The 57,671-nt window shown below is 76.0% G+C and carries 42 protein-coding genes and 2 pseudogenes (1 of these 44 running past the window's edge); 12 read left to right on the plus strand and 32 right to left on the minus strand.

Features of this window, described 5'->3' with window-relative positions:
* Nucleotides 1-103: 103 nt before the first annotated feature.
* The 10 genes and pseudogenes from proC to HCK00_RS24805 form a co-directional block, all read right to left on the minus strand.
* Complete coding sequence (gene proC, locus HCK00_RS24760; protein ID WP_168104265.1) at nt 104-913, minus strand: pyrroline-5-carboxylate reductase; 810 nt, start codon at nt 911-913, stop codon at nt 104-106.
* A 195-nt stretch (nt 914-1,108) separates the two neighbouring features.
* Entirely contained in the window at nt 1,109-1,846 is a 738-nt protein-coding gene (locus HCK00_RS24765; RefSeq protein ID WP_168104266.1) for an ABC transporter permease, read from the minus strand.
* A complete protein-coding gene (locus tag HCK00_RS28025; RefSeq protein WP_168104267.1) occupies nt 1,843-2,718 on the minus strand; it encodes an ABC transporter ATP-binding protein in 876 nt (291 codons plus the stop codon). The genes HCK00_RS24765 and HCK00_RS28025 overlap by 4 nt, the downstream gene beginning before the upstream one ends.
* Nucleotides 2,719-3,104: 386 nt before the next feature.
* Complete coding sequence (locus HCK00_RS24775) at nt 3,105-4,280, minus strand: NAD(P)/FAD-dependent oxidoreductase (RefSeq protein WP_168104268.1); 1,176 nt, start codon at nt 4,278-4,280, stop codon at nt 3,105-3,107.
* Nucleotides 4,281-4,779: 499 nt separating this feature from the next.
* Nucleotides 4,780-5,655, minus strand: coding sequence for an RNA polymerase sigma factor SigJ (gene sigJ, locus HCK00_RS24780; RefSeq protein ID WP_168104269.1), 876 nt, complete (start codon nt 5,653-5,655; stop codon nt 4,780-4,782).
* A 397-nt stretch (nt 5,656-6,052) separates the two neighbouring features.
* The gene (locus tag HCK00_RS24785; protein WP_168104270.1) at nt 6,053-6,550 is read right to left on the minus strand and encodes a hypothetical protein; all 498 of its coding nucleotides are present in this window, start codon (nt 6,548-6,550) and stop codon (nt 6,053-6,055) included.
* 346 nt (nt 6,551-6,896) lie between these two features.
* Nucleotides 6,897-8,750 carry a dihydroxy-acid dehydratase gene (gene ilvD / locus HCK00_RS24790; RefSeq protein WP_168104271.1) on the minus strand — a complete coding sequence of 618 codons (1,854 nt, stop codon included), beginning with the start codon at nt 8,748-8,750 and terminating at the stop codon, nt 6,897-6,899.
* Between the two features lie 169 nt (nt 8,751-8,919).
* Nucleotides 8,920-9,534: a TetR/AcrR family transcriptional regulator gene (locus HCK00_RS24795; protein WP_168104310.1), complete on the minus strand. Its 615-nt coding sequence runs from the start codon at nt 9,532-9,534 to the stop codon at nt 8,920-8,922.
* A 116-nt stretch (nt 9,535-9,650) separates the two neighbouring features.
* Nucleotides 9,651-10,502, minus strand: a complete 852-nt coding sequence (locus tag HCK00_RS24800; RefSeq protein WP_168104272.1) for a sugar phosphate isomerase/epimerase family protein — start codon at nt 10,500-10,502, stop codon at nt 9,651-9,653.
* Nucleotides 10,503-11,036: 534 nt separating this feature from the next.
* Nucleotides 11,037-11,957 (minus strand): annotated as a pseudogene (locus HCK00_RS24805) (Ppx/GppA family phosphatase); the annotation flags it as partial.
* A gap of 322 nt (nt 11,958-12,279) precedes the next feature.
* On the opposite strand from HCK00_RS24805, the pseudogene HCK00_RS24810 reads away from it, so the two are divergent.
* Nucleotides 12,280-13,008: pseudogene (locus HCK00_RS24810) on the plus strand (DUF3109 family protein); the annotation flags it as partial.
* Between the two features lie 355 nt (nt 13,009-13,363).
* On the opposite strand, the gene HCK00_RS24815 reads toward HCK00_RS24810, so the two are convergent.
* Nucleotides 13,364-14,947 carry a BACON domain-containing protein gene (locus tag HCK00_RS24815; protein ID WP_168104274.1) on the minus strand — a complete coding sequence of 528 codons (1,584 nt, stop codon included), beginning with the start codon at nt 14,945-14,947 and terminating at the stop codon, nt 13,364-13,366.
* Nucleotides 14,948-15,229: 282 nt separating this feature from the next.
* Between HCK00_RS24815 and radA the strand changes: the two genes are divergently transcribed.
* Together radA and disA are read left to right on the plus strand one after the other, a co-directional pair.
* A complete protein-coding gene (radA, locus tag HCK00_RS24820; RefSeq protein ID WP_240966141.1) occupies nt 15,230-16,783 on the plus strand; it encodes a DNA repair protein RadA in 1,554 nt (517 codons plus the stop codon).
* Between the two features lie 264 nt (nt 16,784-17,047).
* A complete protein-coding gene (gene disA / locus HCK00_RS24825) occupies nt 17,048-18,172 on the plus strand; it encodes a DNA integrity scanning diadenylate cyclase DisA (RefSeq protein ID WP_168104275.1) in 1,125 nt (374 codons plus the stop codon).
* 78 nt (nt 18,173-18,250) lie between these two features.
* On the opposite strand, the gene HCK00_RS24830 is transcribed toward disA, so the two are convergent.
* Entirely contained in the window at nt 18,251-19,099 is an 849-nt protein-coding gene (locus tag HCK00_RS24830; protein ID WP_168104276.1) for a hypothetical protein, read from the minus strand.
* A 340-nt stretch (nt 19,100-19,439) separates the two neighbouring features.
* Here HCK00_RS24830 and HCK00_RS24835 point away from each other — a divergent pair, with 340 nt between their 5' ends.
* From HCK00_RS24835 to cseC, 5 genes are all read left to right on the plus strand, one after another.
* On the plus strand, nt 19,440-20,543 hold the full coding sequence (locus tag HCK00_RS24835) for an HhH-GPD family protein (protein ID WP_375782004.1): 1,104 nt from the start codon (nt 19,440-19,442) through the stop codon (nt 20,541-20,543).
* A gap of 379 nt (nt 20,544-20,922) precedes the next feature.
* A complete protein-coding gene (locus HCK00_RS24840) occupies nt 20,923-21,477 on the plus strand; it encodes a SigE family RNA polymerase sigma factor (RefSeq protein ID WP_168104277.1) in 555 nt (184 codons plus the stop codon).
* Nucleotides 21,465-22,208 (plus strand): hypothetical protein, encoded by a 744-nt coding sequence (locus HCK00_RS24845; protein WP_311765476.1) that lies wholly within the window; start codon nt 21,465-21,467, stop codon nt 22,206-22,208. Before HCK00_RS24840 ends, HCK00_RS24845 begins: the two co-directional genes overlap by 13 nt.
* A gap of 112 nt (nt 22,209-22,320) precedes the next feature.
* Complete coding sequence (cseB, locus tag HCK00_RS24850) at nt 22,321-23,022, plus strand: two-component system response regulator CseB (protein ID WP_168104278.1); 702 nt, start codon at nt 22,321-22,323, stop codon at nt 23,020-23,022.
* 8 nt (nt 23,023-23,030) lie between these two features.
* A complete protein-coding gene (gene cseC / locus HCK00_RS24855; protein ID WP_168104279.1) occupies nt 23,031-24,536 on the plus strand; it encodes a two-component system sensor histidine kinase CseC in 1,506 nt (501 codons plus the stop codon).
* Nucleotides 24,537-24,922: 386 nt separating this feature from the next.
* Here the strand turns inward: cseC and HCK00_RS24860 are convergent, their stop codons facing one another.
* Nucleotides 24,923-26,776 (minus strand): MDR family MFS transporter, encoded by a 1,854-nt coding sequence (locus HCK00_RS24860; protein WP_206320928.1) that lies wholly within the window; start codon nt 26,774-26,776, stop codon nt 24,923-24,925.
* A 293-nt stretch (nt 26,777-27,069) separates the two neighbouring features.
* On the opposite strand from HCK00_RS24860, the gene HCK00_RS24865 reads away from it, so the two are divergent.
* Complete coding sequence (locus HCK00_RS24865; RefSeq protein WP_311765477.1) at nt 27,070-27,660, plus strand: TetR/AcrR family transcriptional regulator; 591 nt, start codon at nt 27,070-27,072, stop codon at nt 27,658-27,660.
* A gap of 72 nt (nt 27,661-27,732) precedes the next feature.
* Here the strand turns inward: HCK00_RS24865 and HCK00_RS24870 are convergent, their stop codons facing one another.
* The 4 genes from HCK00_RS24870 to HCK00_RS24885 form a co-directional block, all read right to left on the minus strand.
* The gene (locus tag HCK00_RS24870) at nt 27,733-28,413 is read right to left on the minus strand and encodes a M23 family metallopeptidase (protein ID WP_240966143.1); all 681 of its coding nucleotides are present in this window, start codon (nt 28,411-28,413) and stop codon (nt 27,733-27,735) included.
* Between the two features lie 614 nt (nt 28,414-29,027).
* Entirely contained in the window at nt 29,028-29,744 is a 717-nt protein-coding gene (locus HCK00_RS24875; RefSeq protein ID WP_311765480.1) for a response regulator transcription factor, read from the minus strand.
* Nucleotides 29,744-30,898, minus strand: coding sequence for a sensor histidine kinase (locus tag HCK00_RS28590; protein WP_206320929.1), 1,155 nt, complete (start codon nt 30,896-30,898; stop codon nt 29,744-29,746). Before HCK00_RS28590 ends, HCK00_RS24875 begins: the two co-directional genes overlap by 1 nt.
* A 368-nt stretch (nt 30,899-31,266) precedes the next feature.
* Nucleotides 31,267-32,877 carry an alpha/beta hydrolase gene (locus HCK00_RS24885; protein WP_168104282.1) on the minus strand — a complete coding sequence of 537 codons (1,611 nt, stop codon included), beginning with the start codon at nt 32,875-32,877 and terminating at the stop codon, nt 31,267-31,269.
* A 443-nt stretch (nt 32,878-33,320) separates the two neighbouring features.
* On the opposite strand from HCK00_RS24885, the gene HCK00_RS24890 reads away from it, so the two are divergent.
* A complete protein-coding gene (locus HCK00_RS24890; protein ID WP_168104283.1) occupies nt 33,321-36,575 on the plus strand; it encodes an NACHT domain-containing protein in 3,255 nt (1,084 codons plus the stop codon).
* A gap of 219 nt (nt 36,576-36,794) precedes the next feature.
* Here HCK00_RS24890 and HCK00_RS24895 read toward each other — a convergent pair whose 3' ends face one another.
* The 13 genes from HCK00_RS24895 to HCK00_RS24955 all read right to left on the minus strand — a co-directional run bounded on the left by HCK00_RS24895 (nt 36,795) and on the right by HCK00_RS24955 (nt 52,442).
* A complete protein-coding gene (locus tag HCK00_RS24895) occupies nt 36,795-39,320 on the minus strand; it encodes an ATP-dependent Clp protease ATP-binding subunit (protein WP_168104284.1) in 2,526 nt (841 codons plus the stop codon).
* Nucleotides 39,321-40,553: 1,233 nt separating this feature from the next.
* A complete protein-coding gene (locus HCK00_RS24900; protein WP_168104285.1) occupies nt 40,554-40,895 on the minus strand; it encodes a histone-like nucleoid-structuring protein Lsr2 in 342 nt (113 codons plus the stop codon).
* Nucleotides 40,896-41,245: 350 nt separating this feature from the next.
* A complete protein-coding gene (locus tag HCK00_RS24905) occupies nt 41,246-41,797 on the minus strand; it encodes an amino-acid N-acetyltransferase (protein WP_168104286.1) in 552 nt (183 codons plus the stop codon).
* Nucleotides 41,798-41,806: 9 nt separating this feature from the next.
* Nucleotides 41,807-42,202, minus strand: coding sequence for a BlaI/MecI/CopY family transcriptional regulator (locus HCK00_RS24910; RefSeq protein ID WP_168104287.1), 396 nt, complete (start codon nt 42,200-42,202; stop codon nt 41,807-41,809).
* A 159-nt stretch (nt 42,203-42,361) separates the two neighbouring features.
* A complete protein-coding gene (locus HCK00_RS24915) occupies nt 42,362-42,550 on the minus strand; it encodes a hypothetical protein (protein ID WP_168104288.1) in 189 nt (62 codons plus the stop codon).
* Nucleotides 42,551-42,596: 46 nt separating this feature from the next.
* Nucleotides 42,597-43,577 (minus strand): hypothetical protein, encoded by a 981-nt coding sequence (locus HCK00_RS24920; RefSeq protein WP_240966144.1) that lies wholly within the window; start codon nt 43,575-43,577, stop codon nt 42,597-42,599.
* A gap of 345 nt (nt 43,578-43,922) precedes the next feature.
* Nucleotides 43,923-44,720 (minus strand): type III pantothenate kinase, encoded by a 798-nt coding sequence (locus HCK00_RS24925; protein ID WP_168104290.1) that lies wholly within the window; start codon nt 44,718-44,720, stop codon nt 43,923-43,925.
* A gap of 6 nt (nt 44,721-44,726) precedes the next feature.
* Nucleotides 44,727-45,824 (minus strand): carboxylating nicotinate-nucleotide diphosphorylase, encoded by a 1,098-nt coding sequence (nadC, locus tag HCK00_RS24930; protein ID WP_311765478.1) that lies wholly within the window; start codon nt 45,822-45,824, stop codon nt 44,727-44,729.
* Nucleotides 45,811-47,823: an L-aspartate oxidase gene (locus HCK00_RS24935; RefSeq protein ID WP_168104291.1), complete on the minus strand. Its 2,013-nt coding sequence runs from the start codon at nt 47,821-47,823 to the stop codon at nt 45,811-45,813. Before HCK00_RS24935 ends, nadC begins: the two co-directional genes overlap by 14 nt.
* A complete protein-coding gene (gene panC / locus HCK00_RS24940; RefSeq protein ID WP_168104292.1) occupies nt 47,820-48,842 on the minus strand; it encodes a pantoate--beta-alanine ligase in 1,023 nt (340 codons plus the stop codon). Before panC ends, HCK00_RS24935 begins: the two co-directional genes overlap by 4 nt.
* Nucleotides 48,839-49,750 carry a Rossmann-like and DUF2520 domain-containing protein gene (locus HCK00_RS24945; RefSeq protein WP_168104293.1) on the minus strand — a complete coding sequence of 304 codons (912 nt, stop codon included), beginning with the start codon at nt 49,748-49,750 and terminating at the stop codon, nt 48,839-48,841. Before HCK00_RS24945 ends, panC begins: the two co-directional genes overlap by 4 nt.
* Before the next feature lie 560 nt (nt 49,751-50,310).
* A complete protein-coding gene (locus tag HCK00_RS24950; protein ID WP_168104294.1) occupies nt 50,311-50,988 on the minus strand; it encodes a response regulator in 678 nt (225 codons plus the stop codon).
* 254 nt (nt 50,989-51,242) lie between these two features.
* Complete coding sequence (locus HCK00_RS24955) at nt 51,243-52,442, minus strand: sensor histidine kinase (protein WP_168104295.1); 1,200 nt, start codon at nt 52,440-52,442, stop codon at nt 51,243-51,245.
* A 534-nt stretch (nt 52,443-52,976) separates the two neighbouring features.
* Between HCK00_RS24955 and HCK00_RS28040 the strand changes: the two genes are divergently transcribed.
* Nucleotides 52,977-54,302 carry an SAM-dependent methyltransferase gene (locus HCK00_RS28040; RefSeq protein ID WP_311765479.1) on the plus strand — a complete coding sequence of 442 codons (1,326 nt, stop codon included), beginning with the start codon at nt 52,977-52,979 and terminating at the stop codon, nt 54,300-54,302.
* Between the two features lie 180 nt (nt 54,303-54,482).
* On the opposite strand, the gene HCK00_RS24965 is transcribed toward HCK00_RS28040, so the two are convergent.
* Nucleotides 54,483-55,781, minus strand: coding sequence for a PH domain-containing protein (locus HCK00_RS24965; RefSeq protein ID WP_375782007.1), 1,299 nt, complete (start codon nt 55,779-55,781; stop codon nt 54,483-54,485).
* Nucleotides 55,782-56,263: 482 nt separating this feature from the next.
* Nucleotides 56,264-56,746, minus strand: coding sequence for a PH domain-containing protein (locus tag HCK00_RS24970; RefSeq protein WP_168104317.1), 483 nt, complete (start codon nt 56,744-56,746; stop codon nt 56,264-56,266).
* 442 nt (nt 56,747-57,188) lie between these two features.
* Between HCK00_RS24970 and HCK00_RS24975 the strand changes: the two genes are divergently transcribed.
* Nucleotides 57,189-57,671, plus strand: partial view of an NADH-quinone oxidoreductase subunit D gene (locus tag HCK00_RS24975; RefSeq protein ID WP_168104298.1) — the beginning only. It continues 660 nt past the right edge of the window; only the first 483 of its 1,143 coding nucleotides appear in the window; the start codon lies at nt 57,189-57,191; the stop codon falls past the right edge of the window.

Consider the following 57,671-nt stretch of genomic DNA (forward strand, 5'->3'; position numbering starts at 1 on the left):
TGAGAAGCCGCCGCGACCCCTGGGCCGCCGACAGCTTGCGAGACATTACCCGAGGCACCGGTGGTCATCAAATCGGACCGGTGGCCTGCTGAATCGACGCCGATCAGCCCTGGCCGGAGGCGAGTTCGCGGCTGCGGTCCCGGGCCGCCTCCAGTGCCGCGATCAGGGCGGCGCGCACGCCGTGGCTCTCCAGCTCCCGGATGGCGTTGATCGTCGTGCCGGCCGGGGAGGTGACGGCCTCGCGCAGCTTCACCGGGTGCTCCCCGCTGTCCCGCAGCATCACGGCCGCCCCGATGGCCGCCTGGACGATGAGGTCGTGGGCCTTGTCCCGGGGCAGGCCGAGCAGGATCCCGGCGTCCGTCATCGCCTCCACGAGGAAGTAGAAGTAGGCCGGTCCGGAGCCGGAGAGGGCGGTGGCGGCGTCCTGCTGGCCCTCCGGGACGCGCAGGGTCTTCCCCACCCCGTTGAAGATCTCCTCGGTGTGCGCCAGGTGCTCCTCCGTGGCGTGGCTGCCGGCGGAGATCACCGACATCGCCTCGTCCACCAGGGCGGGCGTGTTCGTCATCACGCGGACGACCGGGGTACCGGGCGCCAGCCGCTCCTCGAAGAAGGAGGTGGGAACGCCCGCCGCGCCGCTGATGACCAGCCGGTCGGCGGGGACGTGCGGGGCCAGTTCGTCCAGCAGCCGGGACATGTCCTGCGGCTTGACGGTGAGGATGAGCGTCTCCGCCGTCCTGGCCGCCTCCTCGTTGGAGACCGGCGCCACGCCGTAACGCTCGCGGAGTTCCGCGGCGCGTTCCGGGCGGCGCGCGGTGACCAGCAGGCCGTCGGCCGGCCGGCCAGCGCGGATCATGCCGCTCAGCAGTGCTTCACCGATCTTGCCCGTGCCGAGCACGGCCACCGTCTGCGCCATGGTGCGCCTCACCTCGTCCGTCGGTTGCGTCGGAGCGGATCGCCCGCCGGAAGCGGGCGCCGCGCGGGTCATCCTCGCACCGGAACACGGACGGGGCCGGTGGCGTCCGCGTGCCGGAAGGAGAAGGGGAGAAGATGCGCCTGGGCCCGGCGGGAGGGAGCAGCGGCGCTCAGGAGACGGTGGGAGGCGTCCCGTTCAGGCCGTACGGCGGCGCAGAGTCGCGGCGCCCAGGGCGAGGACGAGTACGGCGCTGCCGGCGACGATGCCCGTGTCGCGGAAGAAGTCCGCGGTCACCTCGGTGTTCCGGAGCACCTCGTTCATGGCGTCCACGGCGTAGGACATCGGCAGAACGTTCGAGATGGCCTCCAGGACCGGCTGCATGGAGTCGCGGGGCGCGAGCAGTCCGCAGAGCAGGAGCTGGGGAAGGATGAAGGCCGGCATGAACTGGACGGCCTGGAACTCCGAGGCCGCGAAGGCCGAGACGAACAGCCCGAGGGCCGTGCCGAGGACGGCGTCGAGGAGCGCCACCACCAGCAGCAGCCACGGCGACCCCGTGACCTCCAGCCCGAGGCCCCAGATCGCGACGGCGGTGGCGAATCCGGCCTGGGCGACCGCGAGCAGGCCGAAGGCGAGGGCGTAGCCGACGATCAGGTCCGCCTTGCCCAGCGGCATCGAGAGCAGCCGCTCCAGCGTGCCGGAGGTGCGTTCGCGGAGGGTGGCGATGGAGGTCACCAGGAACATGGTGATCATCGGGAAGATGCCGAGCAGTGAGGCGCCGACGTTGTCGAAGACGCTCGGATGGGCGTCGTAGACCCAGCGGAGCAGGGTGAGCAGCACCACCGGGACAATCATCAGCAGGGCGATGGTGCGCGGGTCGTGGCGGAGCTGGCGGAGCACGCGCCGGGTGGTGGCGAGGGTGCGGGAGAGGTTCACGGCGTTCCGTCCTGATCGGGGGTGCCGGGGGTGCCGGGGGCGGCGGGGTCGTTCCCGGGCTCGCGGGCGGGGGTGCCGGGCTCCCGGGCAGGGGTGCCGGCGGACGCGGCCTCGCGGTCCCGCTCGGCGTCGACCAGGGCGAGGAAGGCGTCCTCGACGGTGGCGGCGCCGGTCCGGCGGCGCAGCGCCTCCGGGGTGTCGTCGGCCAGCATGCGGCCGGCGCGCATGAGCAGAAGGCGGTCGCAGCGCTCGGCCTCGTCCATGACGTGGGAGGAGACGAGGAGCGTGGTGCCCCGCTCGCCGGCGAGCCGGTGGAAGAGGTTCCACAGGTCCCGGCGGAGGACGGGGTCGAGACCGACCGTGGGTTCGTCCAGCACCAGCAGTTCGGGGGTGCCGAGCAGGGCGACGGCCAGGGAGACGCGGGAGCGCTGGCCACCGGAGAGGCTGCCGGTGAGCCGGTCGGCGTGGTCGTCGAGGTCCACGTCGGCGAGGGCGCGGGCCGTCCGCCCGGCGCGGTCGGCGCGGGAGAGGGACGGGTCGAGCACGGCGGCGTAGTAGTCGAGGTTCTGGCGGGCGGTGAGATCCGCGTAGACCGAGGGCGCCTGGGTGACGTACCCGACGCGGGAGCGGAGCGGGGCGCTGCCGGCGGGGTGGCCGAGGACGTCGAGGGTGCCGCTCACCCGGGCCTGCGTGCCGGCGATGGCGCGCATGAGGGTGGACTTGCCGCAGCCACTGGGGCCGAGGAGGCCGGTCACCTGCCCCGGGCGGAGGTCGAAGGTGAGGGAGTCGATCGCGGTGCGGCCCGGACGGCCGCCGCGGACCACACGGAGGTCGCGGGCCCGTACCGCCGGCTCCGCGGATTTATTCATCATGCGATGAATAATGCTCCGGTGGCGGCACGGCCGTCAAGGCGGCGGGCGGTCCCGGGCCGCGGGGGGTCGCGGGCGAGGGGACGGCGGGCGGGGGACGGCGGGCGCACGGACGCGCGAACGGGGCGCGCCCGGTCCCGTCGGCAAACGGGCGGACGCGCCCCGCGGTGACGGGTACGCGGCGGTGTGGCGGCAGCTTTCCTCCCGGGTCAGCGGCCCCAGCGGCCTCACCGGCGTTGTGACCTTCCGGGTGTTCCGGGCGTTCCGGGCGTTGTGGCCTTCCGGGCGTTGCGGCTCCCGGCGCGCGTACCGGACACACGCGGGGTGCGTCCGGCGAGGTGGCCGGCGGGAGGGAACGGCGGGAGGAAGCGGACGGCCCGCCGGGGTGGTCAGCCGACCCCGGGCAGGACGCGGAGGACGCCCGGGTGCCGGGAAGCCAGCCGCAGCGTCCGTACCGTCGTCCGGACCACCTCCTCCTTGAAGCGCGCCGCGCCCCGGCCGGTGATCACCCGTTCCCGGGGGCGGTCGTCCGGGTGGAGGAACTGGACCAGCCCGTCCCGGCGGCCGAGGCTGACGCACGCCCCGAAATAGCTGAAGCGCAGCGGCCGCGGTTCCCGGCCCCGCAGGTCGGCGGTGACGGCGCGGGCCGCCTGGGCGCCCATCGGGGTGGCGGTGGCGCAGGCCATCCGCAGCGGCCCGGCTTCGGCGGTGGTGAGGGCCGCGGCGTCGCCGATGGCGTAGATCTCCGGGTGGGAACGCGACCGCAGGGTGGGTTCCACGGGGATCCGGCCGGTGGGGTCCACCTCGATCCCGGCGCGCCGGGCGAGTTCCGCGCGGGCCGTCAGGGCGGCCGTCCAGACCACCATCTCGGTGTCGAGCTCGTCGGCCGTCCCGACCCGGCGGCCCTCCGTCACCGCGACCCCGAGGCCGCGGAGCACGCGGCGCACGTGGTCCCGGCCCTTGTGGGAGAGGCCGGGGCCCAGTTCGCCGGAGGTGACCAGGCGGACCTCGCGGCCCGGGTGCGCCTCGGCGAGTTCCGTGACCGTCTCGATGCCGGTGAACCCGCCCCCGACGACGGTCACCGCGGCGCCGGGGTCGTCGAGCAGGTGTTTGTGCAGTTCGGCGGCGGTCTCGGTGGTGTAGGCGCGGTCGCCGGTGCCCAGCACCCCGCCCCCGGTGGCGGTGCGGCTGCCGAGGGCGTAGACGAGCCGGTCGTACCGCAGGACGCGTCCGTCGTCCGTGTGTACGAGCCGGCCGACGGGGTCCACGTCCGTGGCGCGGGAGGGCAGGTGGGCGACGCCGGAGCGGCCGAGGAGCCGGCTGAACGGCCGGGTCACCTCCACTCCCGTGGCGGCGCGCTGGTGGAGCCGGATGCGCTCGGTGAAGCCGTCGGCGGGGTCGACCAGCGTGACCCGGTGGTGCGGCGCGAGCCCGAGGGCCGCGGTGAGACCCGCGTAACCGCCGCCGAGCACGACGACGTGCGCGGCGGAGCCGCCGGGTCGGTGGGCGGGACGGGGGCCGGTGGCCCGGCCGCGGACCGGCCGGGCGGTGCTGTCACTCGGCATGGGGTGCCTCCAGATCGTCCGTGGTGTCCGTGCGGTGTGCGGTGGTGGGGGTTCACCCTGGGGACGAGGCCGGGGACCGGAATGTGACAGCGGCCCAACCGTCGGGCGGTGAGCCCCGCCGGTGGGCCGCTGTCCGTGTCGTGCTGTGCGCGCCACTCGCCTGTGCGCGGCGGGCCCGGTGCACCGCTGTGCTCCGGTGCCTTGTGGCCGGGGGCGCTCCGTCGGTGCATCGCCGTCGGTGCGTCGCCGTCGGTGCATCGCCGCCCGTGCGTCGCCGCCCGGCGCGCCGCCGTCTTGCCGGTGCGCCGTCTCCCTGCCCGGGCCCGCTCCGGCGATGGCTGCCGGGCGGGACGGGACGGGCGGGACGGGACGCTCGACGGGCGGCCGGGCGGCGGGAAGACCCGGGCTCCCGGCCCACGGCCGTCCCGCCGCTCGCCCCCTCAGCTCGGCCGCCCCGTGGCTCGGCCCCCCGGCGGCTCCGCCCCCCGCGGTTCGGGGATCAGTCGCCCGGGGCCACGTGCCGCAGCTTGTCGGGGTTGGCCACGACGTCGAGCTCGGTGATGCGGCCCTCGAACACGGTGAACGCGAGCACCGCCGCCTGCCCGCTCTCGTCGTCGGTGAAGACCAGCCCGGGCGCGCCGTTGACCTCCCGGACCTCCACCCGCATCCGCAGCGGGTCGAAGCCGCGCGTCAGACGGCTGACGAAGTAGGCCGCCTTCTCGCCGCCCACCACCGGGCGGCGGGCCGCGGTGACCTTGCCGCCGCCGTCGGTGCGCACCACGACGTCCGGGTCGAGGACGTCCATGAGCGCCCCCAGGTCGCGGCCCATGGCGGCGGCCAGGAAGGCGTCCACGGCGCGGCGGTGCTCGTCCCGGTCGACGGAGCGGCGCGGGCTCTCCGCGCGGACCCGCCGGCGGGCGCGGGAGGCGAGTTGCCGCACGGACTCCGGGGTGCGGCCGACCACTTCGGCGATCTCCGGGAAGGGCACGGCGAACACGTCGTGCAGGACGAAGGCGGTCCGCTCGGCCGGGGTCAGCCGTTCGAGCACGGCGAGGAGCGCCATCCCGACGGACTCGTCGAGGGTGACCCGGTCCTCAGGGAGGGGGCCGCCGTCGCCGAGCAGGGGCTCGGGGAGCCAGGGGCCGACGTAGGTCTCCCGGCGGGAGCGCGCGGAGCCGAGCTGGTCGTAGCAGATGCGGCTGACCACGGTGGTCAGATACGCGCGCGGCGCGGCGGCCTCCCCGTCGGGCAGGGCCTGCCAGCGCAGCCAGGACTCCTGCACGGCGTCGTCGGCGTCCGCCACCGACCCGGTGATGCGGTAGGCGACGCCCCAGAGGTGGCGGCGGTGTTCCTCGAACTGTGCCAGTGCGGCCATGGGCGGCTCTCCCTGCTCTCCCCTGCTGATGCCGGTGGTGCGCGCCGACGCCGGCGGGCGGCGCGGGCCGGGGCCCGCCGGCGGGTGCTCCGCCGGCCGGTCGCCCGGGCGGCCCCCGGACCACTGTGCCGGGAGGCCACCGGACGGAAGACGGAGCGGCGGGCCGGAGTGTGACATCGGCGGGGGAGGCGGGGACGGCAGCAGAGGAACGGACCGGCCGGGCACGGCGGACGCGGGCGGCACCGGCCGGGCACGGCGGACGCGGGCGGCACCGGCCGGGGCCCGGGCGGGGTGTCCAGGTGGGGTGTCCAGGTGGGGTGTCCAGGCGGGGCCTTCCGGCAGGGCACGCGGAGCCACGAGGGCCGGCGGCACGGACCCGGGAGAGACGCCGACTGGTTCAGGGGCGCCTGCCGGGGCGCTTGCGGGCCGCCGGGTTGCCCGTGCGGGTGGTGCGGCGCCGTTCGTACAGTTCGCGGGCGCGCTCGTACTCCGCGCGGCGCAGCCGCTCGCCGGGGGCCTCCAGCAGGCTGCGGACGAACCAGGCGAGCAGCACCCCGATGAAGCCGATGGCCTTGACGCTCTGCATCGAGTTCTCGACGGCCGGGTCGTACTCCGGGCGGCGCACGAACCCCTTCCACGTGTGGCGGAAGGCGAGCGCGCCACAGATCGCGAAGAGCACCACGGCGGCCCAGGCGAGGACGTCCGGGACGTCCGCGACGGCCAGGCCCTGGAAGCCGAAGCGCAGCACGAGTGCGCCGAGTACGGCGGAGAGCAGCGAGCCCGCGGCGAGCCCGGTCCGGCGGAGGGCGTAACCGCCACCGCGCTCCACCCAGGTGGTGCCGAAGAACCGGAGGGGTTCGGGACGGGGTGCGGAGGGCTGCCGCTTGTCGCTCATGCGGCCGATTATGGCGCGTCCCGGCCGGGGCGGATCCGGCCGGGACGGCGCGCGGGAGAGCGGTCACGCGGGAGCCGTGCGCCAGGGGGAACGGCGCCGGGCCGGAGAGCCACCGGCCCGGTCACCCCTGGCGGGCGGTCGTCCCCGCCCCGTACGGCCCCTGCCCACGGCCGGCCACCGGCTGCCTCCGGCGAGGCCGGCACGGCGCAGGACGGCGAGGCGGCACGGCGGGGCGGCACGGAACGCGGGCCGGCACGGAACGCCGCCACGGTCACGGCCCGCTCAGGCGCCGCCGGCCCCGCCACCCGGTGAGCCGCGCGCGGGACGTCCCGGCTGCCCCGGCCGGTCAGCCGCCGAGAGCCCCGAGGTCACGGACCGCACCCTTGTCGGCGCTGGTCGCCATCGCCGCGTAGGCCCGGAGGGCGGTGGAGACCTTCCGCTGCCGGTCGCGCGGGGCGTACCGGCCGCCGAGGGCCGCCCGGCGGGCCGCCAGCTCCTCGTCGTCCACCTTGAGTTCGAGGGTGCGGGCGGGGATGTCGATACGGATGAGGTCACCGTCCTCGACGAGGGCGATCGTCCCGCCGGCCGCGGCCTCCGGGGAGGCGTGGCCGATGGAGAGGCCCGAGGTGCCGCCGGAGAAGCGGCCGTCGGTGATCAGCGCGCAGGACGTGCCCAGGCCGCGGCCCTTGAGGAAGGAGGTCGGGTAGAGCATCTCCTGCATCCCGGGGCCGCCCTTGGGGCCCTCGTAGCGGATGACGACCACATCGCCCTCGGTGATCCGCTTGTTGAGGATCTTGTCGACGGCCTCCTCCTGGGACTCACAGACGACGGCCGGGCCCTCGAAGGTCCAGATGGACTCGTCGACGCCGGCGGTCTTCACCACGCAGCCGTCCTCGGCGAGGTTGCCGTGGAGGATGGCCAGCCCGCCCTCGGTGGAGTAGGCGTGCTCGACGTCGCGGATGCAGCCGCCGGCGGCGTCCGTGTCGAGGGAGTCCCACCGCTCGGACTGGGAGAAGGCGGTCGCGGAGCGGACGCAGCCGGGCGCCGCGTGGAACAGCTCGACGGCCTCGGCGGACGGGGAACCGCCGCGGATGTCCCACTGCTTGAGCCAGTCCGCGAGGGACGAGCTGTGCACGGTGTGCACGTCTTCGTTGAGCAGCCCGCCCCGGTACAGCTCGCCGAGGATGGCGGGGATGCCGCCGGCCCGGTGCACGTCCTCCATGTAGTAGACCCCGCCCGGCGCGACGTTCGGCGCGACCTTCGCCAGGCAGGGCAGCCTGCGGGACAGCTCGTCGATGTCCGTCATGTCGAAGGCGAGACGCGCCTCCTGGGCGGCGGCGAGCAGATGGAGGATCGTGTTGGTGGAGCCGCCCATGGCGATGTCCAGGGCCATGGCGTTCTCGAAGGCGGCGCGGGAGGCCACGGCGCGGGGCAGGACGGTCGCGTCGTCCTGCTCGTAGTAGCGCTTGGTGATCTCGACGACGGTGCGGCCGGCGTTCTCGTACAGCGCCTTGCGGGCGGTGTGGGTGGCGAGCACGGAGCCGTTGCCGGGGAGCGCGAGGCCGATCGCCTCGGTCAGGCAGTTCATGGAGTTGGCCGTGAACATGCCGGAACACGAGCCGCAGGTGGGACAGGCGTTGTCCTCGATGCGGGCGATGTCCTCGTCGGACACCTGGTCGTTGACGGCCTCGGAGATGGCGCTGATCAGGTCCAGCTTGCGGACGCTGCCGTCGACCAGGGTGGCGCGGCCGGACTCCATCGGCCCGCCGGAGACGAACACGGTCGGGATGTCGAGGCGCAGCGCGGCCATCAGCATCCCCGGCGTGATCTTGTCGCAGTTGGAGATGCAGATCAGCGCGTCGGCGCAGTGCGCCTCGGTCATGTACTCGACCGAGTCGGCGATCAGGTCGCGGGAGGGGAGGGAGTAGAGCATCCCGCCGTGGCCCATGGCGATGCCGTCGTCGACCGCGATGGTGTTGAACTCGCGGGGGATGCCGCCCGCCGCCTTGATCGCGTCGCTGACGATCCGGCCCACCGGCTGGAGGTGGGTGTGGCCGGGGACGAACTCCGTGAAGCTGTTGGCCACGGCCACGATCGGCTTGCCGAAGTCCTCCCGCGCTACGCCGGAGGCCTGCATGAGCGCTCGGGCGCCCGCCATGTTGCGGCCGTGGGTGACGGTTCGGGACCTCAGTTCCGGCACGGTGGTCACTCCCCTGGGTGTCGCGGGTGGACCGGTCGCCGCCGGGCGCGGCGGGCCGACCGGGATCCTCCGAGCGTACGCCCTCGCGGCCACGATCCGGACCGCTCGTCCGGGATCCGAGACCGGCCCGGGGGTGGGCCAGGGGGTGGGCCAGGGGCGCGCCGGGGCCTCAGGCCCCGGTGAGATGGCGCTGGAGCACCGGCGCGACCTGGGCGACGACCTCCTCGGCGTCCACGCCCGCCAGCGGCTCGACCTTGATCACATACCGCAGGACCGCCACCCCCAGCAGCTGCGCCACGGCGAGCTGGATCCGGAGTTCCGGCTCGGGCACGTCCAGGTCCCCCGCGACGCGCTCCAGCAGCCTGCGCGTGACGAAACCGCGGAGCAGGGCCGCCGCCGTCTCGTTGGTGAGCGCGGAGCGCATCAGGGCCAGCACCGGCGCGCGGGTGGCGGGGTTCTCCCAGACGCCGAGGAAGTGGCGGGCGAGCCGCTCACCCATGCCGTCCCGCCCCTGGGCCAGCAGGTCGGGCACGCGCATCACCGGCTCGAAGGGCTTCTCGATCGAGGTCTCGAAGACGCGTTCCTTGCTGCCGAAGTAGTGGTGCACCAGCGCCGGGTCCACCCCGGCCTTGCGGGCGACGCCGCGGATGGACGTGCGGTCGTAGCCGCGCTCGGCGAACTCCGCGCGGGCGGCCTCCAGGATGCGCTCGCGCGCCCCAGGGCCGTCCGGCGCGTCCCGGCGGGCGGGCCGGCCACGGCGGCGGGACGGTGTCCCGGACGGCACGGGCGGCGCGGGGGCCTCCTCGGAGGGCGGGACGGCGGTGCCGCCCCGGCCGGCCTCCGCCGCGAGGGGCGGACGCCGATCGGGGCCGCCGCCCGCCGCCGGTGGCGCCGGGTCCGTCACGACCGGGGCACCCGGGGCAGCCCCGGATACCCGCCGACCCGGGACGCCGTGGCCAGATGGCGCCGGGCGAAGGCCAGCGCCTCCGCGAGGTCGGCCTCCCGCTCGGCACCGGACACGGCGCGGCGGGTGTTGACCTCCACGACGACATGGCCGTCGAACCCGCTGGTCGTCAGCCGCCGCAGCAGTTCCCCGCACGGCTGGCTCCCCCGCCCCGGCACCAGGTGCTCGTCCTTGCCGGAGCCGCTGCCGTCGGCGAGGTGGACGTGGGCCAGCCGGTCCCCCATCCGGGTGACCATGTCGAGGGCGTCGTTGCGGGCGGTGGCGGTGTGCGAGAGGTCCACGGTGAAGTGGCGGTAGTCGTCCTTGGTGACGTCCCAGTCGGGGGCGTAGGCGAGCATCTCGCGGTCGCGGTAGCGCCAGGGGTACATGTTCTCCACGGCGAACCGGACGTCGGTCTCGTCCGCCATCCGCCACACGCCCTCGATGAACTCCCGCGCGTAGGCCCGCTGCCAGCGGAACGGCGGGTGGACGACGACGGCGGACGCCCCGAGCTTCTCGGCGGCGGCCCGGGCGCGCTGGAGCTTGGTCCACGGGTTGGTCGACCAGACCCGCTGGGTGATCAGCAGACAGGGCGCGTGCACGGCGAGCACGGGGACGCCGTGGTAGTCGGAGAGGCTGCGCAGCGACTCGATGTCCTGGCTGACCGGATCCGTCCACACCATGACCTCGACGCCGTCGTACCCCAGGCGTCCGGCGATCTCGAAGGCCGCCGCCGTCGACTCCGGGTAGACGGAGGCGGTGGACAGGGCGACCTTCACTTCCGGGGGACGTACCACTGGTTGAGCCACGGAGACAGCCTACGGCGTGTCCCACCGGGCCGACGGGGCCACCGGCGGGGGCGCGCCCGGGCGGCGGAGGGGGACGCCGCGCCCCGTTCTCGTGCGGCGGCGGACGACGGCGCAGGTGAGCGGGGTGCGCGGAGACGCGCCGGATGCGGGGCCGGCGCGGGTGCGGTGTTGGTCACACCGGGCGGCGGCCCGCCCCGGGCGGTGCGGTCGGTGCGGTCGGTGCGGTGCGGTCGGTGCGGTGCGGGCGGTGCGGTGCGGGCGGTGCGGTGCGGGCGGTGCCGCCCCGGGCGGTGCGGTGCGGTGCCGTCCGGGGCCCGGGCCACGGGGCACCGGCGCGGCGCCCGCGCGGTCCGCGCGGTCACCCGCCGGTACGGGCGGTCACCCGCCGGTACGGGCGGGGTCCACCGGACCGCCGCCTCCCCCGGGGAGCCGGGCGCGATCCGGTCCGCCCGGCCCACCCCGTCCGCCCGGCCCACCCGGCCCGTGGCGCTCGTCCGGTATGTCCGCCGGGCCCTGGCGGTCCAGCCGCTGCGGGAGCTGGTCCAGCCGGCGCAGGATGACGCCCTCGCGCAGCGCCCAGGGGCAGATCTCCAGCTCGTCCACGCCGAACAGGTCCATCGCCGCCTCCGCGACCAGTGCCCCGGCCACCAGCTGCGGCGCCCGGCCCCGGGAGACACCGGGGAGCTCCGCGCGCTCCGCGGCCGTCATCCGCGTGAGCCGCGGCACCCACTCCTCCAGCGCGGCGCGGCTGAGCGACCGCTTGACGTACAGCCCGTCCGCGGAGCGCGCCGCGCCCGCGATCCGCGCCAGCCGCCGGAAGGTCTTGGACGTGCCGACCGCGTGGTCCGGCGCGCCCGACCGGCTGAACTCGCCGGCGACCCGGGCGATCTCCGCCCGCACGTGGCGGCGGAGAGCGCGGACGTCCTCCGGGTCCGGCGGGTCACCGGGCAGCCGGGCCGCGGTGAGCCGGCCCGCGCCGAGCGGCAGCGACGCCGCCCCGTCCGGCTCCTCGTCGGTGCCGTGCGCCAGCTCCAGCGAGCCGCCGCCGATGTCCAGCACCAGCAGCCGCCCGGCCGACCAGCCGAACCACCGGCGGGCCGCCAGAAAGGTGAGCCTCGCCTCCTCCTCGCCGGAGAGCACGACCGGCCGCACCCCCGTCCCGGCGGCGAGCCGGGCCAGCACCTCGTCCGCGTTGGACGCGTCACGGACCGCCGAGGTGGCGAACGGCAGCACCTCCTCCGCGCCCTTGTCCTCCGCCGCCCGGAGCGCCTCCCCGACCACGGCCACCAGCCGGTCCATCCCCTGCTCGCCGATCGCGCCGCGCTCGTCGAGCAGTTCGGCCAGCCGCAGCTCCGCCTTGTGCGAGTGGGCGGGCAGCGGGCGGGCGCCGGGGTGGGCGTCCACCACCAGCAGATGCACCGTGTTGGAACCCACGTCGAGGACACCGAGTCTCATGACCGGAACCGTCTCATACGGCGTCCGCGGCGCCTCAGCCGTCCGGCGGCGGACGGTGCGGACCGCCGCCGTTGACGGGGTTCCACGGCGGTTCACCGGGCTCGGCTGCCGTCCCGCCGGCCGCGTGCCCGGAGCGGCGGCGCAGGTGAGCGGCGGGTCCGCGGCCGGGGCGGCCTACGCTGGAGGGGTGTCGAAACAGAACGAGGCAAAGCCGGACGGAACGCGACCGGCGGGAGCGGCGCCGGACGCCGGTGACGGCGCGCCCCCGCGGCCCGGCCCGGCCCGCCCGGCCGCCGCCCCCGCCGCGGACGACGAGCGAGGGCTGGACTTCCCCCGGGCCTGGGTGGAGTTCACCGACCCCGAGGACGCCGAGCAGGTCTTCCGCTGCGACCTGACCTGGCTCACCTCCCGCTGGGGCTGCGTCTTCGGCAGCGGCTGCCAGGGCATCCGCGAGGGGCGGGCGGCGGACGGCTGCTGCACACTGGGCGCGCACTTCACCGACGAGGACGACGAGCGCCGCGTCGCCGGGCACGTGGCCCGGCTCACGCCCGGCCTCTGGCAGCACCACGCCGAGGGCACCGGCCGGCGCGGCTGGACCGAGCGGGACGAGGACGGCGCCCGCAAGACCCGGCGCTTCGGCGGCGCCTGCATCTTCCACAACGGCCCCGGCTTCCCCGGCGGGCACGGCTGCGCCCTGCACACCCTGGCCCTGCGGGAGGGGCGCGAGCCGCTGGAGACCAAGCCGGACGTGTGCTGGCAGCTCCCCATCCGGCGGACGTACGAGTGGATCGACCGGCCCGACGAGACCCGCTACCTCCAGGTCTCGATCGGCGAGTACGACCGGCGGGGCTGGGGCCCCGGCGGTCACGACCTGCACTGGTGGTGCACCTCGGCGGCCTCGGCGCACGGCGCGGGGGACCCGGTGTACATCTCCTACCGTCCGGAGCTGACCGAACTGATGGGCAAGGCCGCCTACGAGAAGCTGGCCGCCCTGTGCGCGGAGCGGCTGGCGTCGCCGCTGCTCCTGGCACCTCATCCGGCGGACCCGGCGCCCGTGACACCTGGGACACCTGGGGCTGGGCCGGCCGGTGGGCCGGCACCGGTGCGGGCGGCGGATGCCCCTTCTGCCACTTCAACGGATGGGCGCCGGAACGCATCCGGCGGCGGGAACGAGGGCGCCACGGGCTCCACCGGGAACGCGGTGGTCCCGGCCCCGGCCGGGCCCGAGGCGTAACGACCGGCGGGTCCGGCTCCGGTTCCGGCGGCGGACCCGGCCCTGGTTCCGGCAACGGACGATCGCGGTGCCCGGCGGTGCCCCGGCCGGCCTCCGGTGGCGCCCCGGCCCGGCCTCCGGTGGTGCCCCGGCCCGGCCTCCGCTGGCGCCCCGCCGGGCGCCGGGCGCCGGCTCAGTCCGCGGCGCCGTCCCCCTCCGGGGAGGTTTCCGCCGGAGGCTCCGTCGGCTCCTGCGCGGGCGGCGAGGGCTCGGGCGCGGGCGGCGGATCGACGGGGCCCGGGCCCGGCCCGTCACCGCCCGGCGTGGCGGAGCCGCCGTGGCCGGTCACGGTGACCGCCGTGGAGTACGGCTGGAAGACCACCCGCGCCGTCCACGCGCCGCGCGGCTGCCGCCCGCGATCGGTGGTCACGGTGAGGGTGACCGGCCGGCCCGGGCGCAGCGTGCCGGAACGGGCGCTCAGCCGCAGCCACGCGGCCTCCGTGCGCGCCGACCACCGCGCGGGCGCGGAGCCGGAGAGGCTGAGCGTGATGACGGTGACCGCGCCGTCGCGCCGGCTGGTGACGGTCAGCCGGCCGTCGCCGCGCCCGGCCCGCCCGCCGTCCCGGGCGCCGTCGGACGGCCCGTCCGCACGGGAGTGGCCCTTCCCCGCTTCCCCTGATCCCCCCGGCTCCCCGGGCCCCCCGGAGTCGCCGGAGCCCTGCGGCGCCCCTTCGCCGCGCCGCCCGGTGCCGTCCGCCCCGGCTCCGTGCCCCGGGCCGCCCGCGCCGTCCCCCTGCCCGCCCCGCCCGCCGCCGTCGGTGGCGGAGACCGGACCCGCGTACCGGTCCTCGCCCGGTGGCGCGCTCCGGTACGCCGCCCAGAGCGCGAACACGGGCGCCGCCACCGCGGCGGCCACGACGGCCGCCGTCGCCGCCCGGCGGCGCAGGACACGCCGGCGGGCAGCGGGCCGGCCGGGGTCCAGCGGAAAACCGTCCCGGTCGTAGTGGGGCCGCGCGGCTCCCCGGGGGGCGGCGCGCAGGGCCGCGAGCATCGCGGCGTGCGCGGCCGCGCGAGGAGCGGGCAGCAGGGGGAGCGTGCCGGCCACGGTGGCTCCCGGCCCGGGGCCGGCGGCCGGTACCCGCTCGGCGGTACGCCGGCACGGGCCGCAGTCCTGGAGATGGCGGAGAAGCTCACGCCGCAGGTCACCGGCCATCAGCGCGCGGGGGTCCCCGGCCAGCCGGGAGACCGCGGGGCAGCCGCCGCGCTCGACGAGGGCCAGCGCGGCCCGGGTGCGCTCCACCTCCCGGGCCCCGGCCGTCAGCAGGCGCCGCGCCCGTTCCTCCGCCACACCGAGGACGGCGGCCACCTCCGGGGGCGTCAGCCGGTGGCGCACCGCGAGCTCCAGTGCCTCGCGCTGCTCGCGCGTGGTGCCCGCGGCCTCCGGCCAGACGAGGGCGTGGAGTTCGCGGCGGCGCCGGCCGGCGGTCTCCTCGGCGATCGGAGGGCCGGCGGGGTCCCCGGGGGAGGGCTCGGTGTCCCGCTCCGCGAGGTGGCGGAGGCAGGTCCAGCGGGCCAGGGCGTAGAGGCGGGCCCGGGCCCGGCCCCGCCCGGAGAGGAGGCGCGGGCCGCGCCGCTCGGCGTGCGCCAGGACCTCGCCGAGCACGGCCGTGGCCGCGTCGTGCTCGCAGGTGGCGGCCAGGCAGTACGTGAACAGCCCGTCCAGGTACGGCTCGTAGCGGGTGCCGGGGGCGGTGGGGGGTTCACGTGTGCTGCTCATCACCCGGCGACGGTAGGCGGCCCCGGCCCGCCGCTCACGCCGGTACGGGCCAATTCATTCCTACGGGTGACATGGCTTGCCGGCGAAGAGGGAAGGGGGACGCGGTCGGCGGGCACGGGGGCGGGCGGGCTTCCTCCCGCCGCGCCGGCCCGGGCCAGGCTCCCTCCCGCCGCGCCGCCCGGGCCGGCTCCCTCCCGCCGCGCCGCCCGGGCGGGGCCCGGCCCGCGCCGCCCCGGGTGGCCCCCCGCGCCCCGTGTCGGCGCCCGGCGCTAGCGTTGCGGCATGGCTTCCCGTACCCGCGCGTCCGCCAAGGAGCGGCCCTCGTACCGCTGTACCGAGTGCGGCTGGACGACCGCCAAGTGGCTCGGCCGCTGCCCCGAGTGCCAGACCTGGGGCACCGTCGAGGAGACCGGCGGCGCGCCCGCCGTGCGGACGACGGCGCCGGGCCGGGTGTCGGCGGCGGCGCTCCCCATCGCCCAGGTCGACGGCCGGCGGGCGACGGCGCGGGTCACCGGCGTCCCCGAGCTGGACCGGGTGCTGGGCGGCGGCCTGGTGCCGGGCGCCGTCGTCCTGCTGGCCGGCGAGCCGGGGGTGGGCAAGTCGACGCTCCTGCTGGACGTCGCCGCCAAGGCGGCCACGGAGCAGGAACGCACGCTGTACGTCACGGGTGAGGAGTCGGCGAGCCAGGTGCGGCTGCGCGCGGACCGGATCGGGGCCCTCTCCGACCACCTCTACCTGGCGGCGGAGACGGATCTGTCGGCGGTGCTCGGCCATCTCGACTCCGTGAAGCCGTCGCTGCTGGTGCTGGACTCGGTGCAGACGGTGGCGTCTCCGGAGATCGACGGCGCGCCCGGCGGCATGGCCCAGGTCCGTGAGGTGGCGGGGGCGCTGATCCGGGCCTCCAAGGAGCGCGGGATGGCCACGCTGCTGGTGGGCCATGTCACCAAGGACGGCGCGATCGCGGGCCCCCGGCTGCTGGAGCATCTCGTGGACGTGGTGCTCCAGTTCGAGGGCGACCGGCATGCCCGGCTGCGGCTGGTCCGCGGCGTGAAGAACCGCTACGGCACCACCGACGAGGTGGGCTGCTTCGAACTGCACGACGAGGGCATCACCGGCCTCGCCGACCCTTCCGGCCTCTTCCTCACCCGGCGTGACGAGCCGGTGCCGGGGACCTGTCTGACCGTCGCGCTGGAGGGGCGGCGGCCGCTGGTGGCCGAGGTCCAGGCGCTCACCGTCGACTCCCAGATCCCCTCGCCCCGGCGGACCACCTCGGGGCTGGAGACCTCGCGGGTGTCGATGGTGCTGGCGGTGCTGGAGCAGCGGGGCAAGATCGCGCAGCTCGGCAAGCGGGACATCTACAGCGCCACGGTGGGCGGGGTGAGGCTCACCGAGCCGGCGGCGGATCTGGCGGTGGCGCTGGCGCTGGCGAGCGCCGCCAGCGACACGCCGCTGCCGAAGAACCTGGTGGCCATCGGCGAGGTCGGGCTCGCCGGCGAGGTACGGCGGGTCACGGGGGTGCAGCGCCGGCTGTCGGAGGCCGCCCGGCTGGGCTTCACACACGCGCTGGTGCCGGTGGACCCGGGCAAGGTGCCGGCGGGGATGCGGGTCACGGAGGTCGCGGACATGGGCGAGGCGCTGCGGGTGCTGCCGCGCGGCGGCCCGCGCCGGAAGCGCGCGGACGGTGGGGACGGCGGGGACGGAGGCACCGCCGCCGGGAGGAGGGGCGGCCGGAGCGGCGGGGCCGGAGCCCGGGCCGCGGCGGCCGGAGCGGACCCGGCGGGGGCGGGCGCCGGGGAGAGCGGTGGCTCCCCGCTCTCCGGGGGCGCCGCCGGCTGATCGCCGTACTGCCCGGCACCGCCCGGCAGCCGCCGGGGGGCCGTCCTGCGAGCCGCCGGGGGCCGGACCGGCGGGCGTCCGGACGGGGTGCCCGGCCGTCGCCTCGCCGGGGCTCACGGCGTGCGCCCCGGCGCACGCGGGCGGCGCCCGCACGCTCCGCACGGGAGACGCACCACACAAGTCGTCCGGCCGCCGGTAGACTTTGCCCTGGTCTCGCCCGTACATACGCACCCGGGCCCCGAATTCCGCGACCGGAGGAGTGCAGTGGCAGCCAACGACCGGGCAGGGACTCCCGGCAAGTCCGGTGGAAGCTCCGGTGCCGAGAGCCTGATGCGCGCCTCACTGAGCGCGGTCGCGCCCGGTACCGCTCTGCGCGACGGGCTGGAGCGCGTCCTCCGCGGCAACACCGGCGGTCTGATCGTCCTCGGCATGGACCGGAGCGTCGAGTCGATGTGCTCCGGCGGCTTCGTCCTCGACGTGGAGTTCTCGGCCACCCGGCTGCGCGAGCTCTGCAAGCTCGACGGCGCCCTCATCCTCGACAAGGACATCACCAAGATCGTGCGCGCGGGGGTGCAGCTCGTCCCCGACGCTTCGATCCCCACCGAGGAGACGGGCACCCGGCACCGCACGGCGCAGCGCGTCTCCATCCAGGCCGGCTTCCCCGTGGTGTCGGTGAGCCAGTCGATGCGGCTGATCGCGCTCTACGTGGACGGGCAGCGGCGGGTCCTGGAGGACTCGGCGGCGATCCTCTCCCGCGCCAACCAGGCCCTCGCCACGCTGGAGCGGTACAAGCTCCGGCTCGACGAGGTCGCCGGCACCCTCTCCGCCCTGGAGATCGAGGATCTGGTGACGGTGCGGGACGTCTCCGCCGTCGCCCAGCGGCTGGAGATGGTCCGCCGGATCGCCACGGAGATCGCCGAGTACGTGGTCGAGCTGGGCACCGACGGCCGGCTTCTCTCGCTCCAGCTCGACGAGCTGATCGCGGGCGTGGAGCCGGAGCGCGAGCTGGTGGTGCGGGACTACGTGCCGGAGCCGACGGCCAAGCGGACCCGTACCGTGCCGGAGGCGCTCACCGAGCTGGACAAGCTCTCCCACACCGAGCTGCTGGAACTTCCCGTGGTGGCCCGGGCGCTGGGGTACAGCGGCGCGCCGGAGACCCTCGACTCGGCGGTGTCGCCGCGCGGTTACCGGCTGCTGGCGAAGGTGCCGCGGCTGCCGAACGCCATCATCGAGCGGCTGGTCGAGCACTTCGGCGGGTTGCAGAAGCTGCTCGCCGCGAGCGTCGACGACCTTCAGACGGTGGGCGGGGTGGGCGAGGCCCGGGCCCGCTCGGTGCGCGAGGGGCTGTCCCGGCTGGCGGAGTCCTCGATCCTGGAACGCTACGTCTGACGACGCGGTGTGCGCCGTCCCCCGGGACACCTGTCCCCCGAGACGCCAGGGCCCCCGGGGTGGCCGCTCCGCGGTGGCTCAGTCCTTGGCCAGCACGAAGGACGCCTCCGCCTTGTCGATCCCCTTGGCCTCCACCTCGACCAGGTAGGTGCCCGCCTTCGCCGAACCCTTGCGCGGTGTGGCGCACTTGCGCTCGCTCGGCTCGCGGTCCCAGGTCACCGTGGAGGTGGCCGTCCCGCCGGCGGGGACGCGCAGCCGGATGTCCCGGCTCTCCTTGAGGCAGTCGTCGGAGGCCCACAGCGGGTCGTCCTCGTCGGCGCGCGTGATGGTGAGCACCGCGGACCGCTCGCCGAAGTCCACCTCGCAGTCGCGGTCGGCGGAACTCTCGGCGATCAGCTCGAACTCCGGCTTCTCGCCCGGCTCGTAGGTGTTCTCGTCCGGGCGCACCTTGAGCTTGACCTCACCGGCGCGGCAGTCGGGCAGGGCCACCCCGGAGGGCACGCCCCGTCCCGCGCCGCCGCCTCCGCCACCGCCCGTGCCGGAGCCGCCCGTACCGGAACCGCCGCCCGGGCCACCGGAGCCGTCCGGGCCACCGCCCGCGCCGTCCTCCGCCCCGTCGCCGTCGCCGCCGTCGCCACCCGTGGAGCCCGAACCGCCGGAGTCCCCGCCGCCGTTGCCGCCGGAGTCCTCGCGCCCGCCGGGGCGTTCGCTGATCGCGGGCCCGGAGGTGGTGGGGCCGGGCGTGATGGACTCCACGGGCCCGCGGCCGTCGGCCCCGTCCCCGCCACCGCTCCCGCCACCGCCCGCGGAGCTGAGGGCCCAGAACACGAGCGCCGCCAACAGGACGACCAGGAGCAGGACGACGGCCCTCCGGCGCCAGTAGATGGAGGAGGGGAGCGGTCCGACAGGCTTGCGCAGAGAACCCACGCGGAAACCTTACGAGAGAAGAGGCCCGGTACCGCGGTACACCCGCCGCCGCCACGGCAAATTTCAACGATCATCATTCCGGTTCGGTCCCGTCGGGGCCCATCGGCCCCCCTGCGCACCGCCGTTCCGCGCCGGAACCGCGGTACGGGTCGCGGTGCGGTACGGGTCGCGGTACGGCACATCGCCGCGCACCGCCGTCCGGCCCCGGGCGGTGACCGGCGCGGCCCCGCGCCGCCCCTTCCGGACGTGCGGACGGCACGAACCGGCGGAGAGCCGGCCCCGCCACGGGGCGGGGGACGGCCGGGGCCACGGACCGCTGGTCTGGCAGGATCGGAAGGCCATGAGTGCCACCGCCCACACCCCCGGTCCCCCCGCCCCCGACACCGGTGACGACACCGGCTTCGGCACCGACACCGGTACCGCATCCGGTACGGCAGCCGACGCCGCAGCCGGTACCGCGGCCGGTCCGGCGGATCTGCCGTCGCCCCGCGCCCCCCGCCCCGCGCCGCCTGCCCCCGCAGACCTCGCGCACCCCGCCGGCCTCGCGCCTCCCGCGGCAGCCCTCCCCCCGATCCCCGCCCTCCACTCCTCGGTCATCGACTGGTTCGACGAACACGCCCGTGAACTGCCCTGGCGCCGCCCGGACGCGGGCGCGTGGTCGGTCATGGTCAGCGAGTTCATGCTCCAGCAGACCCCGGTCAGCCGGGTGCTGCCGGTGCACGAGCAGTGGCTGGCGCGCTGGCCCCGCCCCGCCGCTCTCGCGGCCGAACCCCCCGGCGAGGCCGTCCGCGCCTGGGGGCGGCTGGGTTATCCCCGGCGCGCGCTCCGGCTGCACGCCGCCGCCGGGGCGATCGCGGAGCGCCACGGCGGCCAGGTGCCCGACGACCACGCCGCGTTGCTGGCCCTGCCGGGTGTCGGGGAGTACACGGCCGCCGCCGTAGCCTCCTTCGCGTACGGACGGCGCCACGCCGTGCTGGACACCAACGTCCGCCGCGTCTTCGCCCGCGCCCTGACCGGCGTCCGGTACCCGCCGACGGCCACCACCGCGGCCGAGCGCAAGCTGGCGCACGCCCTGCTGCCCGAGGACGAGGCCACGGCGGCGCGCTGGGCGGCGTCCACCATGGAACTGGGGGCGCTGGTATGCACGGCGCGCGCCCCCGCGTGCGTCCGTTGCCCGATCGCGGCGCACTGCGCCTGGCGCCTCGCGGGTTCCCCCGCACACGACGGCCCGCCGCGGCGCGGGCAGACCTACGCCGGTACGGACCGCCAGGTACGCGGCAAGCTGCTCGCCGTCCTCCGGGAGGCCACCGGCCCGGTGGCGCAGGAGGAGCTGGACGCCGTGTGGCACGAACCGGTCCAGCGGGCCCGGGCGCTGGACGGCCTCGTCGCCGACGGCCTGGTGGAACCGCTGCCGGGCGGCACCTACCGGCTGCCGCTGACCTGACCTCGCCGGCCTCCGCAGGACGGCCCGCCGGCAGCCGTCCGCGCGGCGCGCCCCACGGCCCGCACACCCCCGCACACCCCGCACCGCCAACTCCCCGACCCCGCCACCCGAGCCCGGCGCCCGACCTCCCAAGCCCCAAGCCCCCAGCCCCAAGCCCCAAGCCCCAAGCCCCAAGCCCCCGAAACGGTCGCCACCCTTCCCCTTCCGCCCGTCGTCCCATGCCCCCGCGCGCGGGGTTGTTACACAACCGATGGGTTGCCGTGCGTCCACCGCCGGACGGCTCGCGCCACTCCGTTACAGCCGCTCAGTAGCGTCGTCCGCGTGCCGGAGCGAACCGGCGGACACGGGGATTGATCGGCGGGGACGGAGGCGGTCGGCGATGGCGGAGACCGAGGTACTGGGGTTCGAGGAGTACGTACGGAGCCGGCAGGACGCCCTGCTGCGCAGCGCCCGCCGGCTGGTCCGTGACCCGGTGGACGCCCAGGACCTGCTTCAGACGGCGCTGGCGCGGACGTTCGGGCGCTGGGAGGGGATCGCCGACAAGTCGCTCGCCGACGCCTATCTGCGCCGGGTGATGCTCAACACCCGCACCGAGTGGTGGCGCGCGCGCAAGCTGGACGAGGTCCCCGTCGAGCAGCTCCCGGAGACCAGCCTGGACGACGGCGCCGAGCAGCGGGCCGACCGCGCCCTGCTGATGGAGGTGTTGCGCGTGCTGGCCCCGAAGCAGCGGAGCGTGGTGGTGCTGCGACACTGGGAACAGATGAGCACGGAGGAGACGGCCGCGGCGCTCGGTATGTCGACCGGCACCGTGAAGAGCACCCTCCACCGGGCCCTGGCCCGGATGCGCCAGGAGCTGGAGAGCCGTGAGCCGGTGGCCGTGCCGCCAGGCCGCGGCGAACGCATGGATCGGGGGCAGCCGCAGTGCGCGGCCTGAACGACGACGACCGGCCCCGGGGTTTCCCGGGCCTCCCCGGACCCGCCCGGACGCGCCCGCGCACCCGCGCCGTCCCGGCGGGTCCGCGCCGCGCCGGTGTGGTGGCCGCGGGGGCCGCCACCACCGCGCTGCTCCTGGCCGGTTGCTCCGTGACCGGCTCCGGTGTGCGCGAGGAGGGGCCGGCCCGGGTCGCGGCGTCCACGGTGGCGCCCACGCCCGCGCCGTCCTCACCGACCCCGGAGAAGGTGGACCCGGTACGGCTCATCAAGAACGACCCCTCGGTGGACCCGTCGATACGCAGGGCGCTCAGGCCGTGCGCGGCCGACGACTACCCGATCGACGTCAGCTACGGCTCGCTCACCGGCAACTCCGGTCCCGACGTCGTCATCAACGTCCTGACCTGCGAGGACTCCTTCGGTGTCGGCTCCTACGTCTACCGTGCGGAGAACCGGCCCACCCGGGGCGCCCAGACCACGGGCCCGATGTACCGCAAGATCTTCGCGGACGAGACCGGGCCGGTCTACGCCGAGATCAGCGGTGAGGAGCTGGAGGTCACCAAGCAGATCTACGCGGAGGGCGACCGGGTCTGCTGCCCCTCCGGCGAGGAGGTCGTCACCTACCGGTGGCGGAGCGGGGACTTCGTCGAACGCGGGCGCATCCACAACGACTACAGCAAGTCGGCGGGCGGCGGTGTCGCCCAGGACAGCCCGGCGCCGCGGCCGGCGGAGTGAGACCGGCCGGCGGCCGGGGGGCCGGGCAATGGACCGGGGGCCCGGGCGGTGGACGGGGCGAGACGGCGCCGGCGCGGGCCGGCGGAGAACGGACGAGTGAGGACGGCGGACGATGGCGGCCACCCATGTGCTCTTCGTCGAGGACGACGACGTCATCCGGGAGGCGACCCAACTCGCCCTGGAGCGCGCCGGCCTGGCGGTGACGGCGGCACCGGACGGGCTGACGGGGCTGGAGCTGTTCCGCGGCGACCGGCCCGACATCGCGCTGCTCGACGTCATGGTGCCGGGCCTGGACGGGGTCAGCCTCTGCCGGCGCATCCGGGACGAGTCGACCGTGCCGGTGATCATGCTGTCGGCGCGGGCCGACTCCATCGACGTGGTGCTCGGCCTGGAGGCCGGCGCCGACGACTACGTGACCAAGCCGTTCGACAGCGCCGTGCTCGTCGCGCGGATCCGCGCGGTGCTGCGCCGCTTCGGCCACGCCGGCGGCCCGGAGGGCGGGGGCGCGCGGGAGGCGGGAGCGGGCGGCGAGCCGCTGCGCTTCGGCGATCTGGAGATCGACCGGGACGGCATGGAGGTGCGCCGCTCCGGCGAGCGCGTCGCCCTGACCCCGACGGAGATGCGGCTGCTGCTGGAGTTCTCCGCCGCGCCGGGCACGGTGCTCTCCCGCGACCGGCTGCTGGAGCGCGTCTGGGACTACGACTGGGGCGGTGACACCCGCGTCGTGGACGTCCATGTGCAGCGGCTCCGTACGAAGATCGGCCAGGACCGCATCGACACGGTGCGCGGCTTCGGCTACAAGCTGCGGGGCTGACGCCCGCCGTGCCCGCGCCCACCCCGTCCCCCGGCCCCGGCGCCGGACCCGGCCCGGAAGCCCGGCGAGGCCCCGGACCCGCCGGATCGACGCCCCCGCCCGGGGCCGCCCCGGGCGGTGCCACCGGCGCGGCCGACCCGCCCGCCGGCGCGGAAGGCCGTCCGCCCGGGCGTCCGGGCCGGCTCCGGCGCCGGCTCTCCGGCGCGCGCCGGGCCGACCGCGCCGGGCTGCGGCTGCGCATCGGCCTCCGCTGGAAGCTCAGCGCCGCGATCGCCCTGGTGGGGGCGTTGGTGGCGGTGGCGCTCTCGCTGGTCGTCCACAACGCCGCCCGGGTCTCCCTGCTCGACGGGAGCCGCGACATCCAGGACGAGCGGGTGAAGTTCGCCCAGCGCATCTACGAGTCCACCGGGCGGCTCAACTTCGACGCACAGATCGACGACCCCGCGCTGCCCCCGGAGCTCCGCGAAGCCGTCCGCGGCGGACTGCGGGCCACGTACCTGGAGGACACCGGCGACGGCCCGCCGGAGGTGTGGGCCGCCGTCCCGCTGGCCGACGGGCGGGTGCTCTCCATCCACACCCGCTTCGACGACCGCTACACCGTGCTGGGCGATCTGGACCGGGCCCTGCTCATCGGCTCCCTCGGCGTGGTGGGCGGCGGCTGCCTGCTGGGGGTGCTCGTGGGCGGTCAGCTCTCCCAGCGGCTGCGGCGGGCCGCGGCGGCGGCGACCGAGGTCGCCGAGGGGGACACCGGCGCCCGGGTCCGGGAGGCGATCGGCGGGATCGCCGCCGACGAGACGGACGACCTGGCGCGGGCGGTCGACGCCATGGCGGACGCGCTCCAGCAGCGGCTGGAGGCCGAGCGGCGGGTGACGGCCGACATCGCGCACGAGCTGCGCACCCCGGTGACCGGTCTGGTGACGGCCGCGGAGCTGCTGCCCCCGGGCCGCCCGTCGGAGCTGGTCAGGGACCGCGCGCAGGCGCTGCGGACGCTGGTGGAGGACGTCCTGGAGGTGGCCCGGCTGGACAGCGCCACCGAGCGGCCCGACCTTCAGGAGGTCGCCCTGGGCGAGTTCGTCGCCCGCCGGGTGCGGGTCCTCGCCCCCGAGGCGGAGGTGGAGATCGTCCGGGGCACGCGGGTGCGGACCGACCCCCGGCGGCTGGAACGGGTGCTCGGCAACCTCCTGGCCAACGCCGCCAAACACGGCAGGCCGCCGGTCCGGGTGACTGTGGAGGGCCGCGTGCTGCGGGTGCGCGACCACGGGCCGGGGTTCCCGCCGGAGCTGCTGGCGGAGGGGCCGAGCCGGTTCCGCACCGGCAGCGCGGACCGCTCCGGGCGCGGGCACGGCCTCGGCCTGACCATCGCCGCCGGGCAGGCACGCATCCTCGGCGCGGCGCTCACCTTCCGCAACGCGCCCGGGGGCGGGGCGCTGGCCCTGCTCTGGCTGCCGGGGACGGCGCCCACCCCCGGCGGCGGCATCCCCGTGGTGACGGTGCCAACGCAGCCGCGTCGCTGACGGGAGGACCGCCGACGGCGCGCGCCTCCGCCGGCGGTGCTCCGGCCCGCGGTTCTCCCCGCGCCCGGCGCCCGGCGCCCGAAGTCCTGCCGGGAGCACCGGGCCGCGGCCGGGGGCAGCGGTGGGCGGCGCGGACGTGGTCCACACGCCCGGAACGGGCCGCACCCGGTCCGGGGGCCGGGTGCGGCCGGAGGGCCGGGACGGCCCGGGCGAGCCCTTGAGGGCCCTGAGACGAGGGACGAGCGTGCCCCGCGCCCATCACGGCGGGACGGTCCCCGCGGGGACGGCGAGCGGCACGCACGGGACACCTCGGGCCCTCCCGCCCGGCTCGCCGACCGCCCACCGGTCCGGTGGGCCGGCGACGGCCCGCGCCGGCCCACCGGGGCTCAGCCCGGCCGGCCGGCCGGCTCCTTCGGCGCCGCGGGACCGCCGCCCCCGGCGGCGCCGTCCGGCCCCGCGGCCGTACCGGCGTTCCCCGGCTCCGCCGACGCCTCGCCCGGGCCCGTCTCACCGTCCGTGCCGCCGGTCACCGCCGCGGATCCGGGCGGCGCCGCCACCGCGGCCGCGGCCGTCCCGGCGTTCCCCGGCTCCTCCGACGCCTCGCCGGGGCCCTCGCCCCGCAGGGGCACCTCGTGCACGAACCAGGCCGCCACGAAGGCGACCACGGCCACGCACGCGGCGATCAGGAAGACGATGTGCGTACCGGCGGAGACGGCGGACTGGTACGCCTCCCGGGCGGCGGCCGGCAGCTCGGCCAGGCTCGCCGCGTCGAGCTGCGCCGCGCCCTCGGAGAAGGAGGGGGCACCGGGCCCGCCGCGCCCGGCCATGGCATCCTGCACCTGCTGGGTGAAGAGGGCGCCCATGAGCGCCACCCCGAAGGAGCCGCCGACCGTGCGGAACAGGGTGGTCGTCGAGGAGGCGACACCCATGTCCCGCATCTCGACGCTGTTCTGCGCCACGAGCATCGTGATCTGCATGAGGAAGCCGAGCCCGGCGCCCAGGACGGCCATGTAGCAGCCCGAGACGAGCCGGCTGGTGCCGGTGTCCATCGTGGAGAGCAGGAACAGCCCGGTGACGATCAGCGCCCCGCCGGCGATGGGGAAGGTCTTGTACCGGCCGGTGCGGGTGGTGGCCCGGCCCGCGAAGAGCGAGACGAGCATCATGGAGAGCAGCATCGGCAGCAGGAGCAGCCCGGAGTTGGTGGCCGACGCGCCCTGCACGGTCTGCTGGTAGAGCGGCAGGAAGGTCATCGCGCCGAACATGACGAAGCCGACCAGGAAGCCGATCAGCGTCATCAGCGAGAAGTTGCGGCTGCGGAAGATGTGCAGCGGCAGCACGGGCTCCGCGACCCGGCGTTCCACCAGCAGCAGCGCCAGGCCGGCGAGCACGGCGAGGGTGGCCAGGGAGACGATCTCCCGGGAGTCCCAGTCGTACTCGGTCCCGCCCCAGGTGGTGACGAGCACCATCGCGGTGATGGCGACGGTGAGCAGCGCGGCGCCCGCGTAGTCGATCCGGGCCTTGGACCGCTTCTTCGGCAGGTGCAGCACCGTGGAGACCATGACCAGGGCGACCGCGCCCAGCGGCAGGTTGATGTAGAAGCTCCAGCGCCAGCCGAGGGTGTCGGTGAGGGTGCCGCCGACCAGCGGGCCGCCGATCATCGCGAACGCCATGACCCCGGCCATCATCCCCTGGTACCGGCCGCGCTCCCGGGGCGGGATCAGATCGCCGATGATCGCCATCACGCCGACCATCAGCCCGCCCGCGCCCAGCCCCTGCACCCCGCGGAAGCCGATGAGCTGCCCCATGGTCTGCGCGGCACCGGAGAGCACCGAGCCGATCAGGAAGATCACGATGGAGGTGATGAAGATGCCCTTGCGGCCGTAGAGGTCGCCGAGCTTGCCCCAGATGGGGGTGGAGGCCGCGGTGGCCAGGGTGTAGGCGGTCACCACCCAGGAGAGGTGGTTGAGCCCGCCCAGCTCGCCGACGATCGTCGGCATCGCGGTGCCGATGATCATGTTGTCGAGCATGGCGAGCAGCATCGCGATCATCAGCGCGAGCAGCACCACGCGGACGCTGCGGGCGGGGCGCGCCCCGGTACCCGGCGGCGGGCTCTCCGGGGAGGCGTCCGCCGTGGGGGAGGCGAGGTCTTCCGCCCCGTCGGGCGGGGCGCCGGGCGGCGTCTTCGTCGTCCGCCCGGATCGCCCGGGGGCGGGCGCGGGCCGGCTGGTGGATCGGGTCATGGGCGTAACTCCCCCGCAGGGCATCGGTTCCGGTGGCGCGCGGCCGGTACGGCTGCGGACCTCGGGGGCCCCACCCCTCGCGGGTGTGCGAAAAGACCCCCGGCCGACTTACCTGCCGCCCGGCTAGCGCAGTATGGTGGGAAGCTAGCCCGCCAACTTGCCGGGCGTCAAGTAAATTCGGGGTCATGGCCCGGCCGCCCGGGGGCGGAGCCGCGCGCCCGGCGCGGGCACCGCCGGCCTCCGGCGCGCCCGCCCGGCCGGGGCACGCACGACAGGGGAGCAGGGGAGCCACCGTGGCCACACCGCACACGCGCCGGGGCGACACGCGCCGCCGTATCCAGGACGCCGCGCTCTCCCTCTTCGTCCAGCAGGGCTACGAGAAGACCTCACTCCGGGAGATCGCCGAGCAGCTGGACGTCACCAAGGCCGCGCTGTACTACCACTTCCGCACCAAGGAGGACATTCTCGTCTCCGTCTTCCAGGATCTGGCGCGGCCCCTGGACGACCTCATCGCCTGGGGACGGGAGCAGCCCCCGACCCTGGAGACCAGGCGGGAGCTGCTGCGCCGCTACAGCGCCGCCCTCGACGAGGCCTCCCCGGTCTTCCGTTTCGTCCAGGAGAACCAGGCGGCGGTGCGGGACCTGAGCGTCGGCGAGACCTTCAAGAAGCGGATGTTCGCCCTCTTCGAGCTGATCCGGGAGGAGGACGCGCCGCTGTCCGGGCAGGTACGGGCGATCAGCGCGCTCTTCACCATCCACGCGGGCACCTTCGCCCTGCGCGACATCGAGGGCGACCCCGAGGAGAAGCGTGCCGCCATCCTCGAGGTCGCCCTCGATCTGATCACCGCGGCCGACGGCGGCGGCACGGCCGGGCGGCCCGGCTGATCGGCCGGGCCGCCCGGTGCTCACCGCCTCAGGTCGCGGAGGACCCGCGGAGCGGAGGGATACCGCCTTCCGTCACAGCTGGACGCCGCGCTGGGCCATGAAGGCCACCGGGTTGACACCGGAACCGTAGTTCGGAGTCGTCCGGGTCTCGAAGTGCAGGTGCGGACCGGTGGAGTTACCGGTGGAGCCGACCTTGCCTATCTCCTGCCCGGTCTTCACCTGGGTGCCGGCCGGGACGGTGATCTTCGAGAGGTGGCCGTACTGGGTGAAGACGCCGTCGCCGTGCTTCACCACGATGTTGTTGCCGTAGGACCCACCCCAGCCGGCCTGGACCACGGTGCCGCCGTGCGCGCTCTTCACCGAGGTGCCGGTGGGCGCGGCGAAGTCCTGCCCGGAGTGCTTGTGCGACCAGCGGTCACCGCCGAGACCGAAGCCCGGGCCCTTGGTGTAGCTGTCCACCGGCTTCACCCAGGAAGCAGGGGTGGCAGCGGGCTTCGCGGCGGCCTTCTGCGCCGTGGCCGTCGCGCCGGCGGCCTTCTGCTGGGCACCCGCCTGGGCCTTCAGCGCGCTGACGCCGGTCGTGGACTCGGCCACCTGGGTCGCCGTGGTCTGGGGCGCGATGTCCGCGCCACCCTGCGTACCAAGCGCGACACCGGTCCCGAGCGCGGCGGTGGCTCCGGCACCGGCGGCCATCAGGGCGGCGCGACGGCTCAGGGGAGTCATGCTGGTCAGGAACTGGGCGTGCTTGAACATAAGGAGTTACCTCCTGAGTGGGGGGAGTGCGCGTTTCGCGGCAGATGTCCGCTTGCGCCCTACCTTGGTAACCCAGACCGGGGAGGGGGTTCAAGACCCCCCTCTACTAGGTCAGATAGGAACAAATCCCCCACGCGCCGACCTGGCGATCACCTCGCCACCGGCACCGGACCCGGGCCCGGGACGCCCTCACGGGGGCACGGATCGCGACCGCTCCCCCGCCCATGGGGTGGGCAAACCGCCCCATCCCGTCACGCCGCGGTGACTCCGCGTACGGACCCCCTCCGGATCCGGGCGGAACCGGCCCGTCCCCGCTCCTATCGGCGCTCGTACGTGATGCGCGCCACGTGGGACACGTCACCGGTAACAGGGGCGGAAGGGCGGTGCGGGGCTCCTCCCGAGCGGGTGCGGGGCTCCTCCCGAGGGGGTGCGGGGCTCCCCCTCCGGCCGGCTGCCCGGCCGTCTCGCGTACCGGCACCGGAGGGTGCCGGGGAACGGCGGGCCGCCGCTCAGCCGGGGGAGGTCCGGACCGCCCGGGCGGCGTCCGGCCGCGGGGCGCGGCCGGACAACCGGTCCCCGGGGGCCCGCGGGGGACGGCGGGCGCGCCGGTCCGGTCACTCCGGGGGGAGGGCCCCCGCCTCCTGCACGAGCAGGGCCACCTGCACCCGGTTGTTGAGGTCCAGCTTGGCGAGGATCGCCGACACGTGGGTCTTGACCGTGGTCAGGCCGAGGTGGTGCCGCGCGGCGATCTCCGCGTTGGTGCGCCCGGCGCCGATCTCGGCCGCGACCGTCCGCTCCCGGTCGGCGAGCACACCGAGACGGCGCCGGGCGGCGTCCCGCCGCGTGTCCTGGCCCGCCTCCGCGACCCGCGCGATGAGGCGGCGCGTCACCTCGGGCGAGAGCACCGGGCGCCCCCGCGCCGCGTGCCGGATCGCCAGGACGAGCTCGTCCGGCGGGGTGTCCTTGAGGAGGAACCCCGCCGCACCGGCCCTGAGGGCACGGAGCACGTGGGCGTCGGCGTCGAAGGTGGTGAGCACCATGACCTGCGGGGCGGACGGCCGGGCGCGCAGGGTCTCCGTGGCGGTGAGCCCGTCGGTGCCGGGCATCCGGATGTCCATCAGCACCACGTCGGGCCGGTGGCGCCGGGCCAGCTCCACCGCCTCCGCGCCATCGCCGGCCTCGGCCACCACCCGCAGGTCAGGCGCTCCGCCCAGCATCATCCTCAGCCCGAACCGGACCACGGGGTCGTCGTCGGCCACCAGCACGTCGATGACCGGCCGGGCGCCGCCCGCGTCACCGTCGGGCGCCTCACCGGCGGGCAGGGGAGGGATCACGACGGCCAGGGTAGCCGGAGCCGGACCCGCCAGCCGCCCGCGTCCGTCGGCCCGTGGTCGAGCCGCCCGGCCACCAGCCGGGCGCGCTCCCCCAGCCCGCGCAGCCCGACCGCCGAACCGCCGGGGTGCGGGGGCGGGCCCGCCGGCGCCGCGTTCACCACCTCGGCGCTCACGTGGTCCCCGGGCCGGCCGGTGATCCGCACCACCACCGGCGCGCCCGCGGCGTGCTTGCGCACATTGGTCAGCCCCTCCTGCACGAGGCGGTGGAGCGTGTGGCCCTGCGTCCCCGGGAGACTCCGCTCCCCGGTCGTCACCCCGGCCTCGTCCCGCAGCTCGACCGGCGTGCCCGCCCGGCGGGCCTCGTCGATCAGCTCCAGGATGTCCCCGGCCCCCGGCAGCGGCAGCTCGCCCACCGGGGCCCGGAGCACCCCGATCACCTCACGGAGGTCCTGGAGGGCCCGGTGCGCGTTCTCCCGGACCACCTCGGCCGCCCGCGCCCGGTCCTCGGCCGGCGCGCCCTGGGAGAAGGCGAGAGCGCCCGCATGGACGCTGAGCAGCGAGAGCCGGTGTCCGAGGACGTCGTGCATCTCCCGCGCCAGGGCGTCCCGTGCCTCCCGCTCGGCGCGCTCGGCCCGGAGCCGCGCCTCGGCCTCGGCCGCCAGCGCCCGCTCCCGCAAGGAGGCGACCAGGGCCCGGCGGTTGCGCACGGACATCCCCCACGCCACGGTGGCGAGGTGCCCCAGCCCGATGATGACGAACACCGTGAGCTGCGGGGCCGCGTCCTCGGGCCACCGCAGCTGGTACACGCCGAGCGCCGCGAGGCTGATTCCGCACACGGCGGCCGTCGCCCTGGCCGGGCGGTGCACCGCGACGGTGAACAGGGCGACGACCGCGGCCGGGGCGGCCGTCTCCGAGAACGAACTGGCCACGGCCAGGGCGACGCCGATCACGACCGGGAACCGCCGCCGCCACCCCAGCGCGAGGAGGCCGAGCGCCCCCGTGACCCAATCCGCGTACAGGGCCCAGGCGGACACCGGCACCGGGCCCTTCACCTGGTCCACCACCGTGATCAGCGCCACGACGGCGGCCACCGCGATCAGGGCGGCGTCGGCCACCCGGCCACGCACCACCTCCCGGGGTGTCCGCACCACGGTTCCCACCCCTCCGCTCACCGGTCCGTGCCTTGATGTGTGTCCCATGGTCTCAGCGGCCGATGTTCCCGGTGACCGCTCCTCCCGGTGGCCGCCGTTCCCCGTGGCCGCGAGCGGTCGGGGAACGTCCGGCAAGGGCTCCGGCGGTCCCGCCGCGCCGGATCGCGGTGGCCGGGGCGAGGACCCCGGCCAGGGCCCGGCCACCCCGCCGCTCACGGCCGGTCCCGCCCTGAGCGGGTCCGGCCGTGCGGCCCGGGCCCGTGAACGGGTGAGCCGGGCCCTCCGGGGGAGAGCCCGGCGCCCGCCGGGGGAGAGCCCGGCGCCCGCCGGGGCGGCACGGACCGCGGTCCGTGCCGCCCCGGGCCCGCCTACGCGCCGGGCGGCCGGGTGGTGGCGGGGGGTGTGTCGTCACAGACGGTGCCGTCGGCCGGCTGCCTGCCGTCGATCAGTACGGCGTCCACGGCCTTGTCGACGCACGGGCCGCTGGTGCGGTAGGAGACGTGGCCGACGCCCTCACGGGTGAGCAGGACGGCGCCCTCCAGCCGGTCCGCCATGGACTCGGCCCAGTGGTGCGGGGAGACGTTGTCCAGCCGGCCGCCGACCACCAGGATCGGCGGGGCGCCGGCGCCGGTGAGCTCCCCGGTGAAACGGTCCTCGTTCGCGACGGGCCACAGCGCGCAGTTGAGCGCGCTGTAGGCGGCCCGGCTGCCGAGCCGTTCGCCGCGTGCGGTGATCTTCTTCGCCGCGGCCCGGTGCTCGGACAGGTCGTCCAGCTCCGGCCAGTCGACGCACCGGACGCCGTTGTGCGGCTCCTGGAGGGTGGCGAACGGGGCGCCGAACGGCGCGATCGTGATCAGCGAGGCCACGAAGTGCAGGGCCCTGCCGTCGCCCCGCTCCGCGGCGAGCAGGCTCGCGGTGAGCGTGGGCCACAGCAGCCGGCTGCCCGCCGCGGCCCGCACCGCCTCCAGGGCCATCGCCCCGTCGAGCGTGCCGCCCGGCGAACCGCCCTCCGTCGGCGGCACCTTCAGCGGTTCCGCCTCCAACTCGGCGATCAGCGCGTCGAACGCGGCCTCGGGGTCACCGTCGCCGAAGGCGCACACCTGCACGCCCTCGGAGCGGCAGGTGTCGAACCAGGCGTCGAGCGTCTCCTCGTTGGACCGGGCGACCTCGTCCAGGAGCCGCAGCGGGTCGTTCTGCCACAGGCCGGTGTCGACCGGGGCGTCGATCACCATCTGGCGCACGCGGCCGGGGAACAGCGTGGCGTACATGGGGCCCACCACCGTCCCGTAGGAGGCACCGTAGAAGGTGATCTTCTCCTCGCCGAGCGCGGCACGCACCTGGTCCAGGTCCCGGGCCACGTTGTCGGTGGACAGGCTCGCCAGGAACTCGGGGCTCTGGTGGTCCAGGCAGCCCTGGGTGAAGGTGCGGGCGTCGGCGAGCAGTTCGCCGAACCGCTTCCCGCCGGGGAGGGCCGGGTCGCGGTCCTCGGCCGCCTGCTCGGCCCGCTGCTCGTCGGTGAGGCAGCGCACGGCCCCGGACTCGCCGACCCCGCGCGGGTCCACCCCGACGACGTCGAACCGGGCGACGACCTCGGGCGAGTAGGGGCCCGTGCCCTCGGCGGCGTCGATGGAGGCGACCGTCTCGGTGGCCGGCACCCCCGGGCCGCCGGGGTTGATGAACAGGCTGCCGATACGCCGGTCCGGATCGGTGGCGCGGTGCCGGGTCACGGCGAGCGGGATCCGCTCACCATCGGGGTCGGTGTACTCCAGCGGCACCTCGACGGTGGCGCAGTCCAGGCCCTTCCCGCACTCCTCCCACTCGACCGGGTCCGGGGTGGGCGCGGGCGCGGCCGGCACGGCGGCCGCCGCCGCCGTGCCGATTCCGCCGGAGCAGCCGGTCAGGGCCAGCGCGGCGGCGGCCAGCGCGACGCCGATCCGCGTGGGGGGTGACAGGCGGGTTCGTGGGGGTGAGAGTGCCATGCCGGCGACGCTAGGCGGGCCGTCCGGCCGCCGGCATCCGCCGAAGGGTCCGGACCCGCCGACGGAAGGAGGAGTGCGAGCGGTCCCTCCGCCGCCGTGCGTCCGGCCGGACCCGCCGGGCCCCGGGGAACACCGGACCGGCCCGGAGGACGCGGACCCCGGGGCCGCCGCGAAGCCCGTCGCCGCCCCCGCCCCCGCACGGCCTGGAAGAGGTGCCGGTACCGCACCTTCCGTCAGGGGCGGCGGCCCGCCGCCCGGGGCGGCGCGACGGCCCGGCCGTTCGGAGAGGGCACGGTGCCACCGGTCCGCGGCCGTCCGTGCGGTGCCGCGCCACTAGGCTGAGCCCGCCGCAAAGGGCGTCACCGCGGGGGAACATGGGCCCACGAGGTGCCGCGGCGCCCGGAGGCACGCAGGGGACGGACACGGAGACCCGGGGGGCTGGGATGGATCCCGCAGTGGCCGGCGCGCGCCTGGCGTCGAGCGTCGTCACACCGCTGATCAAGAGACTCTTCGTCCAGGAGGGCCCGGGCGCGGGCCTGACGGACCGGCCCGTCCGGCTCTCCCGGCACCTGTCCTTCACGGGCGAGAAGCGCACCCTCACCGAGGGCGATCTGCGCCGCCTCTCCGCCGAGCTGGTCCACCGCGCCGTCACGGCGGGCGAACGCCCGGTGACCGGGGACGAGGAGGGCGCGGTCACGGACGCGCTGGCCCGGACCCTGTCCGCCCTCGGCGAGCTGTCCATGACCGACGTCCAGGCCGTCGAACTGGGCCACCTGGCGCTCGCCCGGGAGCTGCGCCGCGCCTCCGGCCACCCCGAGCGGGGGCTGGGCTCCGACGCGGCCCGCCTCCACGAGCGGCTCCTGGAGACGGCCTGCCTGCACGTCCTGCACTTCTTCAGCCGGCGCTCCACGTTCGTGGCCCGCTCGGCGGTGGAGCAGGCCCGCCGCCAGGCCGAACTGATCGCCAAGACGGACGAGGTACTGGCACGCCTCCCCCGCCCGGACGGCCGCGACGCCGAGTTCGAGCGCCGCTACGCGGAGTACGTCGCGCGGAAGCACGGCACGCTGACGATCGTCGGCATCGACCTCCACCACACGGAGGCCGCCTGGCCGCTCGACACCGCCTACCTCGGCCTGGAGCTGACCGAGCGCGAGCCGGCCCGCGGCGGCGCCCCCGGCTCCCCCGGCGACCCTTTCTACGGCCTGGAAGGCACCGACGGCTGGACACCGGCCGCGGCGGAGCCGGCGCCGGTCCCGCTCCCCACCGAGCGGCTCTTCAGCGGCCGGCGGCGCGTCCTGCTGCGCGGGGCCGCCGGCTCCGGGAAGACCACCCTCATCCAGTGGCTGGCGGTCACCGCCGCGCGCCGGGAACCCCCCGCCGGCATGGCGGAGGAGCTGGGGGACCGGGTGCCGTTCGTGCTGCCGCTGCGCAGCCTCGTCCGCGCCGGCTCCCTTCCCTCCCCCGGCGCCTTCCTGGCCGCCGCGCGCAACCCGCTGCACTCCGCGCAGCCCGAGGGCTGGGCCGACCGCGTCCTCCGCGCCGACCGCGGCCTGCTGCTGATCGACGGGCTGGACGAGATCCCGGAACGGGAGCGGGAACGCGCCCGCGGCTGGCTCGCCGACCTGCTGATCGCCTACCCGGGCAACCTCTGGCTGGTCACCTCCCGCCCCTCCGCCGTCGGCGGCCACTGGCTCGCCGGCCAGGACTTCGCGGAGCTGGCCCTCGCCCCGATGAGCCGCGAGGACGTGGCCTCCTTCATCGACCGCTGGCACGCCGCTGCCCGCGCCGGCTGCCGCACCCCGGAGCACGCCGCCGGGCTGGACGGCCTCCGCACCGCCCTGCGGGCGGCCGTCCACACCCAGCGGGACCTCGGCCGGCTCGTCACCAACCCCCTGATGTGCGCCATGGTCTGCGCCCTGCACCGGGCCCGGAACGGCTATCTGCCACCCGGCCGCAAGGAGCTGTACGAGGAGGCGCTGCGCATGCTGCTCTCCCGGCGCGACCTGGAACGGGACATCCCGGTGCCGGGCGACATCCAGCTCACCGAGGAGCCGCAGATCCAGCTCCTCCAGCGGATCGCCCACTGGCTGATCCGCAACGGCCGCACGGAGCTGGCCCGCGAGCACGCGGAGCGCATGATCGGCGACGCGCTGCCCTCGGTTCCGGCCGCCGCGCGCCAGGGCGACGCCCCGCGGATCCTGCGCCATCTCCTGCTCCGCAGCGGCCTGCTGCGCGAACCGGCCGACGGCACCGTGGAGTTCGTCCACCGCACCTTCCAGGACTTCCTGGGCGCCAAGGCCGCCGTCGAGGAGTGGGACATCGGGCTGCTCGTCCGCAACGCGGCCGACGCCCAGTGGGAGGACGTCATCCGGATGTCCGTCGCCCACGCCCGCCCGCGCGAACGGGCGGAGATCCTCCGCGAGCTGACCGCCGCCGGCGACCGGGCCGGGGACCCGGCCACCCGGATGCGGCTCCACCTGCTGGCGGCGGCCTGCCTGGAACACGCGGTGGAACTGGACCCGGCGGTGCGGACGGCCGTCGAGGAACGCACCGCGGCCCTGATCCCGCCCTCCGGCCCGGAGGGCGCCCGGGAACTCGCGGCGGCCGGACCGCTCGTCCTGGAACTCCTGCCGGGCCCGGAGGAGCTGACGGACTCCGCGGCGGCCACCGTCGTCATCACCGCCAGCCACATCGAGTCCGCCGCGGCCCTGCCCTTCCTCACCCGTTTCCGCGACCACCGGAACCTGGCGGTCCGGTCCCAGCTCGCCTGGGCCTGGTCGCGGTTCGACACCCGGGACTACGCCGAGGAGGTGCTGGCCCACCTCCACCACGACGACCTGTACTTCACCGTCCAGAGCCCGGAACAGCTCACCGTGCTCGGCGAACTGGGCGGCCGGGCGCGGCTGGACGTGCGCGGGGCGCGGACGGCGGCGGCGCTGCCGGGCTACGCCACGCGGACCCGGCTGACCCATCTGATGATCCGGTTCACCGCCGGCTGGGACGTCACCGTGCTGCGGCCGCTGAAGGACCTGCGGGCGCTGTCCCTCACCGACTGCGGTGACCTGCCGGGGCTCACGGACATCGCCGGGCTGCCGCTGCGGAACCTGACGCTGTCCGCACTGCGCGTGCCCACCCTGGCACCCCTGCGCTCCCTGACCGCGCTCGAAGGGCTGGTCCTCGACCTGCCCGAAGCGGACTGGCGGCTGGACGACCTCCCGCCCGGCGCCCCGCTGACCTCCGTCGTGGCCTCCGGATCGCGCCGCCCGGAGGGCGGTCTGCGCGGCATCGGCCGCTGGCCCCGGCTGGACCGCCTGCTGCTCGGCCCGGAGAGCAGCCCCCGCGACCCGGCCGACTGGGACGGGCTGAGCGCGCTCCCCGCGTTGCGCACCCTCCATGTCGCGGACCGGTCGCTGGCCCACCGCCGGGGCGCCGCGGCCCTGCCCGGCGTCACCGATCTCGTCATCCACCGCACCGGGGGCGAGCCGGTGGACCTGTCCGCCGTCCCCGGCCACTTCCCCGGGGTCGTGTACCTCGAAGTCCGGGAACCGGCCGGGGACCGGGCACTGCCCGGGACCGACCTGTCCCCGCTCGCGGGGCTGGAGCGGCTGCGGGTGGTGCTCCTGCACCACACCGCCGTTCACGGGCTCCGGGGCGTCGGCCGGCTGCCGGACCCGGTCACCGTGGCCACCCGCCGCTGAACGCACGGGCGGGCGACGTCCGGCGGCGGGCCCGTGTGCCTCGGCCGCCCGGGGAGCGGGCGACCGGGGAGCGGGCGACCGCGGGCGCCCGTCGTCCACCGTCGGCCGCCGGGAGAACCGCCGGGGCGGCCGGGGCGGCGCAGGCCCCGACCGGGGAGCGGCCCCGGAACCCTCAGGTTCCGGGGCCGCTCCGGGCCGGCTACCGCTCCGCGCGAGCGGTCACGCCTCCTTGCTCAGGTTCGGGCCCGAGCCACCCGCCGCGGACTCGATCGGAGGGGCGTCCGGCAGAGCGGACTTCTCCTCGCCGCGGAAGGTGAACTTCTTCTGGTCACCCTCGCCCTCGACGTCCACGACCACGATGTGACCGGGGCGCAGCTCGCTGAAGAGGATCTTCTCCGAGAGCTGGTCCTCGATCTCGCGCTGGATCGTCCGGCGCAGCGGCCGGGCGCCCATCACCGGGTCGTAGCCCTTCTTGGCCAGCAGGGACTTGGCCTCGCCGCTGAGCTCGATGCCCATGTCGCGGTCCTTGAGGCGCTCGTCCACCTTGGCGATCATCAGGTCGACGATCCTGATGATGTTGTCCTCGGTGAGCTGGTGGAAGACCACCGTGTCGTCGACACGGTTGAGGAACTCCGGCCGGAAGTGCTGCTTGAGCTCCTCGTTGACCTTGTTCTTCATCCGCTCGTAGTTGGTCTGGACATCGCCCTGGGCCGCGAAGCCGAGGTTGAAGCCCTTGGAGATGTCCCGGGTGCCGAGGTTGGTCGTCATGATGATGACCGTGTTCTTGAAGTCCACGACCCGGCCCTGGGAGTCGGTCAGCCGACCGTCCTCCAGGATCTGCAGCAGCGAGTTGAAGATGTCCGGGTGGGCCTTCTCGACCTCGTCGAAGAGGACCACGGAGAACGGCTTGCGCCGCACCTTCTCGGTGAGCTGGCCGCCCTCCTCGTAGCCCACGTAGCCGGGGGGCGAACCGAAGAGGCGGGAGACGGTGTGCTTCTCGCTGAACTCCGACATGTCGAGGGAGATCAGCGCGTCCTCGTCACCGAAGAGGAACTCGGCGAGCGTCTTGGACAGCTCCGTCTTACCGACACCGGACGGGCCGGCGAAGATGAACGAGCCACCGGGCCGCTTCGGGTCCTTCAGACCCGCGCGGGTGCGCCGGATCGCCTGGGAGAGCGCCTTGATGGCGTCCTTCTGGCCGATGACGCGCTTGTGCAGCTCGTCCTCCATGCGGAGCAGCCGCGAGGACTCCTCCTCGGTGAGCTTGAAGACCGGGATGCCGGTGGCCGTGGCGAGGACCTCGGCGATCAGCTCCTCGTCGACCTCGGCGACGACGTCCATGTCGCCGGCCTTCCACTCCTTCTCCCGCTTGGCCTTCTGGGCCAGGAGCTGCTTCTCCTTGTCGCGGAGCGAGGCGGCCTTCTCGAAGTCCTGGGAGTCGATCGCGGACTCCTTGTCCCGGCGGACGCCCGCGATCTTCTCGTCGAACTCGCGGAGGTCCGGCGGCGCGGTCATCCGGCGGATGCGCATCCGGGAGCCGGCCTCGTCGATCAGGTCGATCGCCTTGTCCGGCAGGAAGCGGTCGGAGATGTAGCGGTCGGCGAGGGTCGCGGCGGCCACCAGGGCGGCGTCCGTGATGGAGACGCGGTGGTGCGCCTCGTAGCGGTCGCGCAGGCCCTTGAGGATCTCGATGGTGTGCGGCAGCGACGGCTCCGCGACCTGGATGGGCTGGAAGCGCCGCTCCAGGGCGGCGTCCTTCTCCAGGTGCTTGCGGTATTCGTCGAGCGTGGTGGCGCCGATGGTCTGGAGCTCGCCACGGGCCAGCATCGGCTTGAGGATGCTGGCGGCGTCGATCGCGCCCTCGGCGGCGCCCGCGCCCACCAGGGTGTGCAGCTCGTCGATGAACAGGATGATGTCGCCGCGGGTGCGGATCTCCTTGAGCACCTTCTTCAGGCGCTCCTCGAAGTCACCGCGGTAGCGGGAGCCGGCGACCAGGGCGCCCAGGTCGAGGGTGTAGAGGTGCTTGTCCTTGAGGGTCTCGGGCACCTCGCCCTTGACGATGGCCTGGGCCAGGCCCTCGACGACGGCCGTCTTGCCGACGCCGGGCTCGCCGATGAGCACCGGGTTGTTCTTCGTACGGCGGGAGAGCACCTGCATGACCCGCTCGATCTCCTTCTCGCGCCCGATGACCGGGTCGAGCTTGGATTCGCGGGCGGCCTGCGTGAGGTTACGGCCGAACTGGTCCAGGACGAGGGAGGTCGAAGGCGTGCCCTCGGCCGGGCCGCCGGCGGTGGCGGCCTCCTTGCCCTGGTAGCCGGAGAGCAGCTGGATGACCTGCTGCCGCACCCGGTTGAGATCGGCGCCCAGCTTCACGAGGACCTGGGCGGCGACGCCCTCGCCCTCGCGGATCAGGCCGAGCAGGATGTGCTCGGTGCCGATGTAGTTGTGGCCGAGCTGAAGGGCCTCCCGGAGCGACAGCTCCAGGACCTTCTTGGCACGGGGGGTGAAGGGGATGTGGCCGGACGGGGCCTGCTGGCCCTGACCGATGATCTCCTCCACCTGCTGGCGGACCGCCTCGAGCGAAATCCCGAGGCTCTCCAGTGCCTTAGCGGCGACACCCTCACCCTCGTGGATCAGCCCCAGGAGGATGTGCTCGGTGCCGATGTAGTTGTGGTTGAGCATCCGGGCTTCTTCCTGAGCCAGGACGACAACCCGCCGCGCGCGGTCGGTGAACCTCTCGAACATCGTTAATCGCTCCTCAGAGCGGTCGGGCAGATCGGGGACGGTCCCCTCCCTGTCCTTCCGCATGCTAGTCCCGCAACCGGGGACAGCTCATTCCATCTGCCGACACCCGTCCGGATCACCCCCGACGGTTACGGGGACGTGCTCTCACCAGTCTCCTGCCCCGGCTCCTGCCCCGGACAGCCGACAACAGCTCCAACCCGATGGTGCGAGACGATGTTCCCGCAGGCCAGGCCTCCACCCGCGCCGGCAGTACGCCGATGGCGAACGCCGGGCGGTGCCTGCTCCCCGCGGAACCGCGCTCCGTCCCTCCCCACTAGGCAAGTCTTTACCCCCGGGGACCGGCGGTCCATGCGGCGCGACCCCCGTCGCTCAGCTACGGGCGAACACCGTTGCGCCCCCTTGAGCGCTCCACTCACCCGATCGCTACGACTGGACGTACCCGCGGATCGACGCTCCGTAACCATTCCGGCCGATTCGGTTACTCATCGCCACGGCCGGGCCCGGCGACGCGGACAGGGTGGCGCGGGGCGGTCCGGACAGCGCCGCACCCCGCTCGGGGAACCGGCCCCGGGGCCGCTGGACGGAGCTCACGGGGCCGCGTTGCCACGGGGGCACGAGGCCACGGGGCCCGGGCCGGGCGCGTACATCTTCGGCGAGAGGCAGGGGTCCCGTCGGCCGTCACGCGGGGGGCCGGGCGCGGGGGAACGGCGGGTCGAGCAGTGGCGCACCACGGGTCCGTGCGTCCGGAGGCCGGGACCGGCGAAGCAGCCGGTGCCGGGGGCCGCCGGACGGGCCCCGGGGCACCAGCGGGCGGGGCATGTGGCGGGGCAGGGACGCGCCGCGGTCCGGCTCCCGGCCGGATGGGAATCCGGCGCCGGCGGCGGTGCGGCACGGGCAGCGGGGCAGGGCAGCGGGGCAGGACCGGAGTCGGGGCAGAGCGGGGCCGGGAACCCGCCGACGGCCCGGGCCACCGGGTCACGGCCCGATCGACCGGCCGGGGCGCCCGCCGTACCGCCGCGTCACCGGAGGTGACGCCCCCGGCCGACGTCACCGTGGGTGGTCACCGCGCAGACGCGCCCAAGGGCACGGGGCGGGGCCCCGGGACACGGGTCCGGGGGCGGCACGGCGGCCACCCCCGGATCCCCGCGGCCGCGCGTCCGGGCGCGGCCGGCACCGGCGTCCGCCGTGCGGGACTCCCTAAGGAGGCCCCGGCACCGCGGCCGGGCACGGACCTCAGGCGTTCGCCTTCTCGTAGGCCTCACGCACCGTGGCGGGGACACGGCCGCGGTCGTTCACCTCGTAACCGTTCTCCTTGGCCCACGCGCGGATCTTCGCGGTGTCCTGGCTGCCGCCGCCGGACGCGGCGGAACGGGCCTTCCCCCGGCCGCCGGAGGCGCGGCCACCGGTGCGCCGGCCCTTCTTGGTGTACGGCTCCAGCAGATCACGGAGCTTGTCCGCGTTGGCGGTGGTGAGGTCGATCTCGTACGTCTTGCCGTCGAGGGCAAACGTGACGGTCTCGTCAGCCTCACCGCCGTCGAGGTCGTCGACGAGAAGGACCTGAACCTTCTGAGCCACCGGATTCCCTTTCATCCAAAAAGCAGTACGACGGAAAGCAAACCGCTTTTCCCGGGAAAACACAAACCCCCGGAGCGGGTTCTTGCCGGACCGCTGCCCGAGAAAGGTGCGCGATTCGGACATAGGGTATGGGTTTGGAGTCCCCGAAGGCGTCCGGTGAAGAGCGGGTCCGGGGCGGCGAAGAGCACGGGAAGTCAGATCGAAGTGATGGCGATGACCCGCCGAAGTCCGGAGCGGGTGCACCCGGACTTCGGCGGGCCCGGAAGAGATGCCGGGAAGGACGTCCGGCAGATCCCGGAGCCGGGGCCCGGGACGGCCGGCCACGGGGGAGGGCCGTGATTAACGGCACGTCACAGATGAAGAAGCATACGGCTGTTGCCCAGGGTGTTCGGCTTCACCCGTTCGAGCCCGAGGAACTCCGCCACGCCCTCGTCATAGGAGTGGAGCAGCTCGCTGTAGACATCGCCGTCGACCGGGGTGTCCCCGATCTCGGTGAAGCCGTGGCGGGTGAAGAAGTCGACTTCGAAGGTAAGACAGAAAATACGGCGAACCCCGAGGCCGCGCGCGGTCTGTACCAATTTCTCGAGCAGCAGGTGACCCACGCCGAGCCCCTTGGCCCGCGGGTCCACGGCGAGGGTGCGGACCTCGGCGAGGTCCTCCCACATCACATGGAGGGCGCCGCAGCCGACCACCTCGCCCGCTTCCCCCGCGCCGCGGCCGCCGGCGGCGTCCGCCGTCCCGCACTCGGCCACCCAGAACTCCTGGATGTCCTCGTAAAGCGTCACGGTCGCTTTGTCGAGCAGGATACCGTCGCGCGCGTAGCCGTCGATGAGTCGGCGGATGGCCCGGACATCGCTCGTCCGCGCCCGCCGCACAGTGACCTCATTTGTTACCGGGGACATGTGGGGACGCTATCGCCCCGCGTCCTCCGGCTCGGCATCGGGACCGTCCAGCCGCACGACGCGGATGGCATCACGGAGAGCCTCGCGCTCTTCCTCCGACATCATGCCGAAGAAGGCGACGAGGGCCGCGGCCCGGTTGTCACTGGCGGCCCAGGCCTCGTTCATGAGCGCTGCGGAGTAGGCGGCGCGGGTGGAGACGGCCGTATATCGATAGGCCCGGCCTTCGGCCTCTCTGCGGACCCAGCCCTTCTGATGCAGGTTGTCCAATACCGTCATGACGGTGGTGTAGGCGATGGAGCGTTCCCGCTGAAGGTCCTCCAAAACTTCCCGGACGGTGACCGGGCGGTTCCACCGCCACACCCGGGTCATCACCGCGTCTTCGAGCTCACCCAATGGTCGAGGCACCCGAAAACCCTAGCGCCAAAACCCGCGAATTCCGGCGATTCGGACAGCGAAAGGCGCGCGGTCCGGGAACACCCGGACCCGGACCGCGCGCATTCACGCGGCCGGGGCACCGGAGAACGGGATGAGGGGGAAGGGATGGAGGGAGGGCGGACCGGCCGGTCAGGAGGGAGTGGGGCCTTCCGGCGAGACCGGCCGGCGGGCCGCCTCGGCGCGCTCCAGGGCCGCGTCGACGGCGGCGTCCTCCTTGGCCTTGTTCGCCCCGCCCTGGCTCTTCACGATCGTCACGATCAGCGCGATGAAGGCCACGGCCATGACCGTGGAGGGCAGAAGCGCGGCAACGTATTCCATACCGACCAGAGTAGCGAGACGGCCACGGCGGTCCGCGCGGCGGTCCTCAGCCGCCCGTCCGCTTCTCCTCCGGCCGCCGGGGCGGGGCGGGGCGCTTGCGCGGCGGGAACACCTCGGCCGGGGTGGGCACCGGCCGGGCGGGCGGCCGGGGGCCGGCGGGAGACTCCGCCTCGTCCGGACGGGCGGGCCGCTCCGGGCGGGCCGCCGGGGGCTTCCCCTCCGTCGCCGGCCGTGCGCGCCGGCGGTTCCCCCGCTCGGCGGGCGGCTCCTCCGGCCCGGCCGCTCCGGCCGCTCCGGCCGCTCCGGCCGCTTCCGCCGCCCCGGCCGCTCCGGGCACCCGGGCCGTCACACCCCACGGCACCCCCGGCCGGCGGCGGACGGCGGTGCGGGCGGGAGGCGGCACGGCAGGCACGGCAAGGGGGGCAGGAGTGGCCTCAGGGGCCGCGACGACGGAGGGCGCGGACGGTTCACCGGCCCGGGCCGGGACGCGGGCGGGGACGGGGACAGCGGCCCGCCCGCCGCCGGGGCACCGCGGTTCCCCCACCGGAGCCCCGGGAAGGGTCACCACGGGGCCGTCACCCGCTCCGCCGGCCCTCGCGCACCGCTCCGGGGCGGAGCGCCCGGGCGGGACCCCGCAGCGGCGCAGCAGCGCCCTGCCGCGCGTCGCGGCGGCCGGCCCGACCGCCGGATCCGCACACAGGGAGCGGAGGGCCGCGACGTCCTCCCGGCCGGGGGTCCGGCCATCGGCGGCCACCCGGTCGAGCAACGCCAGGTAGCCGGTGGCCGCGCCGGGGAGCGCCGCCCGGTAGCGGGCCAGATCCGCCTGGAGGAAGGCGCGCAGTCTGCCGCTCTCCCGCACCGCTTCGGCGGTGTGCTCGGCGAGACACTCCAGTTCCCGGCGGCCCGCGGGCCGTGGGCCCGGGGCGTCGGGGAGCGGGCCGGATCGCAGGGCGAGCGCCAGGGCCCGGCGGAGAACGGACACTTCGTCGGCGCTGAACGCCAGGGCGCCGCGGGAGTCTAGAGGCATGGGCATAAACAGATTTTTACCACTTACCGGACATTCTTCCCCGGGATGGCGCCGCCGGGCGTGCCAGTGAGACCGTCCGGCGGAATCCACGGAACCGGCGCGGTCCGCGCAGTCCACGGAATCCCGCAGTCCCCGCCGCCCCCGCAGTCCCCGCAGTCCCGGCCGCCCCCGCCGCCCATAGGGGGACCCGGCGGGAGCCGGGCACCCGGCTCCCGGAGCGGGGGGCGCGCGTCGACCGCGGGAACGGAACGGGCCCGGGCCCCGGAGTGACCGGGACCCGGGCCGGAGCCGGGACGGGACCGGCCGGAGCCGGGGACGGGACGGGCCGCCCGGGCCCCGCCGGGGTCAGCCGCGTGCGACGTTGCGCTCGTAGACCAGCCGCAGGCCGATGAGGGTCAGCCACGGCTCGTGCTCGTCGATGACGGCGGACTCGCCCAGCACCATCGGCGCCAGCCCCCCGGTGGCGATCACCGTGACGTCGTCGGGGTCGTCGGCCAGCTCGGCGGCCATCCGGCCCACGACGCCGTCGACCTGGCCGGCGAAGCCGTAGAGGATGCCGGACTGCATGGCCTCGACGGTGTTCTTGCCGATGACGCTGCGCGGCCGGGCCAGCTCGATCTTGCGGAGCTGCGCGCCGCGCACCCCGAGGGCGTCCACCGAGATCTCGATACCGGGGGCGATCACGCCGCCGACGTACTCACCGCGCGCCGAGACCGCGTCGAACGTGGTGGCCGTGCCGAAGTCGACGACCACGCACGGGCCGCCGTAGAGCTCGACGGCGGCCAGGGCGTTGATGATCCGGTCGGAGCCGACCTCCTTCGGGTTGTCCATGAGGATCGGCACCCCGGTCTTGACCCCCGGCTCCACCAGCACCGCGGGCACGTCCCCGTAGTAGCGGCGGGTGACCTCGCGCAGCTCGTGCAGGACGGAGGGGACGGTGGAGCAGACGGCGATGCCCTCGACGCCGTCGCCGAGCTCCTCCCCGAGCAGCGGGTGCGTGCCCATCAGCCCCTGGAGCAGCACGGCGAGTTCGTCGGCGGTACGGCGGGCGTCGGTGGAGATCCGCCAGTGCTCGACGATGTCCTCACCGTCGAACAGGCCGAGCACGGTGTGGGTGTTGCCGACGTCGATGGTGAGCAGCATCGGGCCTCACGCCTCCGGGCCGTCGGCGCCGCCCGGGGCACCGGCGGGCGTGTCCGCGCCGGTCCACGGCTCGTCCCGCAGGTCGAGGCCGATGTCGAGGATCGGGGCGGAATGGGTGAGCGCGCCGACGGCGAGATGGTCGACACCGGTCTCCGCGTAGGCGCGGGCGTTCTCCAGGGAGAGGGCGCCGGAGGACTCCAGCCGGGCCCGGCCGGCGACCAGGGCGACGGCCTCGCGGGTCTCCTCCACGGTGAAGTTGTCGAGCAGGATCAGGTCGGCCCCCTCGGCGAGCACCGGCTCGATCTGGTCCAGGCGGTCCACCTCGACCTCGATGGGCACGTCGGGGAACTCGCTCCGCACGGCCTTGAACGCGGCCGCCACCCCGCCGGCCGCCACCACGTGGTTGTCCTTGACCAGGGCGGCGTCGGAGAGCGACATGCGGTGGTTGCGCCCGCCGCCGCAGCGCACCGCGTACTTCTCCAGGAAGCGCAGGCCCGGGGTGGTCTTGCGGGTGTCGCGGACGGAGGCTCCGGTGCCCTCCAGCGCGTCGGCCCAGGCGCGGGTGGCGGTGGCGATGCCGGAGAGGCGGCAGAGCAGGTTGAGGGCGCTGCGCTCCCCGGTGAGGAGGTCGCGGGTGCGGGTGCGGACGGTGAGCAGCTTCTGGCCGGCCTCGACGCGGTCCCCGTCGGTCACATGCCGCTCGACCTCGAACTCGTCGGTGCAGACCACCGAGAGGACCGCCTCGGCGACCCGGAGCCCGGCGACGGTGCCGGCCTGACGGGCCGTGAAGTCGCCGGTGGCGACGGCGTCCTCGGGGATCGTGGCGACGGTGGTGACGTCCACCCCGTGGTCGAGGTCCTCCTCGATGGCGAGGTGCGCGAGGTCCTCCACCTGGACGGGGTCGAGCCCGGCGAGCGCCAGCAACTCGGCCAGATCGGGGTCGAGGCCGCACTCCAGGGGGCCCAGCTCGTGATCGGCGAACTCGTCGGCGCCGGCGCCGCAGCCGCAGGAGTCGCCGCACCCGCCGACGTCCGCCCCGGCGGAGGGGCCGCCGATCTGGAGCAGCGGAAGGTCCACGGGCTGTGGACGGTCAGGGGTGTTCACCAGATGTCCCTTCGGGGTGGTTCGTGCCGGACGGCCGCGCGGGCCTCCGGCGGGCGGTGGCCACGGAAGCCGCCGGGGAGGCGGCACCGGGGTCGTCCGGGGCGCCCGCGCCGGGGCGTACGGGCGGGAAGTCTGCCGTGTCCGTGGAGGTGATCGCCAGTCGCGCGGCGGGACCCAGCCGGGCGACGAGGTGGCGGCGCCAGCGGGTGTCGTCCCGGTCCGGCCGGTCCTCGCGCCAGTGGCAGCCGCGGGTCTCCTCACGGGCGCGGGCGACGGCCACCAGGACGCGGGAGACCAGCAGCAGATTGGTCGCCTCCCAGCTCTCCACACAGGGCTCGGCCGTCTTGCCGTCCTCGCGCAGCGCCGCGGCGGCCGCGGTGTGCAGCCGGTCCAGGGCCGCCGCGGCCTCGGCCAGGCCCTCCTCGCTGCGGAGGACACCGGCGCCCGCGGTCATGACGCGCTGGACGGCGTAGCGCTCCCCGGGGGCGAGCAGCGGGCCGCCGGGGGGCGCGCCGGGTTCCGGCCGCCCCGGGGTGGCCTCGGTGGCGGCGGCCTCGGGGGGGCCCGCGTCTTCCCCGGCGGAGCCCGCGGCGATGTGCCCGGCGATGCGTTCGGCGAAGACCAGCCCCTCCAGCAGGGAGTTGGAGGCCAGCCGGTTGGCGCCGTGCACGCCGGTGCACGCCACCTCACCGCAGGCGTAGAGGCCGGGCACGGTGGTCCGCCCGCGCAGATCGGTGCGGACGCCGCCGCTGGCGTAGTGCGCGGCCGGGGAGACGGGGATCGGCTCCGTCACCGGGTCGATGCCGTGCGCCCGGCAGGCGGCCAGGATCGTCGGGAAGCGGTGGGCCCACATCCGGGCGCCGAAGTGGCGGGCGTCGAGGTACATGTGGTCCGCGCCGGTCTCCCGCATCCGGCGCATGATGCCCTTGGCGACGATGTCCCGGGGCGCCAGCTCGGCGAGTTCGTGGCGGCCGAGCATGAAGCGGACGCCGTCCGCGTCGACCAGGTGGGCCCCCTCGCCGCGCACCGCCTCCGACACCAGCGGCTGCTGCCCCTCGGCGCCCTGGCCGAGGAAGAGCACGGTGGGGTGGAACTGGACGAACTCCAGGTCCGACACCTCGGCCCCGGCGCGCAGCGCCAGCGCCACCCCGTCGCCGGTGGAGACCGCCGGGTTGGTGGTGGCGGCGAAGATCTGGCCCATGCCGCCGGTGGCGAGCACCACCGCGGGGGCGCGCACGGCGCCCACGCCGTCCCGCCGCCCCTCCCCCATGACGTGCAGGGTGACGCCCGCGGCGCGTCCGCCCCCGTCCTTCATGAGGTCCAGGACGAGGGCGTTCTCGACGGTCTCCACCCCGGCCTCGCGGACCGCCTCGACCAGCGCGCGGGAGATCTCCGCGCCCGTCGCGTCCCCGCCCGCGTGGGCGATGCGGCGGCGGTGGTGGCCGCCCTCCCGGGTCAGCAGGATCTCGCCGGTCACCGCGTCGGTGTCGAAGCGGGCGCCGCTGCCGATCAGCCGGCGCACGGCGGCGGGGCCCTCGGTGACCAGGGCGCGGACGGCCGTCGCGTCACAGAGCCCGGCCCCGGCGACGAGGGTGTCGTCGAGGTGCTGCTCCGGGGTGTCGCCCTCGCCGAGGGCGGCCGCTATGCCGCCCTGCGCCCAGCGGGTGGAGCCGGCGTCCAGCCGCGCCTTGGTGACGACGACGGTCCGCAGACCGGCGGCCGCGCAGCGGAGGGCGGCGGTCAGCCCGGCCACACCGGAGCCGACCACCACGACATCCGCGGTGACGGCCCAGCCGGGCGGCGGCGCGGCCAGCGCGAGCCCCTCCGGGACGGGGGTTCCGTCCAGCGGCACGGGGGCGCCGCCCGGCGGGGGCGCCGGCGTGCTCCGGGGACCGTGCGCCCCGCCGGTACCGGCCCCGGCGCGGGGGGTGCCCGGGCTGTTCGGGCCGTGGGGGCTGGTCGGGCTGGTCGGGCTGTTCGGGCTGTTCGGGCTGCTCATCGGGCGGCTCCGAAGGACAGGCGTATGTTGTCGATCAGCCGGGTGGTGCCCACCCGGGCCGCCACCGCGAGGACGGCCGCGCCGCGGTGGTCCGCTGCCGCCTCGGTGAAGTCCGCCGGGTCGACCAGCGCCACGTAGTCCGTCTCCAGCGGCGGTTCGGCGCGTTCCGCCGCCTCGAACACGGAGCGCGCCGCGGCGCGTACGGCCCCCGGCCCGGCGGGGGCGGCGTCCCGGCCCGCCGTCAGCGCGCGGGAGAGGGCCAGCGCGGTCCGCCGCTCCGGCCCGGAGAGATAGCGGTTACGGCTGGACAGGGCGAGCCCGTCGGGCTCCCGCACGGTCGGGACGCCCTCGATCCGGACGGGGAAGTTCAGATCGCGTGCCATGCGCCGGATCAGCGCCAGTTGCTGGGCGTCCTTCTCGCCGTAGAGGGCGAGGTCCGGGGCGGTGAGATGGAGCAGCTTGGCCACGACGGTGAGCACCCCGTCGAAGTGGCCGGGGCGGCTGGCGCCTTCCAGCCGCTCGCCCATGGGGCCCGCGGCGACCCGGACCTGTGGCTCACCACCGGGATAGACCTCCTCCACCGGGGGCGCGAAGACGATGTCCGCGCCCTCCCGGGCGGCGAGCGCCAGGTCGGCGTCGAGGGTGCGCGGATAGCGGTCCAGGTCCTCGCCGGCACCGAACTGCAACGGGTTGACGAAGACGGTGACGACGACCTGCCCGCCGGGGCCGACCCGCTCGCGGGCGGCGCGGATGAGGCCGGCGTGCCCCTCGTGGAGGGCGCCCATCGTCATCACCACGGCCCGCTCCCCCTCGCGTCCGAGCGCGCGGAGGCCGGCGGCGGCGCGGACCAGCGCGGGAGCGGAAGGGGTGGCCGCTCCCGTGACGGGGGTGTGAAGGGCGGCGGGGGCGGCGGGGCTTGAAGCGGCGGAGCTGGGAGCGGTGGGGGCGGCGTCCGGCGCGTGGGCGGCCGTCCCGGTGTGCGCGGGGCGCCCGGGCGCCCCGTCCCCTGCGGCGGTCATCGGCTGCCTCCTTCGGCGAGCACGCCCAGCAGATCCTCGGCCAGCTCGGGCTTGAGCAGACCGGAGGCCATGGCCCGGTCGGCGGTGGCGCGGGCCATGGCCAGATAACCGGCGACGGCCTGCGGCGCGTGTTCGCGCAACTCGGCGACATGGGCCGCGACCGTCCCGGCGTCACCCCGGGCGACCGGCCCCGTGAGCGCGGCGTCCCCGGAGCGCAGGGCGTTGTCCAGGGCGGCGCCGAGCAGCGGGCCGAGCATCCGGTCCGGGGCGCCCACGCCGGCGGCGCGCAGCAGGTCGAGGGACTGGGCGACCAGCGTCACCAGGTGGTTCGCCCCCAGCGCGAGCGCCGCGTGGTACAGCGGGCGGGCCTCCTCCGCGATCCACTCCGGTTCCCCGCCCATCTCGATGACCAGCGCCTCGGCGGCGAGCCGCAGCTCCTCCGGCGCCGTCACGCCGAACGAGCAGCCCGCCAGGCGCTGGACGTCCACGGGGGTACCGGTGAACGTCATCACCGGGTGCAGGGCGAGCGGCAGCGCCCCGGCCCGGGTGGCGGGCGCCAGCACCTCCGTGCCGTAGCGGCCGGAGGTGTGCACCAGGAGCCGGCCGGGGCGGACGGCGCCCGTCTCCGCGAGCCCCTTCACCAGCCGGGGCAGGGCGTCGTCCGGGACGGTCAGCAGGACGAGTTCGGAGCGGGCGAGGACCTCCGCCGGGGTCACCACGGGCACCCCGGGGAGAAACTCCGCGGCCCGCCGCAACGAGGCGTCGGAGACGCCCGAGACGGCCACGGGGCGGTGCCCGGCGAGCCGCAGCGCGGCGGCGAGCGCGGGCCCGACACGGCCGGCGCCGACGACCCCGACGGGGAGCCTGGCGGGGCGGTCCTTGGCCTCGGGGGGAGGGGAAGTGTTCACGAAAGTACGGCCTTCCGTTCCAGTCCGCGGGCCCCGGTTCGGGGCGGGCCGGGGGCGGTACCGGACGTGTCCCGCCCAGCTTACGCGAGTGTCGTATGCGGAGATTCTCCACGCCTGCGGGCGTTGCCCGGGACGGCGGCGCCCGGCGGCGGGCCCCGCGGGGCGGCGCCGGGGGCGGCTGCCGGGGACCGCGGAGCAGGCACCTGCCCGCGCCCGCCGGCCGCGCTGCTTCCGTGGCCACGCCGGCGGCGAACCCACGGGAGGCCCGGGCCACCCGCGCGGACCGGGCCACCCGCGCGGAGAAGCGGGAGAAGGGGCCGAGGACCCGGGTGGGCGCCTCGCTCCGGAAAGGCCGGACGGCGGCCCGGAGCCGGGGCGACGGCGCGGAGCCGGGGCGACGGCCCGGAGCCGGGGCGACGGCGCGCCGGCCCTCCGGCCCCACCGCCCCACCGCCCCACCGCCGCACCACCCCGGCACCCCGGCACCCCGGCACCCCGGCACCCCGGCACCCCGGCACCCCGGCACCCCGGCACCCCGGCAGGAACGAACCGGCGGGCGCCCTACGCCGCCCCGCCGCTCCCGGCCCGGACCAGCCCCGTCTCGTAGGCGAGGACCACGACCTGCACGCGGTCGCGCAGCTCCAGCTTGGTGAGGATGCGGCCCACATGCGTCTTCACGGTGGCCTCCGAGAGCACCAGGCGGCGCGCGATCTCCCCGTTCGACAGCCCCTGCGCCACCAGCAGCATGACCTCCCGCTCGCGTTCGGTCAGCCGCCCCAGCCGGCCCTGCCCGGGCAGATCGGCGGGCGCCGGCAGCAGCACCGAGAAGCGGTCGAGGAGGCGGCGGGTGGTGCTGGGCGCGACCACGGCGTCCCCTGAGTGCACGGCGCGGATCGCGGACAGCAGTTCGGTGGGCGGCACGTCCTTCAGCATGAACCCACTCGCACCGGCCCGGAGCGCGGAGAAGGCGTACTCGTCCAGGTCGAAGGTGGTGAGGATGAGCACCTTGGGCGCGCCCTCCAGGGCACAGATCCGGCGGGTGGCCTCCACCCCGTCCAGCCGGGGCATCCGGACGTCCATCAGGACGACGTCGGGGTCGGCGGCGGTGAGCGCCTCCACCGCCTCGGCCCCGTCCCCGGCCTCGGCGACGACCTCCATGTCGGGCTGGGCCGCGAGCACCATGCGGAATCCGGTGCGCAGCAACGCCTGGTCGTCGACGAGCATCACGCGGATGGTCATGGGGGCCTCTCTCGATGGGGTGTGGGGAGCGGGGCCGGCAGGGCGCCGGGGCGGGGCGGACGGTCGGGGGTACGGGTGTTCGACGGTGCCGGAGACGCCCCGCGGGCGGGGGCGGGTTGCGGGGCGGGCCCGGCGGAGACCTCCGGGCCGGCGAGGGGGCCGGCGAGGAGCCCGCGGAGCGCGGCAGGCCGCGCATTCGGGCACTCGGGCGCGGGCACTCGGGCGCTCGGAACATGCGGCGGGCGGCCCGGGATTCAGACCGCCGGCTTCAGCGGCAGCACCGCGCTGATGCGGAACCCGCCGCCCGGCCGTGGCCCGGCGTCCAGGCTGCCGCCGACCACGCCGACCCGCTCCCGCATGCCGATCAGCCCCTGGCCGAGGCCGTCCTCGCCGCCTTCCTCGTAGAGCTGCCGGCGGGCGCCCCGGCCGTCGTCCTCGACCAGCAGTTCGAGCTCGCCCTCACCGTAGGTCAGCCGGACGAGCGCGCCGGCGTCCGGGCCGCCGTGCTTGCGGGTGTTGGTGAGCGCCTCCTGCACGATCCGGTACGCGGTCAGCTCGACGCCGCTCGCCAGCGGGCGCGGCGCCCCGCCGACCTCGAAGACCACCGGCAGCCCGGCTCCGCGCACCTGTTCGATGAGATCCCCGAGCTGCGCGACGTCGGGCTGCGGCAGGTACTCGCCGCTCCGCTCCCCCTCCCCGGTCCGCAGCACACCCAGCAGGCGGCGCATCTCGGCGAGCGCCTGCCGGCCGGTGCCGGAGATCGTCTCCAGCGCCTGCCTGGCCTGGTCGGGGCTGGTGTCCAGGACGTAGGCCGCGCCGTCCGCCTGCACCACCATCACCGACACGTTGTGGGCCACCACGTCGTGCAGCTCCCGGGCGATCCGGGAGCGTTCGGCGGCCACCGCGACCTTGGAGCGCACCTCCCGCTCGCGTTCCAGCCGGGCGGCGCGCTCCTCCAGCTCGGCGTAGTAGGCGCGGCGGGTGCGCAGTGAGTCGCCGAGCACCCAGGCGAGCACGAACGGCACGGTCATGAAGGTGGTGAGGACCACGAGCTGGGTCATGCCGGAGACGTCCGGCGGCCAGCGCAGATTGTGCAGGGTGGCCGCGAGGAGCCCGCTCCCCAGGGCGAACCGGGAGGCCCAGCGGTTCCCCTGGGCGGCCGCCGTGTAGACGGCCACGAGCATGCCGAAGTCGGCCGGGTTCTGCCGGATGTCGGTGAGCAGTTGCAGCACTCCCGCGAACGTGGCGACCAGCAGCATCTGCTCCGGCGCCCGGCGGCGCAGGGCGACGACCGTGCACAGCGAGGCGATGACGACGACACCCGCGAGGCGGCGGCCGGGGCTGCCCGCGGTCTCCTCCGCCACCCACAACCCGCCGAACAGCAGCAGGACGGCAGCCCAGAAGGTGTCGACACCCGTCGGGTGCCTGCGGAGGAAGTCATAGAGGCGCTGCACGTCACCCAGGGTAGGGAGGACGGGACAGCGGTGAGGTCCGCCCGGCGGCCGATCCTGGGCCGGGGTCCTACTCCCCAAGGTGGACACTTCACCCATCCGATGTGCACTGCCACGCGTGCCGGGGCGCGCCCCGGCCTGACCCTCGCCTGACCCCCGCCTGGCCCCGGCCTGGCCGTACGGGCGTGCCGACGCGCGCCCCGGCACGCCTACCGTGGGGAGGTGACGAGCGGGAATGAGGCCGGGAGAACCCGGGCGGGGAGCGGTGCCGCGCGAGCGGACACGGGGGCGCACGCGGGCGGAAACGGCCCGGCCCGGAGCGCCGCAGAACGCGGCGGGCCCGAGGGCGCCCGGGGGGCCGGGGTGCCCGGGACGGCCGCCGGCCGCGGACCGGCCGGGGGCGGCGGGACGGCAGGGGGCGGCGGGACGGCAGGAAGCGACGGGCCTGCGACGAGCGACGGACCAGCCGGGAGCGGCGGGCCGACCCAGGGCGCCGGACCAGCCGGGGGCACCGGACCGGCCGGGGGCGCCGGACCCGTGGGATGGCGGGAGGCGGCCGAGCGGGCGCTCTACGGCCCCGGCGGCTTCTATCTGCGGGAGCGCCCCGCGAACCACTTCCGCACCTCCGTCCACGCCTCCCCGCTCTTCGCCGGCGCGGTGGCGGAGCTGCTGGTGCGGGTGGACCGCGCCCTGGGCCGGCCGCCGGAGCTGGCGCTGGTGGACGTGGGAGCGGGACGGGGCGAACTGCTCACCGGCGTTCTGGCGGCGGTACCCGGGGAGGTCGCGGAGCGGCTCCGGCCGTGCGCCGTCGAACGCGCCCCCCGTCCCGGCGGGCTGGACCCCCGGATCGGCTGGCGGAGGGAGCTTCCCGGCCCCGAAGAGGGGCTGGTGGGGCTGCTCTTCGCCAACGAGTGGCTGGACAACGTGCCGGCCGACGTGGCGGAGGTGGACGAGCGGGGCGTACCGCGCCTCGTGCTGGTCGATCCGGACGGGCGGGAGACCCTCGGCCCGCCCGTCACCGGGGAGGACGCCGCCTGGCTGCACCGCTGGTGGCCGCCCGCCCCGGAGCCGGGTACGCGCGCCGAGATCGGCCGCACCCGGGACGTGGCCTGGGCGCGCGCCGTACGCGCGCTCGGCCGGGGGCTCGCGGTCGCGGTGGACTACGCCCACACCCGGGCCACGAGGCCCCCGCTGGGCACGCTGACCGGTTTCCGGGACGGCCGCGAGGCGGTCCCCGTACCGGACGGCTCCTGCGACCTCACGAGCCACGTCGCCCTGGACGCCTGTGCGGAGGCGGGCCGGCACGCCGCCGCGGAACACGGCGCGCGGGGCCGCCCCGCCCCGGCGGACGCGCGGGGCGGCGGTCGCCCCGTCCCCGCCCCGGATCGCGGCGGCGCCGGGGATGACAGCAGGAGCAGCGCCAGGGGCTGTGAAGGGGGCCGCGACGGGGGTGCGGCGTGCCCCGGGCCCGCCGGCGGGGCGACGGCCCCGGCGGCGCCTTCGGCACCACCGCCGGACGGGGAGCCGGCACCGCGCGGGGAACCGGCGGCACCGGCCGGGCGGCCCCCGGCCGCGGTGGGTGGAGAGCCCGCACCGCCGGACGGGGCTCCCCCGGCGGCGGTGGGCGAGCCCGTCCTGGTGACCCAGCGGGAGGTGCTCCGGGCCCTCGGCGTCACGGGGGAACGGCCGCCGATGGCACTCGCCGCACGGGACCCGGCGGCGTACGTCCGCGCGCTGAGCCGGGCCGGTGCGGCGGCGGAGCTGACCGACCCCTCCGGCCTGGGGTCCTTCGGCTGGCTGCTCCAGCCGGTGGGCACCGGCCTCCCGGCGTCCCTGGCGAGCGTGCTGCCGTCCCGCGCATAGGCGGCCACCGGCCGCCGACCGTCCCGGGGACGGCGCGACGGTCCGGGGAACGGCACCCCGGTCCCGATGGGACGGCGCCCCGGTCCGTCCGCGTCCGCCGGGCCCCCGCCGGCGCCGAGGCGCCGGTCGTCACCACCCGCCGCCGGCCGGCCCGTGGCTTGCCCGGCGGGCGGCCGCCGCTCAGCCGGCCGTCAGCCAGCGGTCCGGCAGGGCCTCGTGGCGGCCGGTGCGGGAGCGGTCGGCCTGGGCGCGGACCGCCTCATGGGCCTCGTCCGCGTCCCGGAGGCGCGCGGTCACCGATTTGTTGGCCCCGGTGTCCACCGTCACGTCCGCCAGCCCCTGCATCCGCTGCCACGGCCCCTGCCCGAGCCGCACGCTCTGCACCTTGGCGTGCGGGACGAGGGAGAGGGTGCGGCCCAGCAGTCCGTGGCGGGCGGCGAAGACCGGGCCCTCCGCGGCGAAGCCGTAACCCCGCCACCACACCGGCACGCACCGGTACGCCCTCCGCGGCGCGCCGCGGAGGGCGCCGGTGACCGCCGGCAGGTCCACCCCCGGCAGCACCCGCGCGACCACCGCGCCCGCGGTCGCGCGATCCGCCACCGGCAGCAGCACGGTGTTCTTCGACCCGGCGACGTCCAGCTCCACCCGGACCCAGCCCAGCCGCCGCCACAGCAGCGGCTCGACGATCCGCAGGCACTGCACCCGCCCGGGCGGGACGGTCTCGTGCGCCCGGTCCAGCAGTCCGTGGTCGAGGCGGAGCCCGTCCGGCGACTCCCCCACCGTCCAGTCGTACTCGGTGACGAACCGCCCCACGCTGCTCGCCCAGACCGCGCCCAGGGCCGGGATCGCCGCGGCGAGGGCCGGCCAGGGCTCACCGCTGAGGTACCAGATGGCCGCCGTTCCCGCGATCCCGGCGGCCACGCCCGCCCAGACCCCGACGAGCAGCAGGATCGCCACGGCGAGGGTGCGGGGGCGGACCCTCGCGAGCTGCCGCGCCGGCGCCTCCCCGACCGTCTTCGCCGACTCGGGGGCGATGCCCGCCGCCCGGGCCAGCAGTTCGGCGCGCAGCTCCCGCGCCTCCCGGTCGCCGAGGTACGCCAGTTCGTCCTTGGCGTCGGCGCCGAGGACGTCCATCTTCAGTTTGGCCACGCCCAGGAACCGGGCCAGCAGCGGCTGGGTGACGTCCACGGCCTGCAACCGGTCGAGACGGATGTGCGCGGTGCGGCGGAAGAGGAGGCCGGAGCGGATGCGCAGCTCCCGTTCCGTGACCGCGAAGTGCGTGACCCACCAGCTCAGGAAGCCGTACGCGGCGGCGGCCAGCACGACGGCCGGCAGCCCGAGCAGGGCCCGGGAGGTGGTGAGCTCACCGAACCACTGCTGGACGCGGCCGAGGTCGTTGATCATGAACGTCACGGCCACGGCGATCGGGGCCCAGGCACGGCGGAACGGGGTGACGGGGTGCAGCCGCCGCTCGGACACGGCGTGCTCCGGGGACTCCCCGTCGGGGTCCGGCGCCCCGGCCACCGCATCCGCCGCCGTGGCCACCCTCCCGCCGGCCTCTGTTCCGTTCCGCACCTCGGCTTCGGCTTCCGGGTCGTCTCCGCCTCCCCCGGCAGCCGTCGCAGCTCCGGCTTGTGCTGCCGCCGCGGCGGCTCCCACCGTTCCGGTCCCGGTGTGCACAGCCGTGGGACCTCCGGCAGTTCCGTCCGCCGCGTCCACTGCCCGGCCGCCTGCCGCCGCCCCGGCCTCGGTCCCGGCCCCGGCGCCGAGCCCCGGGCGGGCCGCCGTTTCCCTGGGCGCCGCCGTCTCGCCCGTGGCCGGGCCGGTTGCCCGTGCGTCGTCCGCCGGTTCCGGATACTCCGCGCGCACGGGGCCGCCACCGGCCTCCGCCGCGCCGTCCGCCCGCTCCGGTCCGGGGCCAGGGCCAGAGCCGGGACCGGGGCCGGGTCCGGGGCGGCCGGTCACAGGCCCGCCGATCGGGCCTGGCCGAGCTCGGTCAGCCGGTCGCGCAGCCGCGCCGCCTCGGCGGGCAGCAGCCCGGGAATCCGGGCGTCGGAGGCCGCCGCGGCGGTGTGCAGCTGCACGCTCGCCAGGCCGAAGCGGCGCTCCAGCGGGCCGGAGGTGACCTCGACCAGCTGCATCCGCCCGTACGGCACCACCGTCAGCTCCCGCCACAGCACACCCCGGCTGAGCAGCAGGTCGTCGGAGCGCTCGGCGTAGCGCCAGGAGCGCCAGTTGCGGCCCAGCAGCCACCAGCCCCAGCCGCCGAGCGGCACGGGCGCCAGCGCGCACACCGCCCAGACCGGCCCGGCGGCGGGCAGGAGGAGGGCGGCGAGCCCGACGGCCAGCACCACCACCGTCACCGCCAGTACCGAGCGGCGCAGCCGCAGCAGGCCGGGCGGCAGCGGCGTCCAGTCGGCCTCCAGCCCATCGTGCAGCCCGATTCCCGGAGCTGCGGACGGGCCGGACCGGGCGCCGGGGGACGGGCCGGGTCCGGCGCCGGTGGCCGGAACGGGTTCCCCACCGGTGGCCGGAACGGGCTCCGCGCCCGCGGGCGGGACGGCGCGCGCCCCGGCCGGCCCGCCGGCCTCCCGCGTGGCCGGAACGGGCTCCGCGCCCGCGGGCGGGACGGGGTCGACGCCGGCGGGCGGACCGGCGCCCGCCCCGGCCGGCCCTCCGGCCTCCGGGCGCGTCTCCGCCGCCGTCCGTATGCCGGGCGCCTCCGCGTCCTCGCCCGTTGCGTGCACCCCCGTACCGTCTCCCGCGGCCGTCCCGTCCCCCGCGTGGGGGGCCGCGCCCGCTCCGCCCGTGCCTCCGGTGCCTCTGCCCGTCCCCGTCTCCATGCCTCCAGCGTAGGCGGAGCGGCCGGGCTGCCAGACTGTTCCCATGACGGAGACCACAGTCGGCATCGGCGGTGCGGCGGAGAGCACGGACATGGTGCTCAACATCGGTCCGCAGCATCCGTCCACCCACGGGGTGCTGCGCCTGCGGCTCGTGCTGGACGGGGAGCGGATCCGCTCGGCCGAGCCCGTCGTCGGCTACATGCACCGGGGCGCGGAGAAACTCTTCGAGGCGCGGGACTACCGGCAGATCATCGTGCTGGCCAACCGGCACGACTGGCTCTCCGCCTTCTCCGGCGAGCTGGGCGTGGTGCTGGCCGTCGAGCGGATGCTGGGCATGGAGGTGCCGGAGCGCGCGGTGTGGGCGCGCACGCTCCTCGCCGAGCTCAACCGGGTGCTGAACCACCTGATGTTCCTCGGCTCGTACCCGCTGGAACTCGGCGGGATCACCCCCGTGTTCTACGCCTTCCGCGAGCGCGAGGACCTCCAGGCCGTCATGGAGGAGGTCTCCGGCGGCCGGATGCACTAC

The sequence above is a fragment of the Streptomyces zingiberis genome, from assembly GCF_012034935.1.
In the GTDB taxonomy this organism is placed as follows: domain Bacteria; phylum Actinomycetota; class Actinomycetes; order Streptomycetales; family Streptomycetaceae; genus Streptomyces; species Streptomyces zingiberis.

Coding starts and splice junctions, on each gene's coding strand:
- proC (WP_168104265.1), bottom strand. CDS start 913: ATGGCGCAGACGGTGGCCGTGCTCGGCACGGGCAAGATCGGTGAAGCA.
- HCK00_RS28025 (WP_168104267.1), bottom strand. CDS start 2,718: ATGATGAATAAATCCGCGGAGCCGGCGGTACGGGCCCGCGACCTCCGT.
- HCK00_RS24775 (WP_168104268.1), bottom strand. CDS start 4,280: ATGCCGAGTGACAGCACCGCCCGGCCGGTCCGCGGCCGGGCCACCGGC.
- sigJ (WP_168104269.1), bottom strand. CDS start 5,655: ATGGCCGCACTGGCACAGTTCGAGGAACACCGCCGCCACCTCTGGGGC.
- HCK00_RS24785 (WP_168104270.1), bottom strand. CDS start 6,550: ATGAGCGACAAGCGGCAGCCCTCCGCACCCCGTCCCGAACCCCTCCGG.
- HCK00_RS24815 (WP_168104274.1), bottom strand. CDS start 14,947: ATGAGCAGCACACGTGAACCCCCCACCGCCCCCGGCACCCGCTACGAG.
- radA (WP_240966141.1), top strand. CDS start 15,230: ATGGCTTCCCGTACCCGCGCGTCCGCCAAGGAGCGGCCCTCGTACCGC.
- HCK00_RS24835 (WP_375782004.1), top strand. CDS start 19,440: ATGAGTGCCACCGCCCACACCCCCGGTCCCCCCGCCCCCGACACCGGT.
- HCK00_RS24840 (WP_168104277.1), top strand. CDS start 20,923: ATGGCGGAGACCGAGGTACTGGGGTTCGAGGAGTACGTACGGAGCCGG.
- cseB (WP_168104278.1), top strand. CDS start 22,321: ATGGCGGCCACCCATGTGCTCTTCGTCGAGGACGACGACGTCATCCGG.
- HCK00_RS24860 (WP_206320928.1), bottom strand. CDS start 26,776: ATGACCCGATCCACCAGCCGGCCCGCGCCCGCCCCCGGGCGATCCGGG.
- HCK00_RS24870 (WP_240966143.1), bottom strand. CDS start 28,413: ATGTTCAAGCACGCCCAGTTCCTGACCAGCATGACTCCCCTGAGCCGT.
- HCK00_RS24885 (WP_168104282.1), bottom strand. CDS start 32,877: ATGGCACTCTCACCCCCACGAACCCGCCTGTCACCCCCCACGCGGATC.
- HCK00_RS24890 (WP_168104283.1), top strand. CDS start 33,321: ATGGATCCCGCAGTGGCCGGCGCGCGCCTGGCGTCGAGCGTCGTCACA.
- HCK00_RS24895 (WP_168104284.1), bottom strand. CDS start 39,320: ATGTTCGAGAGGTTCACCGACCGCGCGCGGCGGGTTGTCGTCCTGGCT.
- HCK00_RS24905 (WP_168104286.1), bottom strand. CDS start 41,797: ATGTCCCCGGTAACAAATGAGGTCACTGTGCGGCGGGCGCGGACGAGC.
- HCK00_RS24915 (WP_168104288.1), bottom strand. CDS start 42,550: ATGGAATACGTTGCCGCGCTTCTGCCCTCCACGGTCATGGCCGTGGCC.
- HCK00_RS24920 (WP_240966144.1), bottom strand. CDS start 43,577: ATGCCTCTAGACTCCCGCGGCGCCCTGGCGTTCAGCGCCGACGAAGTG.
- HCK00_RS24925 (WP_168104290.1), bottom strand. CDS start 44,720: ATGCTGCTCACCATCGACGTCGGCAACACCCACACCGTGCTCGGCCTG.
- HCK00_RS24935 (WP_168104291.1), bottom strand. CDS start 47,823: ATGAGCAGCCCGAACAGCCCGAACAGCCCGACCAGCCCGACCAGCCCC.
- panC (WP_168104292.1), bottom strand. CDS start 48,842: ATGACCGCCGCAGGGGACGGGGCGCCCGGGCGCCCCGCGCACACCGGG.
- HCK00_RS24950 (WP_168104294.1), bottom strand. CDS start 50,988: ATGACCATCCGCGTGATGCTCGTCGACGACCAGGCGTTGCTGCGCACC.